Consider the following 56,356-nt stretch of genomic DNA (forward strand, 5'->3'; position numbering starts at 1 on the left):
CTCCTCGTTCAGCTCCGGCGGCGGATCGTTGTTCGGATAGCCGCGATAGAAGGCGCTGCGCCATTCCACCAGGGAGCTTTCCGGCGTCTTGCCGGGCTTCACGGTGATCGTGTCGGAATAGTTGTTCACCGGCAGGACCTTGACGTCGACCTGCGGGAGCAGGGTCGAGACGGTCATCTTGGCGTCGTCGTACTTGTAGAGCTCCTGCGTCAGCTCGCCGCCGTTCTTGAGGACGACGAGGCGCGTGGTCTTCACGACATTGCCGGGCGCGGCATTGGTCGATGCGACGTCCGGATGCCAGGACATGTCGCCGAATTCCTTGATCTTCGCCCAGACCTTGGCCGGAGGCGCGGCGATCTCGACGCTCTCGGTGACCTTCTGGCGGGTCGGCCCGTGTGCGGATGCCCCGGCGGGCAGAAGTGCCGGCACCAGAAGAAGCGCCGCGAAGGCGCTGAACAGACGTCGGTTCACGACGATCCTCCCATGTCATTTCCGTCTCGGTGCCCGGCCGAGAGACTAGACGATCGACCGGCGAGCGAAAGCCGCAATCGCCGGGATCACCGAAAAATCAGCGCGCGCCGATCTCCGGCTCCCGGCCTCGGGCCGTCAGAAGAGCCCCGTGAAGCTCCCCTCCTCCCGGACGAGCCGCTCCAGGAGGCCGGATGGACGGAAGGCGCTGCCGAGCGCCGGCTCGTGGCGGCGCAGGACCTCCAGCACCTCGCCGAGCCCGTTCGCGTCGGCCCAGAACATCGGCCCGCCCATGACGGGCGGCCAGCCGTAGCCGTTCACCCAGACGACGTCGATGTCGGAGGCGCGCGCCGCGATCCGCTCCTCCAGGATCTTCGCCCCCTCGTTGATCATCGGATAAAGGCAGCGCTCGAGAATTTCCCGATCGGTGATCGCCCGGCGCTGGAGGCCGGCGGCTTCGGACAGCTCCCGCACGAGCCCCTCCGTGACCGGCGAGATCGTCGCGGTCCGTTCGGCATCGTAGTCGTAGAATCCCGCCTTGGACTTCTCCCCGCGCCGGCCGATCTCGCAGAGCCGCGCCCGGAGCGAGCGCCCGCTCGAGGCTTCCCGGCTCCAGCCGAGATCGAGCCCGGCGAGATCGGCCATGCGGAACGGCCCCATCGGCAGCCCGAAACCGGTGAAGACGCGGTCGACGTCCCACGGCATCGCTCCTTCCAGCACGAGCCGGTCCGCTTCCTGGCGCCGCACGCGCACCATGCGGTTGCCGATGAACCCGTCGCCGACGCCGACCGCCACGCCGACCTTGCCGAGCGACTTGACGAAGGCCATGGCGGTGGCGGCGACCTCGGGGGTGGTCTTCGCCCCGCGCACCACCTCGACGAGCTTCATCACATGGGCCGGCGTGAAGAAATGGAGGCCGATCACCCGCTCCGGCCGCTTGCTGCCGCCGGCGACCTGGTTGACATCGAGATGGGACGTATTCGTGGCGAGGATCGCGTCCGGGCGGACGATCGCGTCGAGCTTGCCGAAGATCTCGCGCTTCACCGCCAGCGTCTCGAACACCGCTTCCACGACGAGGTCGCAACCGGCGAGATCGGACAGGGCGGTGGAGGGCGTCAGCCGGGCCATGCGCCCGGCGACCGCCTCGGGCCGCAGCCGTCCCTTGGCGGCCGAGGCCTCGAAGGCGGAGCGGATGGCCGCGACCCCGCGCCCGAGCGATTCGCGGGCCGTCTCGACGATGGTGACGTCGAGGCCACCGGCGAGGAAGGCCATGGCGATGCCGCGGCCCATCGTTCCCGCCCCGACGATGCCGACGCGGGCGATCGGCTTCGGCCGCGTGCCCGCGGGAAGGTCGCCGAGCTTGGCGGCGGCGCGCGTGGCGGCGAAGAGATAGCGCTGCGCCTTCGACTGCGGCCCGTTCATGAGCTCGGCGAAGATCTCCCGCTCGCGGGCGAGGCCCTCCTCGAAGGGCAGCCGCGTCGCCGCATGGAGCGCGTTCAGCGCGCCCCGTGCGGCGTCGTTGCGGGCGATGATCCGCGCGTGCCGCATCTTCGCGGCATCGAACATGTCTGCGGGATCGATCGTCCCGGCGAGCCGGCCCGCATCCGCCGCGATGCGCCGGAGCGGCGTTCGCTGCTCCAGATGAGCCCGCGCGAAGGCGGTCGCCGCGGAGCGGAGGTCGCCATAGGCGATCTCGTCGATGAGACCGAGCGTCCGCGCCCGTGCCGCGCCGATCGGCTCGCCCGTGAGGATGAGATCGAGGGCGTGGGACAGGCCGACGAGGCGCGGAAGGCGCTGCGTGCCGCCGGCGCCCGGAATGAGACCGAGCTTGATCTCGGGAAAGCCGAGCTTGGTGGACGGCCGGGCGATGCGCGCATGGCAGGCGAGCGCGAGCTCCAGCCCGCCGCCGAGCACCGTGCCGTGGAGCGCGGCGACCACGGGCTTGCCGGCGCCTTCGATCGTCGCGATGAGGGCCGCCAGCGTCGGCTCGGCGATCGGCCGCCCGAATTCGCGGATGTCCGCCCCCGCGATGAAGGTGGCGCCCTCGCACAGGATCACCACGGCCTCCACCCCGGGATCGGCGAGCGCGCGCCCGAGTCCTGTCGCGATCCCCTCCCGCAGGATGCGCGAGAGGGCGTTCACCGGCGGATGGTCGAGCGACAGGACCGCGATCCTGTCCTCGATTTCCAGCCGGACGACCTCGTTCACGATCGTCATCGCGCCGTCCTCCCCCGTCGATGGCCCGGCGGGATTCGCGACGCGATCCCCGCCTTCGAGCGGTGGCGTCTTTCGCGCAATTTCGCAAGGCCGTTCGCGCCTCGCGATGCCGCGCCGGGCGAAGGCGTCAGAGGGATCGGAGTCGTCTCGAACCGGCCGCTCGATCTTCGGCCGCCCGGTCCGCAAGAACGGACCGGTTCGACGAGTAGATCGGGAGCAACCCGCCTGCGTTCCACTGATCAACGCGATCGCCGCGACCTGAAACGAAGCCTGCTCACGGCGCTCGTCTTGCGCCGCACCGACGGCGATTCACTATTTTGACAGTTTGACTCGAATGCAGGCCATTCGGAGTCCGATTCGGGCGCTGATTGCGCTATGGTGCCGGTGTCGACGAGGCGCCCGGACCCGACATCAAGGGTCGTCTCTCGTCGCGGCTCGAACGATCCATCGAAGAGGCTTCGGCTGCGGTCCGCGCGGCCTTCCGGAGAACGAAGCGCCCATGACGAGCTTCCCGGCATTGCGCCGAGACTTGGCCGACCCGACGACGGACGACGAGGAACGCTCGGCGGTCGAGGGTCTCGTCCTGCCGCTTCTTCCGAAGCCGAGCCGGGCCGCCTTGGCCGTTCTCGCCTTCTTCGCGCGATCCGAGCCCCTTCATCTCATCACGCCGACGAGCCGCTTCCTGCACTGACCGCGCCCTTCGTCCGCGCACGGCCGCCTCGCGAGAACGAAACGTGCATCGTCTCCCGCTTGACCCCGGCCCCGCCGCGCGTCACTTCGGAGGCCCCAAGCGGAGCTTTCCGATGCAGACGATCTTCGTTCAGTTCAAGTGCCGGCCGGGCCGGGCCTATGCCGTGGCCGACGCGCTCGTCGGCGACGTCGAGGAGATCTCGGAGGTTTACTCGACCTCCGGCCAGTACGATCTCATCGCCAAATTCTATCTCGAGGACGGCCGCGACCTCGGCCATTTCGTGACCGAGCGCCTGCAGGTTCTCGAAGGCGTGTCCGACACCTTCACCACCGTCGCCTTCAAGGCCTTCGGCGGGAGCTGAGTTCGGCGAGCCGGCGCGCCGCCAATCAACGCACCCTCCGTCGACGCGCCCTCGATCGACGCGTCCTTGATCAAGGCGCCCTCCGTCGACATGCCCTCAGTCGACATGCCCTCAGTCGACGAAGGCACGCTCCACGACGAAGGTGCCCGGCATGGCGTTCGAGCCTTCCACGAGGCCGAGCTTCTCGCACAGCGCCTTGGTGTCCTTCAGCATGTCCATCGAGCCGCAGATCATCGCGCGGTCGGTCGCGGGATCGATCGCGGGCAGGCCGAGATCGGAAAAGAGCTTGCCCGTCTCGATCAAGGTCGTGATGCGCTCGCCCCTCTGCTCGCCTTCTCGCGTCGCGGAGGAATGCAGCAGCAGCTTGTCGCCGACGAACTCGCTCATCAGCTCGTCCGCCTTGATCTCCGCGACGAGATCCTTCCCGTATTGCAGCTCGTCGATCGTGCGCGTCGTGTGCGTCAGGATGACGGTCTCGAACTTCTCGTAGGTCTCGGGATCGCGGATGACGCTCGCGAAGGGCGCGATGCCGGTGCCGGTGGAGAAGAGGTAGAGGCGCTTGCCCGGAATCAGCGCGTCGTGGACGAGCGTGCCGGTCGACTTCTTGCGCATGAGCACGGTGTCGCCGACGACGATCTTCTGGAGATGCTCGGTCAGGGGGCCGTTCTCGACCTTGATCGAGAAGAATTCCAGCTCCTCGTCCCAGGCCGGGCTCGCGATCGAATAGGCGCGGAACACCGGCTTCTCCGCGTTCGGCAGGCCGATCATCACGAACTCGCCAGAGCGGAAGCGGAACCCGTCCGGCCGCGTCATGCGGAAGCGGAAGAGCCGGTCGGTGTAGTGCTGGACGGCGGTCACCGCCTGCGCATAGACGCCGGCCGGGATGGGGAAGGCCGGCGCGGCGGGCGAAACGGTCTGGGCTTCAGCGGTCATCGAAGGCGGACCTTCCGAAAGGGAGTTCAGGGGTCCCGCGCGAACGGGCGGGCTCGGCATCGTCTGCCAGGCACGGACGGTCGGGACGTATCACGCGAGGGTTTCGGCGGAAAAGGCGGCGAGCGCGAGAAAATGCGTTCTCAAACCCGGACGTCGCGGAGAAAATTCTGCGAATGGCCGAAGACGCGGCGGTAGCGCTCGATCTCGGCCGGCTCGCCCGTCGCCTTGGCGGGGTTGTCGGACAGCTTCACCGCCGGCCGGCCGTTCGCCTCGGACACCTTGCAGACCAGCGAGATCGGCTCGAGCGCCCGCCCGCCATCCGGCGACAGGCCGCGGAAGTCGTTGGTGAGATTGGTCCCCCAGCCGAAGCTCATGCGCACGCGCCCCTCGAAGTGGCGATAGGCCGCGACGATGCCGTCGACATCCATCCCGTCGGAGAAGACGAGCAGCTTCTCGCGGGGATCGACGCCGCGCGAGCGCCACCAGGACAGGATCGCCTCGCCGCCCTCGATCGGCGGCGCGGAATCGGGGCGAAAGCCCGTCCAGTGCGCCACCCAGTCCGGCGCATCGCGCAGGAACGCGTCCGTTCCGAAGGCGTCGGGCAGGACGACCAGAAGGTTGCCGCCGTAATGGCGCTGCCATTCCTCGAGAACCGCGTAGGGCGCTCGGCGCAGCGCCTCGTCGTCCCGCGCCAGCGCGGCCGCCACCATCGGCAGCTCGTGCGCGTTCGTTCCGATCGCCTCGACATCGGTGTCCATGGCCAGGAGAACGTTGGAGGAGCCCAGAAAGCGGTCGCCGAGCCCCTCCTTCAGTGCTTCGACGCACCAGCGGTGCCAGAGAAAGGAATGCCGGCGCCGCGTGCCGAAATCGGAGATGCGCAGATCGGGCAGCGTCTGCAGGCGCTCAACCTTCTCCCACATGCGCGACTTCGCGCGGGCATAGAGAACATCGAGCTCGAAACGGCCGAAGCTCTTCAGCGCCGCGCGCGAGCGCAGTTCGTTGATGATCGCGAGCGCCGGGATCTCCCACAGCGTCGTGTCGGTCCACCGGCCGTGGAAGGTCAGTTCGAACTGTCCGTCCACCCGCTTCAGCTCATAGTCGGGCAGCTGGAAATCGGCGAGCCAGGCGAGGAAGTCCGGTCCGAAGATCTGGCGGGAGCCGTAGAAGGAGTTACCGGCGAGCCAGATCATCTCGCGCTTGGAGAAGCGGACGGATCGCGCATGGTCGAGCTGCGCGCGCAGCTCCGCCTCCTCGATCTCCTCGGCGACCTTGACCGCCTTCGTGCGGTTGATCATGGAGAAGGTCACCGCCGTGTCGCGGTGGAGCCGCCAGATCATCTGCAGCATCAGGAGCTTGTAGAAGTCCGTATCGAGCAGGGACCGCACGATCGGGTCGAGCTTGAACGTGTGGTTCCAAACCCGCGTCGCGATATCCGTGATCGCCATGGCGCCATTCCCCGCCGGACGATCGCGACCTCGTCAGGAGGATCCCGCCCGTCCGGTTCTTGCCGGCCGCGCCGGTTTTCCCGCGCCTTCCTAGCGGAGGACGGTCTGATCAGCCAAGCGGAAAGGCGGCGCTTGCGAGGGAAAGCCGGGGCGGCCCGGTTCGCGGCGTGGCCGATCGCCCCACCCGGCCGTTCGCCTCACTTGGCATCGGCGTCGCGGGACGGCTCGTCGTCCGACCGCAGCACGTCGCCCGCGCCCCCCTCGCCCTGCAACTGGTCGAACAGCCGGCGCAGATCGTCCACCGATGCCTGGTCGGTCACCACGGACAAGCCCTTGGCCACGCGCTCCAGGTCTTCGAGAAAGCTCTGGTCGGATGTCTGGTCGGTCATGGAGACCTCCATCTTGGTCGCGGACGGCGTCGGTTTGGACATGGTGTTCGGTCGAAAGCTCCTCAGCGTCCCCGGAGTCAAACAGAACTTTCCCGTTGCGGCAACCTTCGGCGGGGCGCGGACCGGACATCGGGCGCGTCCCGGGTTCAGCCAGCCTCCCAAGTCGGCCGTTATGGAACCAAATCCGCCACCGCCGGTTCTCGTCGTCAACAAGTCGTCGGGGCGGGGTCCGCTCCGGACGTAGGAGAACTTCCATGAAGACCATGTCGAAGATGATCGGCCTGCTCGCCCTTTCGGCGGCGGCTTTCGCAACCCCCTCGATGGCGCAGACCCTGTCGATCGGGCCGGACGGCGTGCGGGTGCTCGAGGAGCGGCCCGGCCGTCCCGACCGTCCGGAGCGCCGCGACGACCGTGGCCGCGGCGAGGTCAGCGAGCGCGAGGCCGTCCGGATCGCGCGCGGCGAGGGGCTGCGCGAGGTCGAGGACGTGCGTCGCACCCGCTCATCCTATCGCATCGAAGGCCTTGATCGCCGTGGCGACGACATCCGCGTCGATGTCGATCGCCGCAGCGGAGCCGTGATCGACGTTCGCTGACCGACGTCATCGTCGGATTAAAGCCCCGTCCGGCCTGCCGGGCGGGGCTTTTTCATGCGCCTGTCCGCCAACCGAACGGCGTTCAGGTCGCCGGTCCGCTCGTCGAGGCCGTCGCCGGCCGGTGCATCTCGGCAGCCGCGGCCCCGGCGACCGCCCGGGCCCGCTCCGCGAAACGGCCCGCCGTCTGCGGCTTCACGAAGAGTGTCGTCACTTCCGGCACGTCGGTCTTCAGCGCCGCCTCGATCCGGTCGACGGCGGCTTCGATCTCCGGCGCCGTCGCTTCATCCTCGAACTCCGCACTGATCGAGGCGACGATCTGGTCGGGACCCAGATGCACGGTCACGACGCCGTTCGCGCTCTGGACCGCAGGGTCGCGCTGCGCGATCTCCAGAATCCGCCGCTGGACCGCGACGCTCGCGGGCTCGCCGAGGAGAAGCCCCTTGCTCTCGCGCGCCAGAAACACGGCCGTGGCCGCCAGAACCAGCGCGATGCCGATCGAGGCGGCGCCGTCGAGTTCCGGAATGCCCAGCATCTCGGCCGAGAAGATGCCGACGAAGGCGATGGCGAGGCCGATCAGCGCCGCGCTGTCTTCGAAGAGGACGGTGAAGGTCGTCGGGTCCTTCGAACGCCGCACCGCCTCGAAATAGCCCATCCGCCCCTTCTGCCGGCGGAATTCCTTGAGCGCGACGAACCAGGAAAAGCCTTCGAAGGCGAAGGACAGGCCGAGCACGGCATAGGTGATCCCTGAATTCGTGACCGGCTCGGGATCGAGAATGTGGACGACGCCCTCGTAGAAGGAGACGCCGGCGCCGAGCGAGAAGACGAGAAGCGCGACGATGAAGGTCCAGAAATAGATCTCCCGCCCGTGGCCCAGGGGATGCGTCACGTCGGCGGGCCGCGCGGCGCGCTTCAACCCGTAGAGAAGGAGGATCTCGTTGAAGGTGTCGACCAGCGAATGGACGCCCTCCGAGAGCATCGCCGAACTGCCGCTATAGGCGGCGGCGGCGAACTTGGTGACGGCGATGAGGAGATTGCCGGCGAGCGCGGCGTAGATGACGCCGGTCGAACCCGAATGCGATGCCATGATGGAGACCCCCGGCCCGCACGCTGCGGGCGACTGAACGGCAGACATAGGGGAACGCGGGACGACGGCAGGGGCGCCGCTCGCGCCCATCGTGCAGCCGGCCACGCGCCGCCGCACGCGGCTCCTCGGCTTCCGGGAACGACGACGGACCGGCGCGACGCCGCGTCTCCATGTGCCGACGTTTGATTTCGCGGGCGGGATCACCATGTCCCGGTGACGAGGACGACGATCCCCGCCGCGCCCCGGCCGGTGCCGGGATCGTCGCCCATCGACAACGAGAGCGCGAGGCGATGATCCTCGGCGCCCAGAGACCACGGGATGGAACCCATGAGCGTTGCCTTCGTCAAGGAACCGAACGAGGATCAGGTCGAGACCCTGCCGGACCGCGACCTCGGCACGGACGTCAATCTCGTGACCCCGCGCGGCCTCGTCCAGCTCGACGCCGAGTTGCAGCGACTGGGCGACGCGGTGGAAACGGCCCGCGCGGCCGGCGACAAGATCGCCCTCGCGACGTTGAACCGGGATCTGCGCTATGTCCACGCCCGCCGCGCCAGCGCCGAGCTCGTCGAGACGCCGTCCGACGCGGCCAGCGTGCACTTCGGCAGCCGCGTGACGATCGAGCGCGACGACGGGCGCCGGCAGGTCTTCGCCATCGTCGGCATCGACGAGGCCGATCCGACCCAGGGCCTCGTCTCCTATCTCGCTCCGCTGGCCCGCGGCCTCCTCGGCAAGACGGTCGGCGACACCGTCACCGCCGGCGCGAACGAGGCCGAGATCGTCAAGATCGAGATCGCCTGACCCGTATCCTCCAGGCGTCGGACGGGATCGATCGGAGCGTCTACGATCCGAAGATGCACATGACGACGGCGGCGGAGACGCTTACGTAGAACGAAACCGGCATGTCCGTGATGATGGCGAGAAGGTCCATCTCTTCCTCCCGTTGCTCGCGGGCGCAGGACGCCCCTGGAACAATCAGCGGAGGCGCGGTGCGAGATGCGGCGATGCAGCCATTGCGCGTCCTCCGTCGTATCGAAGCCTATGCCCCTGAAGCGTCGTGTCAATCGTGCAGCGCGGCAGGATTTTCTTGCAGTTGCAGCATCTTGCGCCAAACGAGGAAGCAGCCGCGGTCGCAGGTCCGCGTGGAAAAGCGCCGTCGCACGGCAAGGACGCGGACTTGAACAAGAGCAGAGGCTGCGACGCGTCGACGGTCGTCGCGGGCTCGATTTCGCGTCGGCCCGGGGGGTAGAACCAAGGGATCGATCGTTCGCGGCGTGAGACGAACGGCTCGAAGCCACCGAGGATGAAAGGGTGCCATCATGTCGGAAAGCGGTCTGCGCGAGGAGATCTGCCGCTTCGGGCGCTCGTTGTTCGAGCGGGGTCTGACGCCGGGTTCCTCCGGCAACATCTCGGTGCAGCTGGAGGACGGCGGCTGGCTGGTCACGCCGACCAACGCCTCGCTCGGCTTCCTCGATCCCGCCCGCATCTCGCGGCTCGACCCCGCCGGCCGTCTCCTCTCGGGCGATCCCCCCACCAAGGAAATCCCGCTCCACGCCGCGCTCTACGAGACGCGCTCCAAGGCGCGCGCGATCGTCCATCTCCATTCCACCCATTCGGTGGCGCTGAGCATGCTGCCGGAGATCGACCCCCGCGCCGTGCTGCCGCCGATGACGCCCTATTATCTGATGCGGGCCGGCGCGACCGCGCTCGTCCCCTACCACCGGCCGGGCGATCCCGCGGTCGCCGACGCGATCCGAAGCCTTGCCGGACGCTATTCTTCCGTGCTGCTGGCCAATCACGGCCCCGTCGTCGCCGGCGCCAGCCTCGAAGCCGCCGTCTTCGCGACCGAGGAGCTGGAGGAGACCGCCAAGCTCTATCTGCTGCTGCGGGGTCTCAATCCGCGCTATCTCTCGCCGGATCAGGTCGCCGACCTCAACCGCCATTTCGGACTGGAGCCGCCGGACGAGGAAGGACACGAGGGGCACGATCACTGACGCCGCGGGCTCTTTCCTTCAAGAAAGCGAGCTAAGGGAAACGAGCGGTCCCGATGCCTCGCGCGCCCCTTCCGCTGCCCGTCGTTTCGCGATATCCGACGGGATCGTTCGTCAGCCCCGCCGGAAGGACCCATCCTGGAGACGCTCGCTCTGTCCCCCGAGGAATGGACCGCCGTCCGCCTGTCGCTGCGGGTGGCGACGGTGGCGACCCTGGCGAGCCTGCCCTTCGCCCTCTTCATCGCCTGGCTGCTCGCCCGCAGGCGCTTTCCCGGCAAGGCGCTGCTCAACGGCATCGTCCATCTCCCGCTCGTCCTGCCGCCCGTCGTCACCGGCTATCTCCTTCTTCTCGCCTTCGGCCGGCGGGGACCGGTCGGGGGCGTCCTGGAAGCCTATCTCGGCCTCGTCTTCTCCTTTCGCTGGACCGGGGCCGCGCTCGCCTCCGCCGTCATGGGATTTCCCCTGATGGTGCGCGCGATGCGCCTCTCCATCGAGAGCATCGACCGCCGGCTCGAGGATGCCGCGAGCACGCTCGGCGCCAATGCCGCCTTCGTCTTCCTGACGGTCACCCTGCCGCTCGCCCTTCCCGGCATCGTCGCCGGTCTGATCCTCGGCTTCGCGAAGGCCATGGGCGAGTTCGGGGCGACGATCACCTTCGTCTCGAACATTCCCGGCGAGACGCAGACGCTGCCCGCCGCCATCTACACGTTCACGCAGGTTCCCGGCGGCGAGACCGGCGCGCTGCGCCTGACCCTCGTCTCGGTCGCCATCTCCATGGCCGCCCTCCTCGTCTCGGAGGTCCTGGCCGCGCGCGTCGGGCGTCGGGTTCATGCGGCATGAACGGGCGGTTGGCATGACGGGACGGGCGGCATGAGCATCTTCGTCGACGTCGATCACCGTCTCGGCGGTTTCCATCTGTCCGCTCGCTTCGAAAGCGCCGGCCGCCTCACCGTCCTCTTCGGGCCTTCGGGCTCCGGCAAGACCTCGCTGGTCGATCTCGTCGCCGGCCTCGCCCGTCCCGATCGCGGCCGGATCGAGATCGAGGGAACCGTTCTCCTCGACACCGCGCGGAGCTTCGCCCTGCCGCGCCACAAGCGGCGGATCGGCTACGTCTTCCAGGATGCGCGCCTGTTTCCGCACATGTCCGTGCGCCGCAACCTCATCTATGGGCGCTGGTTCGCGGCCCGAGGCGAGCGAAACGCCTCCTTCGGGGACGTCGTCGAGCTTCTCGGCCTTCAATCCCTTCTCGACCGCGCGCCCCAGCGCCTGTCCGGCGGCGAACGCCAGCGGGTCGCGATCGGCCGGGCGCTCCTGGCGAGCCCCCGGCTTCTCCTGATGGACGAGCCGCTCGCGGCGCTGGACGAGGCGCGCAAGCAGGACATCCTGCCCTTCATCGAGCGCCTGCGCGACGACGGCCGCGTTCCGATCCTCTATGTCAGCCATTCCGTGCCGGAGGTCCTGCGCCTCGGCACCGATCTCGTCGCCCTCGACGCCGGGCGCATCGTGGCCTTCGGTCCGCCCGCCGAGGTCCTGCGCCGGCTCGACCTTCTGCCCGCCGGACCCGGCCTCGAAGACGGCCGCTTCCTCGACTCCCTCGTCGTCGCGCAGCACGCGGCCGACGCGCTGACCGAACTCGCCTCGGCGGCCGGACCGATCCTCGTGCCCCGCATCGAGGCGGCGCACGGCACGCCCGTGCGCATCCGCATCCTCGCCCGCGACGTGCTTCTGGCGCTCGAGCCACCGAAGGGGCTCAGCGCCCTCAACATCCTCTCCGCCACGGTCCGGAGCGTGCAGCTTCGGCCGGAGGCCGGGGCGGACGTCGTCCTCGATGCCGGCGGCGCCGAGATCCTCGCCCGCCTCACCCGCCGCTCCGCCGAGGCGCTCGGCCTTCGTCCCGGCCTTCCCGTTCACGCCATCGTCAAAGCCGTGGCGTTCGACCGGTCGGCCCCCTCCGCCGCGGCGGAGACGGCCGGCGCATGAGCGTGGAGACCGGTCTTCGACCGGCTGCCGGCTGTCCCGACGGTTCAGCCGCTCGAACCTTTCGGCGGTCCATCCACCCGTCCGATGCGTCGCCGGACCTCTTGACCGCGCCGGTTCGGCCTCCGAAGGATGCAGCGTGACCGACGCCATCCAACCCCGTGTCCCGCCCGCGCCGACCCGCATCTCCATCCGCCTCGATCTGGAGGGTGGCCGAAGGCTCGGCCCCGGCAAGGTGCAGCTTCTCGAAGCGCTCGGCCGCGAGGGCTCGATCGCCGGCGCCGGCCGCACCTTCGGCATGTCCTATCGCCGGGCCTGGTTGCTCGTCGATGCCTTGAACCGGATGTTCGCCGAGCCCGTGGTGGAAACGCGCGGCGGCGGGCGGAACGGCGGCGGCGCGGTTCTGACCCCGACCGGCGAAGCCGTCATCGCGCTCTATCGCGCGGTCGAGGCGAAGGCGCGCGAGGCCGCACGATCCGACCTCGCGGCGCTCGAGGCCGTCCTCGCGCCCGTTTCGGTCGGAACGTCCGCCGCGTCGCCGGAGACCGGAACGCGATGAGCGTGGGGAACGAGGCATCCGTCCGGCGTCCGCAGCCGTTTCTTCCGGGAGCCGATCGAGGAGACGGGCCATGACGAACGACGATGCGACAGGCGCCGGCTTCTATGCCGGCCTCCCCGCGGTGGACAGCTTCGCCGATCTCGCGGACCCCGCGGCCTATCGGCCCGTGCCGGCCGGCTGGGTGCTCGGCCTCGCCGACATCGTGCGCTCCACCGATGCGATCGCCGCCGGACGCTACAAGCAGGTGAACACGGCCGCCGCCGCCGTCATCGCGGCGGTGTCGAACGCTCTGCCCGGCGTCCAGATCCCCTTCGTCTTCGGCGGGGACGGCGCGAGCTTCGCCCTCGCCCCCGAGCATGCCTTGACCGGGCGCACGGCCCTGGCGCGCACGGCCGCCTGGATTTCGGAGAACTTCGATCTCGACCTTCGCGTCGCCATGGTCGAGGTGGACGAGCTTCGCCGCGGCGGCCACGATCTCCGCCTCGCCCGCTTCACGCCGACGCCGGACCTGTCCTACGCCATGTTCTCCGGCGGCGCCCTTGCGCATGCCGAAGCGCGGATGAAGTCCGGCGACGTCGCCATCCCGCCCCTCGACGACGGCACGGGCCCCGATCTCACCGGCCTCACCTGCCGTTTCTCCGAGCAGCGGGCCAAGAACGGCGTGATCCTGTCCCTGATCGTCATGGCGCCCGACGGCGGCGACGAGGCGCTGTTCCGGCAGACGGTGACCGATATTCTCGAACTCGTCGACGGGGAGGTCGATGCGGGGCGGCCGGTGACGAACGCCGCCGCCGCGCCGGACCTCGCCTGGCTGACCAACGGCTACCGGACGGAGGTGCGCACCTCCGGCGCCCGCACCGGGCGCTCGCGCCTCGTCTCGGCCGTCGCGGTCGCCCTGCGCACGCTCCTCGCCTATGTCGCCTTTCGCCTGAAGCTGAGCCTCGGCGGCTTCGATCCCGAGCGCTATCTGCGCGAGTTCGTCGGCAATTCCGATTTCCGCAAGTTCGACGACGCCCTGCGCATGACGCTCGACTGCATGCCGGCGACGGCCGACCGCATCGAGGCCCTGCTCGTCGCCGCGAACCGACGCGCGCCCCTCGCCTACGGCCTCCACAGGCAGGACGCCGCGCTCGTCACCTGCTTCGTGCCGGCCCCGAGCCGCAGCGACCACGTCCATTTCATCGACGGCGCCGCCGGCGGCTACGCCATGGCCGCCCAAGCCATGAAACGCGCGCGCGCCGCCGCGCCCCGGCCGGGAAGCGCCGCATGATCCTCGACACGGTCGAGCCCGCCCCGCCCGAGAACGCCAGCCGGCTCGCCCGGGTGCGCGCCGCCTGCGCCCGCGTCTATCATGGCAAGAGCCGGCGGGCGCAGCGCTTCCAGACTGCGATCATCGTCATTGATCTCCTGACGATCGCCTTCTTCGTCGCGACGCCCGCGCTGCGCGACACGGCGTCCTTCCTCTGGGTCGATTCGATCCTGGCGCTGATTCTGGCCGCCGACATTCTCGCCCGGTGCCTCGCCAGCCGGAACGCCTGGCACTGGCTTCGCCGTCCGACGACGCTCGTCGACCTCGCCATCCTCGTGACGCTGCTCTTCCCCTATTGGCTGATCAACTTCAGCTTCCTGCGGATCCTGCGCCTCTGGTCGATCTCGCGCTCCGGCATCATCTGGCTGCCGCTGAAGCGCCACGGCCTGCAGCGCTGGGAGGAGGCGGGGCGCTCGATCGTCAACCTCGTGACCTTCCTCTTCGTCGCCACCGGTTTCATCTACACGTTCTTCTTCCGCACCGGCTCCGGCTTCACCGGCTATGTCGACGCGCTCTATTTCACGGTGGCCACCGTCACCACCACGGGCTTCGGCGACATCACCCTGCCAGGCCCGGCGGGAAAGCTCACCTCGATCGTGACGATGCTGATCGGCATCTCGCTCTTCGTGCGCCTCGCCCAGTCGATCTTCCGGCCCTACAAGGTCGACTTTTCCTGCCCGCGCTGCGCCCTGTCGCGTCATGAACCCGATGCGGTCCACTGCAAGGCCTGCGGATTTCTCCTGAAGATCCCCGACCACGACGACGACTGATCCGGCTGGGCCGGATCCGGTCCCGGCATCGCCCGCGACCCCGCGCCGCGCCGCGCCGTCCGGAGGTGCAAAGGTGCAAAGCTTTCAAGGCGCAAGGTGCCGAGAGGTGCCGGCCGGGCCGCCTGCAGGTCACCCCGCGCAAGACCCGGCCGTCAGCCCCGCACGGGCCTCCCAACCGCGTGCCCGCGGAACTCACCGCCCATTTCCATACCAACATCACGGCGCCCGGCCCGGCAAGCCTTTGCTCGCCACGTCCGTCCCTTATGCTTACGAATCTGCGATCCGCTCGGCCAGGCAAAGCGCACGGCGCGCGGATTGCTGCTGTTTTGTGACAATCAGGCATGCCAATTCTCATCACGGATGGCAGGAGCCGTCCGGCATCCGGGCGGCCGGACGACGGGGGGAGCATCGGGATGGGCATCGAGATCGAGCGGCGTTTCCTCGTCGAGACCGACGCATGGCGCGCGGCCTTCTCGGCGGGCGGCGGAGCCGCGAGGCGCCTGCGCCAGATCTATCTCGCCGCCGACGAGACCCGCACGATCCGCATCCGCGTCACCGAGGGCGTCTCCGCGGCGCTGACGATCAAGCTCGGCGCGGGGCTGTCGCGGGGCGAATTCGAATACGCGATTCCGCTCGCCGATGCCGACGCGATGGCGGTGGGCGCGCTCGGACAACCGATCGACAAGACGCGCCACGACATTCCGCTCGGCCGTCACACGATCGAGCTCGATGTCTACGAAGGTGCGCTGGCGCACCTCGTCGTCGCCGAGATCGAGCTGGAGACCGAGACCGACGTGCTGGATCTGCCCGCCTGGCTCGGCCGCGAGATCACCGGCGACCCTGCCTATTCCAATGCAAGGCTGGCGCTCGCCGGCCGGCCCTGACACCGCTCAAGGACAGACCCGACCCATGGCCTTCCGCATCACGTTCGGCACCCCCCTCGACGCCGAGTTCCGACGCATCGCCGCCGAGCAGCTGGACAAGGCGTTCGCCGAGCTTTCCGGTTCCGGCGATCGCCACGAGGCGATCCACGACGTGCGCAAGCGCTTCAAGAAGCTGCGCGCGCTGTTCCGGCTGCTGCGCTCGGGCGACTCGAACCTCTTGCGCGCCGAGAACGCGCGCCTGCGCGACGCCGCCCGCGCGCTCTCGGCCGTGCGCGACCGCACCGCGCTCCTGGAATCGCTCGAAGCCCTGGAACAGCATTTCGCGGACGACGTCGCGACCGATGCCTTCGCGCCCGTCCGTGCCGAGCTCGAAAGACGCCGCGAGGCCGCCGTCGAGGCCGAGGGCGATCTCGGCGAGACCATCGCCCGGACGCTGGCGACGATCGAGGACAGCCGGACAGCCCTTGGCGAGGCGTCCTTCTCCAAGCCGCTGAAGCGCGCGCCGCTGATCGTCGCCGAGGGCGTCCACCACACCCAGCGCGCCGCCCGCCGGGCGCTCGGCGAGGCCGCGCTGAACGGCGAGGCGGAAGCCTTCCACGACCTGCGCAAGCACGCCAAGGACCACGCCGCCCATCTCGGCCTTCTCGCCGATCTCTGGCCCGACGCGTTCCGCGTCGCGCGCGAGGTCGCGGCCGGCATCGGCGATTCCCTCGGGCTCGACCACGATTATGCGATCCTGCGCGCCGAGATGGCCGGCGACGCCGGGGCCTTCGGCACCGAGGCCGACCGCGCCGTGGTGCTCGGCCTCATGGATCGCCGCCAGGGCGCGCTCCGCGCGACGTCCCTGTCCACGGCCCGCCGCCTCTTCGCGGAAAGCCCGAAGGCGGCCGCGGCCCGCATCGAGCGCCTCGTGCGCGACGCCGCCAAGGCCGCGCGCTCGCCGGAGGAGACCGCCCTTCCCTTCGAGGCCGGCCTATCCGCCTGAACGCGAAGCGTTCGGACGGATAGGCCCAAGCCGAATGCCTTGAGGCTTTCGGCGACCGCACGAATGCCCCCGGCATTCGTGCTCCCACCCGCAAGTCTTCCCGCCTGAACGCTCTGCGTTCAGGTTCACCTGCAGACCTTTCCTGCCGCGATTTCCCCTCCCCACCATCCCTCTTCCGCGCGGCAACAAAACCGGTAGGCAGTTTTCATCGAATTCTTTATATCCCGGCCATGAGCACCACCACGCCCCTCGACCACATCCGCAACTTCTCGATCGTCGCCCATATCGATCACGGGAAGTCCACGCTCGCCGACCGGCTCATCCAGGAGACGGGCGGACTGGAGGCGCGCGAGATGACCGAACAGGTCCTCGATTCCATGGATATCGAGCGCGAGCGCGGCATCACGATCAAGGCGCAGACCGTTCGCCTGCACTACAAGGCCAAGAACGGCGAGACCTACATCCTCAATCTCATCGACACGCCCGGCCATGTCGACTTCGCCTACGAGGTCTCGCGCTCGCTGGCGGCCTGCGAGGGCTCGCTCCTCGTGGTGGACGCGGCGCAAGGCGTCGAGGCGCAGACGCTCGCCAACGTCTATCTCGCCCTCGACAACGGCCACGAGATCGTGCCCGTCCTCAACAAGATCGACCTCCCCGCTGCCGAGCCGGACCGGGTGAAGGAGCAGATCGAGGAGGTGATCGGCCTCGATGCGTCCGAGGCCGTGATGATCTCGGCCAAGGCCGGCATCGGCATTTCCGACGTGCTCGAAGCCATCGTCCACCGCCTGCCCCCGCCGAAGGAAGGCGACCGCTCCGCGCCCTTGAAGGCTATGCTGGTCGACAGCTGGTACGACGCCTATCTCGGCGTCATCGTGCTGGTCCGCATCATCGACGGCGAGCTCCGCAAGGGCCAGATCATCCGCATGATGGGCACGGACGCGAAATATCCGGTCGACCGGGTCGGCGTCTTCACCCCGAAGATGCTGGCCATGGACGTTCTCGGCCCCGGCGAGCTCGGCTTCATCACCGCCTCCATCAAGGAGGTCGCCGACACCCGCGTCGGTGACACGATCACCGAGGACAAGCGCCAGACCAAGACCATGCTGCCCGGCTTCAAGCCGGCCCAGCCCGTGGTCTTCTGCGGCCTCTTCCCCGTCGACGCCGCCGATTTCGACGAGTTGCGCGCCGCCATGGGCAAGCTGCGCCTCAACGACGCCAGCTTCTCCTTCGAGATGGAATCCAGCGCTGCCTTGGGCTTCGGCTTCCGCTGCGGCTTCCTCGGCCTTCTCCATCTGGAGATCGTGCAGGAGCGCCTGTCGCGCGAGTTCGACCTCGACCTCATCGCGACCGCGCCCTCCGTGGTCTACGACATCCGCCTCACCAACGGCGAGACGATCCAGCTCCACAATCCCGCCGACCTGCCGGACGTCATGAAGATCGAGGCGATCGACGAGCCCTGGATCAAGGCCGTCATCCTCACGCCCGACGAATATCTCGGCAACATCCTGACCCTCTGCCAGGAGCGGCGCGGCCTCCAGACCGACCTCTCCTATGTCGGCAAGCGCGCCATGGTCACCTACGAGCTGCCGCTGAACGAGGTCGTCTTCGACTTCTACGACCGCCTGAAGTCGATCTCGAAGGGCTACGCCTCCTTCGACTATTCGCTCATCGACTACCGCGAGGGCGACCTCGTGAAGCTCTCGATCCTCGTCAACGCCGAGCCGGTCGACGCCCTCTCCATGCTGGTCCACAAGCTCCAGGCCGAGCGCCGCGGCCGGCAGATGTGCGAGAAGCTGAAGGAACTGATCCCCAACCACCTCTTCAAGATCCCGATCCAGGCGGCCATCGGCGGCAAGGTGATCGCCCGCGAGACCATCTCGGCCCTTCGCAAGGACGTCACCGCCAAATGCTACGGCGGCGACGCCTCCCGCAAGCGCAAGCTCCTCGACAAGCAGAAAGAGGGCAAGAAGCGCATGCGCCAGTTCGGCAAGGTCGAGATCCCGCAGGAGGCGTTCATTGCGGCGTTGAAAATGGATAGCTAGCGGTTTTCGAAGCGTCTTCGACGCTTTGAAAACGCGAAGCCCCAGTGGGGCTTTGCGAGCGCAGCGATGCCGGGGCGTTGCCGCAGGCAACGGGCCCCAGGACGGCTTAACGTAAAACAACTGGGCCGGAAACAAAGCTGCTTTTTCTATTTCTCTTTAAGACGTTCGACAGATTTTGCTCCTCGACAGATTCGAAGTAGCGCATTCTTTATTTGAGCGGATCACGTGGGAGGCTTAGACGCATATCGTCCACCAAGCCGATCATTCCCTTGATACTAAAAGACGCAACCCCACTTTCGGATAACACCAGATGTCCTTTCTCTAGGTTTGGTTCAAATTTAATTTTAGAGATTGATCTTGGCCCATTAAAACCAAGTTTATCCGCAACCTCAACAGCCTGTTTGCTGGCTATGATATTGAGCTTCCCAATCGCGCCTGCTGATAGTCTTTCGTAGATTATCTTAGCGGAGGTCACTCGTCCGACGAGATTCTTCTGAGATTGCAAATTCTCGAGCCACTTTTGAGGATCCACCCTCACACTTTCCACTTCGGAATTGAAATCGGTTAACTGTAAGACACTATTAATAAAGCCACGCGCCGTTCTAGGCGGGTCTGATATTTGGAGTTCCGGATATTTGTCAGACAACCGAAATTTGACTACACGATACTCCACATTTCTATTAACTGTCTCATTTCCAAAGGGATCTAGGACATGATCTTCATAGTTAATGCGTTCAATATATCGCCCCTCTACGAAACTATTTCTAACTCTATCAAGCAAGAAACCACTATCGGACGAGAGGGTGAAGGGTGCGTCCCTCATTTTCGCAGCAAGCGACTCGACCTTCACGCTCCATACTGCCTTGAACCACCTAGAACGCTGCATCACTCTAGGCCGATTTGTTTTGTGAGATTTTGGAAGAGGATTTCAGCAGCTCATCGTCAACCTCGATACCATTATTCAGAATTTCAGCTATAGCTGACCGAGCCGTAGACTCAATCAGCGAAAATAGATAGCGTTGACGAATATCGGAAGGAAGTTTTAGCTGCTTCGAGTATGTTCCCTTTGATGTTTGTTTTGCAGTTCGCGCAAGATATTTGAAACCCGTCCCCGCAGATGCATCCTCAAACGTCGCTTCGAATTCCGCCAACTCATACGGATCCGATAATTCGCGAGCGCGCCATCGTATCAATGTAATATAAAAACCATCCTTTTTCAGTCGTTGGTACTAACGAGAAGCAACTAGGTTTTCACCAGATATCGCTACACTTCTCACGACTGCCATCATTTCAGCCGCGGCCTCGCCAAGCTCCTCATCGTCGCCATCATCGCTCAGCGCACCAAGACTCGATGGCCACGCCGCCACCTTCAAACTTGTTACGCCTTCTAGAACAAATTTGTCCATTTCTGATATTAGCTTTGTAAAGAAAGTACTTCGCTCATCGGCAGTAGCAAGAAGAGAAAGAGACACCTCGTCAAGAGGCAATTCCTTCTTTTTGATTGATTCAATACGAGAATGTAAACCAGTGACAACTGAGCGGGATTTTTCCGTTGACGGCAGTCGAATTACCGTCTTCCCCTCCCCAACCTCTAAGACAAGCGACGCATTTCGAGGTGTTTTCTGCGCGAGGCGCGTCTTCGAGAAATCATAATCTGTATATTCAGGATTTATGGTAGATGTTTTAGCTCCTCCATGGAGAGTCATATTTTCCACTCCCCTATTCTTGTCATTAAAGCTCGAAACAAACTCTTTTATTTCAGATGCCGTCAGTTCTATCGGGATGGTGATGGATGTATTTTTCTCGGAGCGCCTTGACGATTCACGCCTCTCAAGAATGTCAAGCACCCCGTCATAGTCATAAATTAACAAAGACATATACTCTATTATATCGTCCCTGTTTTCATGAGTGAAAAAGAAAGTCCTTCGTCCTTTGCCAATCTCAAGCATGTTACTTCTTGTTAACCGCTGTTGAGCGGATATCATGATATCGTACAGATCTTTATCGGTAGCGAATAGTTTAAGAAGTGATTCTTTCATCTTCCATACCCAGTTGTATTGATGAGAATATCGATCCTGCCTGCTGAATTGCGCTACAATCCACTGATCGTATTATATCAGCCAGTTCGGAATGCTCTGGCAACAGGAATCTATCAATGTACTGGCTTGCGGCCTTTTCAAAAACGGAGCCGGCATCTCCGTGATCAGAAAGATATTTTATTGAAACTCTATAAGATTTTGTTAAGAACTGATTATGCTTTAAGTAGTCAATTATGTACATCAAGCCATCGATAGTCGGTCTGTTTCTATGGAAGAGAATTATACCATTTTGATGATTATCCCCAAATTCATCATGCTGCAGCACAATCCAAGGAGACAGCAGCATCTCTATATTGGCCGCGAGCGACGCATCCGGTTTTAAATTGAGCTTCTGAACAAGATGGGGAAAGTGGAATTTGCATTTTGCAGCGAATGGGATTTTTTCATCACCGCGCAACTGTCGGATTTCAAAACGTACGTTATCAAGCCAATTAATATCATCTGGCCCTAAGACAAATAATCTAGATCCAGCCGGAATATCAAACCCGTCCGATTTGGCCGCCTCCACAATCGCTTGAAAATCCCTATCATACAGCCCGTCATGGTTGTATACAAATAGAAGCCCGTGAATTCGACTTTGTATGTGGGTATTACTATATAAGGCCTACCAAGCCCCGCTAATTTCTGCACAACTCACCTGCTTTGCAAGACTTTCAAGCGCCGCCCTTATGGTGCTTTGAGTTATCGATCCTTTTGCATAACTTTTTAAGTCGCATTGAAGAAAGGTTCTCATCATTGAGTACGGCTCATCGTAGTAGAACACGACATCCGTTGGATGGGAGTCAACATCGTGCACATCGGTTCGCTCGCACGCCCAATTTTGATTAGTAGGGCCTACCTTTTTCCAAAGAAATTCCTTAAATAACTCATTCGATAGCTTTTCTGCCATCGCGGCGATGTTGACCGTCTCTGCCACAAGCAATCCTTCTCGCTTTTTAGATCCAAACGTCCTGCGCTCTGAATGCTGCTCCTATGAGTTGCACCATAACTCCCTGTTTATGGCACTTTCATCAAGCAGAAACTTATCCCCACCCTCCGCCCCTCCCGTATCCTCCCTCTCACCACCAGCCCGCGAGACGGGCGCGAATGATCACCGGGATCGTTCGGGGGCTGGGGGCGGGTCTCGGGAAGAAGCCTTCTTCGGAAAGGTCGAACCCCTTGGTTCGGATGTTCGCGTCGGCTCCGGGAAACCGGGGTTGCGGGAGAGATCGGCGTAGACCCAGGGGCGAAGTCGCTGGAACCAATATGCCCGATCGACGACGCACGAAGCGGGATTGACCATCCCGTCCACGACGGTCGAACAGACCTCGCTTGGTCGCGAGGTATCCGGACAGAAGCCCGCGCGTGGACGCCGGAGGCGGACCAACCTTATCGCATACCCCAAACCGGAGGGTCTTCCTCCGGCGTCCCGCCGCTCCCTTCGAGGACGGCACGAGCAGACCGGCAAGACACCCGCCGGCTTCACCATCACCCCGGCGCGGCGGCGTGCGGGCGCTTTGCCGTGTCAAGCTCTTTTGTGCGGTGCGGCCGATGCGGCGTTGCCATTCCGGCCGGGGGCCTTTATGTCCCGCCCTCCCCTTTTCCATGGGCGCGGCAGCAAGGCGCCCGTCCCGATCCATCCGGTGCGTGACATGACGATCCAGAGCTGTGGCCTCGATTTCGGGACCACGAATTCGACGCTCGGCATCGTCCGGGACGGCCGCCCTGAGCTGATCGCCCTGGAGAACGGCCAGCGCACCATGCCGACCGCGCTCTTCTTCTCCCGGGAGGACGGGCGGACCTATGCCGGCAGAGCCGCCGTGCACGAATATGTCGACGGCGCGGAGGGGCGCTTCATGCGCGCGTTGAAGAGCGTGCTCGGCTCCTCGCTGATGGGCGAGAAGACCGTGGTCGGGCGCGAGCGTCTGGCCTTCGCCGAGATCGTCGGGCTGTTCCTGAAGCTCCTGAAGGAGCGGATGGAGGCCGAGACGGGCGCGTCCGCCTCGCGCGTCGTGCTCGGCCGGCCCGTTCATTTCGTGGATGGCGACGAGGCCGCGGACAAAGCCGCCGAAGGCCAGCTCGAGGGCGCGGCCCGCGCGCAAGGCTTTTCCGAGATCGCCTTCCAGTTCGAGCCCGTCGCCGCCGCGCTCGACTACGAGCGCACGGTTGCCGGCGAGGAGCTCGCCCTCGTCGTCGACATCGGCGGCGGCACGTCCGACTTCTCCGTCATCCGCCTCTCGCCAGAGGCCGCGAGGCGACCGGAGCGGAAAGAGGACATCCTGTCGGCCACCGGCGTCCATATCGGCGGCACGGATTTCGACCGCCTGCTCTCGATCGCCAAAGCCATGCCCGCCCTCGGCCTCGGCACCTCCACCCGCGACGGCAAGCGCCGCCTCCCCGTCTGGTACTGGAACGACCTCGCCACCTGGCACCGGATCAACCTCCTCTACGATCCGAAGGTCGCGAACGGCCTGCGCGATCTCCAGAAGCAGGCGGCCGAGCCGGAGAAGCTGACGCGCCTCCTCGCCCTTCTCGACGCGCGCGCCGGCCACCGCCTCGCCGGGGCCTCGGAAGCCGCCAAGATCGCGCTGACCGACGATGAGCTGGCCTACATTCGCCTGAAGGAGATCGGCCTCGATCTCGACGAGCCGGTGACGCGCGGCGAGTTCGAGAGCGTCGTCGCCGAGCTGGTCGCGGGCATCGCGGGCAGCGTCGGCGAGGCGCTGACGGTCGCGGGTGTCGCGCCGGAGGCGATCGACACGCTTCTTCTCACCGGCGGCTCGACCCAGGTGCCGATCGTGCGCCGAACGGTGAAGGCGATGTTCCCGAACGCGCGGGTGGTCGATGCCGACGCCTTCGGCTCGGTCGGCCTCGGCCTCGCCATCGACGCGAGCCGCAAGTTCGGCTGAGTTATTTCGCCGGCGGGGCGGCGGGGGCCCCCATGCCGTTGCCCATCGTCATACCCTCGCAAGGGTCGGAAATGTCGAAGCGCGGCGTGTAGAGCGTGAAGTCGGAGAGAGCCAGCTCTTCGGCGGCCGGCTGCGCTTCCCCCTCCGAGACCTCCGCGAAGGCGACCGACACGACCGCCGCCCCCGGCTGGAGCGCTTCGAGGATCGCCGGCACCGCCCGGTCGCGGCGCGTGTGACCGGCTCCCGCGATCAGAACGGCGGGACCGCCGGAGCCGATCATCGCATCCGCCAGCGCCCCGTCCCGCGCCCGCTGCACGGAGATCATGGCCGGGATCGCGGTGGCCGGCAGCATCCCGCAATGCGAGGCCTCCAACTCCCTGGCGAGGTCCGCGCGCGCGCCCTCCGGCATCGCCCGATCGAGCCCGAGGCGCGCCTTGCGCTCGGCCCCGAGCACGTCCGCACCTTCCCGGGAAACCCGCCGCATCGTGTCCCGATCGAGATCACCCGCCCGCATCGGCAGATCCGCCGCGAGCGCCGCCTCGACGATCGGCCGGTAGATCGCAAAATCCGGCCAGCCCCGCTCGTCCCAAGCGACCGCCGCCCCGATCGCATCGGCGTCGCCGCCCTTGGCGACAGCCGCATCGAGCGCGCCCTGCAAGCCCTCCGGGATCATCTCGAACACCACCGTCGGCCGGTCGCCCGTGCCGGCGCGCTCGGCGAGAAGCGCCGCCTGGAGCCGGTGATGATCCGGGTTCGTGTGCGTTTCGCCGAGCGCGAGGAACCGCGCGCCCTTCACGGCGTCCAACAGGCGCTCCGGCGCGACCTCCCGTCCGTCCGAGGCAAAGATGCGTCCGACGAGCGGATGATCGGCGAAATGGGGCGAGGCGAAGGGTCGAAGCTCCAGCGCCGCCGCCGGGGAACAGATCGCGGCGAAGGTCAGGGCGGTGCCGAAAGCGATCGGGCGCAGCATGGGAGAACCTCGTTCATTCGACGCCGCGGGATATCCCCATCCCCGGCAGGCGGTGTAGATAGGCGCCATTCCCGTGCCCTTCCATGCGGCACGCCAACGCTTGCGCTTCGAGGACCTTTCGCCGTGACACTCACGCTCGCCCATGCCCGAACCATCGTCGCCGCCGCTTTCGAGAAGGCGGCCGCGCTGAAGCTGAAGCCTTTGACCATCGCCGTGCTCGACGCGGCGGGCGATCTCGTCGCGCTCGAGCGCCAGGACGGCGCCAGCCCGCTCCGGCCGGCCATCGCCATCGGCAAGGCCAATGGCGCGGTGCAGCTCGGCATGGGCTCGCGCGCGATCATGACGCGGGCGGAAAGCCAGCCCTTCTTCGTGCAGTCGATGAACGCGCTGTGCGGCGGCTCGCTCGTTCCCGTTCCCGGCGGCGTCCTCATCCGGGAGAACGGCCGGGTCGTCGGCGCGGTCGGCATCACCGGCGACACGTCCGACAACGACGAGACGGCCGCCGTCGCCGGCATCGAGGCCGCCAACCTTCAGGCCGACGCGGGATGAGCGGCGCCATGGTTCCCGTGACGCTGGAAGGGCTCGTCGTTGCCCTCCGCCAAGCCGCCGAGGGGCGCGAGCGCCTCGTCGTGGCGCTGGCCGGCCCGCCCGGCGTCGGCAAGTCGACCACGGCCGACCGCATCGTCGAGCGTCTGAACGAGGGCGAGCCTGGACGAGCCGCGGTCTTCCCGATGGACGGCTTCCATTTCGACGACGTGGTGCTGAACGAGCGCGGCCACCGTCCCCGCAAGGGCGCGCCCTTCACCTTCGATCTCGACGGCTTCGCCGCGACGCTCCAGCGCCTGCGAACCGTTCCGGCGCGCGACGTCGCCGTTCCCGTCTTCGATCGCTCGATCGAGATCGCGCGCGCCGGCGGCCGCATCATCGCGGGCAAAACGCGGATCATCGTCGTCGAGGGCAACTATCTCCTCCTCGACGAACCCGGCTGGCGGGACCTCGGCCCGCTCTTCGACGTCACGGTGACGCTGGTGGCGAGCGAGGCGGTCCTCGAAGCGCGCCTCACCGAACGCTGGCGGGGCTTCGGTCTCGAAGGCGAGGCCATGGTGACGAAGATGGAGGGCAACGACCTCCCCAACATGCGCCTCGTCCTGCGAAACAGCCTGCCGGGGGACTACGCGCTCGCGACGGACGACAACAGGGCCTGAGGCGCGCCCGCGCTCCTCAGATCGCCATTGCCGGCGTCCGGCCGCCATCCTCGAGCTCCCAGGCGGCCGACCAGCGGCCGCCCTCGCGCGCCAGCACGAGATAGTTGCGCTCGGCCGTGTAGACGCCGCGCCGACCGGGAAGCGCCTTGAGGCGGATCCGGCGTCCCGGCAGAGGGGCGTCGCCCAACTTGGCCAGGAGGCCGAGCGCGATCGCATAGGCCTTGGACGGCCGGGGATGGGCGATGCCGGAGGCGACGAGCTGGTGCAGCACCTGCCCGTCCTTCAGCCGCATCTCGGCCCGCGTGGCGAGATGGATCTCCCCCGACACGACGGTGACCGGCGAGGCCCGTTCCACCATCTCGCGCTCCAGCCCGGCGAGAAAGCGCTGCCATTCCGCGCGATGGGCGCGGCTCTGCCACTGGTCGCGCAGATCGTCCTCGTATTGCTGGGCGCGCGGCACGAGATCGAGCGCGGCCTCCACCACCGACAGACGCGGGCCGAGCACGGGCACGCTCGACAGGATCATCCGGTGGTTGCCGTCCGGTGCGGCGGCGAGCGCCGCCTCGTGCGCGGCCCATCCCGTCTCGTCCATCACGCGGTCCGGCCGCCGTTCGCTGCGAAGATCCGGCGCGATGACGGAGAGGCCGGGATAATGGGCGCCGAGGCTGAAGCTGCGCCCCGTCCGGTCGAGCGCCAGAGAGGGCGCCTCGTCGGGGCGGCAGCCTTGCTGGAAGAGAAGGAACATCTCCCGAGAGACCTGGAAGATGCCGCGCCCGACCGGACTGTCCAGGAGCTTGGCGGGATGGCTGCCCCAGCCGTCGATGATGTCGTGGTCGTCCCACATCATCAGCGAGGGGACGCAAGCGACGAGGCCGGCGATCGCCGGCTGCGCCATCAACGCGAGATAGCGGCCGGCGAGATAAAGCCGCGCCGCCTGCCGCATCGCCTCGGTGAAGGCCACCGTGCCCTTCCGGCTCGTCGGCAGGTCCTCCCAGCGCCTCAGTTCGGGATGGCTGTGCAGGATCTCGTCCGCATAGAGCTGGTCGCCGCCCTGGAAGAGGAGGTGGAACGGGCGCGCCGCGTTCTCCTCGCCGAGCCGCTGCCACATGCGGTCACGTTCGTCGAGATCGCGCTCGCCGTCGCCGTTCTCCTTTCCGTTGCAGGAGACGAAGGCGCAGCGGATGTCCCCGGCAAAGCCCGTGGCCACGGCGTGACGCCGGCCGGCGAGGTCGTAGGAGACCGTACCGGGACGGACCGGCAGGGAGAAGTCGTAGGCCTGGAGCGTCCGGTCGAAGAGCCGGGCGAGTTCGCGCGGCTGGACGGGATCACCGCCGTCCGGAACGAGCGCCGGCGCGAGCGACCCGGCGGGGAGCGCCAGGAGCGCCGTCAGCCGCGCCTCGTCCCTGTCCGCCCCGCGCGACAGGAGAAGCGGTCCGATCGCGGACGGCACGGGATCGGTGGCAAGCGGACGATCGGAACGGACGGACAAGAAGCGACCTTTTCGGGAGCGGACCGGAGGACGCCGGTTTGCTCCCCGATCTACGGTCGATGCCGGTCGATGCAAGGTTGCATCGCGAAATTCCCGGTCGGCACCGTGTCCCGTTTCATCCGACGGGAGAGAAAACCCGTCGTCATCCGCTTGGTCTTCATGTCCTGGCGGGCTTGACCCAATAGCTCGTCGAGACGATGCGGTCGCGCTCGATCCGGTCGGCATGGCGGCGGGCGACGTCGACCACCTCCGTCAGGAGCCCGTCCGAGAGCCGGGTCGGTTCGAGACCGAGGTGGAGCAGCGTGTCGTTGACGACGACGAGGTCGTTTTCCGGCGCTTCCTTGCGCGGGTTCTCGCGAAGCTCGACGGGAACGCCGGTCATGTCGGAGACGAGACGGGCGAGGTCCCGGACGCAGTGGGTCTCGGTCATCTGGTTGATGATCCTCACGCGCGACCCGCGCTCCGGCGGCGTCTCCACCGCGGCCGCGACGCAGCGCACGGTGTCGCGGATGTGGATGAAGGCGCGTGTCTGCCCGCCCGTTCCGTGGACGGTGAGGGGATGGCCGATCGCCGCCTGGCAGAGGAAGCGGTTCAGCACCGTCCCGTAGTCGCCGTCGTAGTCGAAGCGGTTGACGAGCCGCTCGTCGAGACGCGTCTCCGGCGTCTCCGTGCCCCAGACGATGCCCTGATGGAGGTCGGTGATCCCGAGTCCGTCGTTCTTGGCGTAGAAGAGAAAGAGCAGCTGATCGAGCGTCTTCGTCATGTGGTAGATCGAGCCGGGATCGACGGGATAGAGGATGTCGACCGTCGCCTCGCTGCCGCCCGAACGGAGCGTCGCGTCGATATAGCCTTCCGGGATCGGCATGCCCTTGGTCTTGCCGTAGCCGTAGACGCCCATCGTGCCGAGATGGACGAGACGGGCGTCGGGCGCGGCCTCGACCATGGCGCAGAGCACGGCATGGGTCGCATTGACGTTGTTGTCGACCGTGTAGCGCTTGTGGCGCGGCGACTTCATCGAATAGGGCGCGGCCCGCTGCTCCGCGAAGTGGACGATCGTGTCCGGCCGGATCCGCCGGAACAAAGCCTCCAACGCCTCGTAGTCGCGGGCGACGTCGAGCCTTGCGAAGGCGATCGGGGCATGGCCGGTCCCGGTCCAGGCCTCCAGCCGCTCGTCGATGGACCGGATGGGCGTCAGGCTGGCGACGCCGAGCTCCTCGTCGGTTTGCCGACGAACGAGATTGTCGACGATCGTCACCTCGTGGCCCAGCGCCGCGAGATGGAGCGAGGTCGGCCAGCCACAGAACCCGTCGCCGCCGAGCACGATGATCTTCATGGGACAAAGGCTCCAGCGGCCGGTCGAACGCAAGGACGGCACAACCACGAGGTCCCTCGACCTTGGAGCTTGCCGGAACGCCATGTAGAACGCCAATCCCGGTCTCGGAAGCAGGTCATATCAATTTCATGCGCATCCTCATCGCGAGCGACGCGGCCGAGCCGCAGGTCAACGGCGTCGTCCGCGTCTTCGAGACCACCCGGCGCCATCTCGAAGCGGACGGCCATGTCGTGCGCCTCGTCGGCCCCGGCGATTTCGGATGGACGGTCCCCGCGCCGGGCTACCGAGAGGTGCGGCTCGCCCTTCCCTTCGGCGGCGCGCTCGGACGCGCCATCGGGGACTTCGCGCCCGATGCGATCCACATTCCCGTGGAGGGGCCGATCGGCCTTGCCGCGAGAGCCTGGTGCCGGCGGCGGGCCCTGCCCTTCACCACCTCGTTCCACACGCGCTTCGGCGACTACTTCGCCGCGCGCCTCGGCTTCGGCACCGATGCCGCCTACGCCTTGCAGCGCTGGTTCCACAACGGCGGGAACGGCTTCATGGTGCAGACCCCGACGCTGGAGCGCCAACTCGGCCGACGCGGCTTTGCCAACATCCGCCGCTGGGGCCGCGCCGTCGACACGACGGCCTTCCGGCCGCATCGCGAGGAGCCCGGCTTCGACGCGGACTTCCTCGCCTTGCCCCGTCCGATCTTCCTCTATGTCGGCCGCGTCTCGGCGGAGAAGAGCCTGGAGCGGTTCTTCTCCCTGGACCTGCCCGGCTCGAAGGTCGTGGTCGGCGACGGACCGGCCCGCAAGGGCCTGCAGGCCGCCTTTCCCGCCGTGCATTTCCTCGGCTACCGCCACGGCGAGGACCTCGCGCGGCACATGTCGGCCGCCGACGTCTTCGTCTTCCCGTCGCGTTTCGAGACCTTCGGCCTCGTCGTCCTGGAGGCGCTCGCCTGTGGCACGCCGGTCGCCGCCTATCCGGTCCAGGGGCCGGCCGACATCCTCGGCGATGCCCCGCACGGCGTCCTCTCGGAGGACCTGCGAGGCGCGGCGCTGCAGGCGCTCGGGATCGACAGGGCCGGCTGTCGGCGCTTCGCCGAAACCTTCTCCTGGACGGACTGCACGCGGCAGTTCGCCGCCAACCTCGTGCCGATCAGCGGGCGCGAAGGCCGGACAGGAGATGGGCGGTGATCGTCGAAAAGATCAGCGCGCCGCCGATGAAGGACGCGGTGCCCGGCACCTCGCCGAAGGCGAGCCAGACCCAGAGCGGCGCGAGCATGATCTCCAGCGTGATGATGAGGCCGCTCTCGGCCGCGGGGATCAGCCGCGAGCCCTTGAGGAAGATGAAATAGGCGACGACGAAATTGGTGAAGCCGAAAGCCGCGAGGAGCAGCCAGTCGCGGAGCGCGATCGAACCGAGCGAGGCGAGCGGCAGGAAGACGAGGAAGGTCGCGTAGCCTCCGAGCATCGAGACCGTGAGGATGTCGATATGCGGCCAGACGCGGGGCACGACGATGATCGCGGCGAAGGCGATCGTCATGGACAGCGCGATGAGATCGCCGAGGATGCGTCCCTCCCCCGCCGAACCGGAGACGACGATGAGGACGCCGACGAGAACGATCGCGCTGGCCACGAGCGTCTGCCGGTTCACCCGTTCCCCGAGGAGCCACCAGGCGAAGCCGCCGGCGAGGAAGGGCGAGGAGGCGTAGATCACGGTCACGTTGGCGACGCTGGTGAGATAGAGCCCGCCGACCGTCGCGGCCATCGTGACCAGCTGGAGAAGCACGACCACGACGCCCGGCCAGCCCATATCCGTGATGCGCGTCCAGCCGTTCCGGCGGTGGATGAGAAGAAAGGCCGGAAGCAGGAAGGTCGCCCCGAAGAAGCAGCGCAGGGCGATCGCGGAATAGACGTCGGTGCCCAGAAGCCGCGTGTAGAGGCCGCTGAAGCTCCAGGCGATCGTGGCGACGAGGACCATCGCGATGCCCCGCGCCCGGTCGCCCGCACGTCGCTCGGGCGCGGCCGCGACCCGTCCGAGGCGTTCCGCCCGGCTCATCCCCGGGCGCGGCGCTTGTTGGAGCGCCGGTTTTCGCGGACCCCGTCGCCGCGATCCTGCGCCGGGGCGCGCTGCCCGTTGCGGGCGCGGTCGAGGACGAACTTGGCGTAATCGTCCATGTCGCCGTCGAAGGGCTTCACCCGGCCGTCGGCGGCGAGCCACAGGCGGTCCGCGACGAGCTCCATCAGCGAACGATCGTGGGTGATGAGGATGACGGCACCCTCGTATTCGTTCAGCGCGTCGAGCAGCGCCCGGCGGGAATCGATGTCGAGATGGTTCGTCGGCTCGTCGAGGATGAGGATGTGCGGCGCGGCCATCGCGACCTGGTTGAGCAGCAGGCGCGCCCGCTCGCCGCCCGACAGCGAATCGACGATCGTCTCCTGCTTGTCGAAGTTGAAGCCGAACTGCGCGAGCTTGGAGCGCCGCTGCGCCTCCGAACTCTCCGGCATGGTGCGCCGGATGATCTCCATCGGCGTCTCGTTCGGATCGAGCGCCTCGATCTGATGCTGGTGGAACCAGCCGGTCTCGACGCGCCGGTCCCTCTGCATCTGGCCCCGGAGCGGCTGAAGCGCGCCGGCGGCGAGCTTGGCGAAGGTCGACTTGCCCGCGCCGTTGACGCCGAGAAGTCCGATCCGGTCGTCGACGTCGAGGCGAAGGTTGAGATCGCGCAGGACCGCGACGCCGTCGTCGTAGCCGACGTCGACGCCTTCGAGCTGCATCAGCGGCGGCGCCAGGGGACGCTTGGGCGAGGGCAGCGTGAAGGGCGCGACGCGCGCCTCGATCGTCATGTGGACCGGCTCCATCTTGGCGAGCCGCTTCATGCGCGACTGCGCCTGCGCGGCCTTGGAGGCCTTGGCCTTGAAGCGGTCGACGAAGGCCTGGAGATGGGCGCGCTCGGCATCCTGCTTGGACTTTGCCGAGGCCTGGAGGCGCTGCGCCTCGGCCCGGCGCTTCTCGAACTCGTCGTAGCCGCCGGTGTAGAGCTCCAGCTTGCGCTCGGCGACGAGCAGGATGTGATCGACGGAATTGTTGAGGAGCTCGCGGTCGTGGCTGATGATGAGCGCGGTGTGCGGATACTTCTTGAGCCGTTGCTCCAGCCAGAGCGCGCCTTCGAGATCGAGGTAGTTCGTCGGCTCGTCGAGAAGGAGCATGTCGGGGGCCGAGAAGAGCGCGGCGGCGAGCGCGACGCGCATGCGCCAGCCGCCGGAGAACTCCGCCATGGGACGCTGCAGGTCCTCCGTGGAGAAGCCGAGGCCGCCGAGGATCTCCGCCGCGCGCGCGGGCGCGCCCTCCGCGTCGATGTCGATCAGCCGGCCCCAGATCTCGCCGATCCGCTCGGGTTCGGCGGTCTCCAGCTCCGCCATCAGGCTGTGGCGTTCGAGATCGGCTTCGAGGATCGTGTCGATCAGGCTCATCGGCGTCGCGGGATGCTCCTGGTCGACCGAGCCGATGCGGGCCGCCTTGGGCAGCGCGATCTCGCCGCCGTCCGGCGTGAGATGGCCGAGGATCAGCTTGAAGAGGGTCGACTTTCCGATGCCGTTGCGACCGACGAGGCCGACCTTGGCGCCGACCGGCAGAAGCGCGCTCGCGTCGTCGAAGAACTTGCGGCCCCATCCGTTGAAGACGAGGTTGTTGATCTGGAGCATGGACGGGTCCGGCGGACGAGGGAACGGGCGAACGCCGCAAGCCGAAGCTGCGAGCGAAAGGCGGGCGCGGTCTGATGGAATTGCTGCAATGCAGCGTCCGACGGGACGTAGCACGAACCGGCCATGCCTGGCGAGAGCGGGCCTGAAACAGCGTCGCCGGAGAGGTTTGGAAACCGGACCAGAGAGCTTGACCGGCTGGGATATTAGGATATGGCAGGKGGAGGATCTTGGGCGCCCGAGGGAGAACGATCGCCATGAAGCTGCTACGTCACGGACCCGCCGGCCAGGAAAAGCCGGGCCTCATGGCGCCGGACGGCACGATCCGCGACCTTTCGGCCGAGATCGCCGACATCGGCGCCGAGGCGCTGTCGCCGCAGGGCCTCGCCCGGCTCGCCGCGATCGATCCGGCGACGCTTCCGGAGGTCTCGGCCGGCACGCGCATCGGATGCCCCGTGGCGAATGTCGGCAAGTTCATCGCCATCGGCCTCAACTTCTCCGACCACGCCGCGGAATCCAACCTGCCCGTGCCGGCCGAACCCGTCGTCTTCACCAAGGCGATCAGCTGCATCCAGGGCCCGAACGACGACGTCATGATCCCGAAGGGCTCGGTGAAGACCGACTGGGAGGTCGAACTCGGCGTCGTCATCGGCTCCGTGGCGCGCAATGTGCCCGAGGACGAGGCCCTCGCCCACATCGCCGGCTACGTTCTCATCCACGACGTCTCGGAGCGCGAGTTCCAGATCGAGCGCGGCGGCACCTGGGACAAGGGTAAGGGCTGCGACACGTTCGGTCCGATCGGGCCCTTCATCCTGACCTCCGACGAAGCCGACGAGGCCAAGTCGCTGGGCATGTGGCTCGACGTGAACGGGGTGCGCAAGCAGACCGGCACGACGGACACGATGATCTTCAACTGCGCCCACATCGTCTCGTACCTGTCCCGCTTCATGACGCTGATGCCCGGCGACGTGATCACGACGGGCACGCCCCCCGGCGTCGGCATGGGCAAGAAGCCGCAGGAATTCCTGAAGGCCGGCGACGTGGTCGAACTCGGCATCGACAAGCTCGGCACGCAGCGCCAGCGCGTCGTCTCCTACGAGAGCGTCTACGGATGAGCGAGCGCTTCGCGGGCCGCCGCGCGATCGTGACCGGCGGCGCTTCGGGCATCGGCCTGACCGTGGCGCGGCGCCTCGCCTCGGAAGGCGCGAAGGTCGCGATCCTCGACCGGGACGCGGCCCGCGCGCAGGAAGCCGCGGGCGAGGTCGGCGGGCTCGCCGTCGCCCTCGACATCACGGACTGGTCCGCGGTGGAGGCGGGCGCGAAACGGGTCGCGGATGCCTTCGGCGGCATCGACATCCTCGTCGCCAGCGCCGGCATCACCGGTCCGAACGCGACGCTCGCGGACTATCCGCCGGATGCCTGGCGACAGGTCTTCGACGTCAACGTCCACGGTCTCTTCCACTGCGACAAGGCCGTCGTGCCGATCATGACGGCCGGCGGCTACGGACGCATCGTCAACATCGCCTCGGTCGCGGGCAAGGAAGGCAATCCGAACGCCTCGGCCTATTCCGCATCCAAGGCGGCCGTCATCGGCCTCACGAAGTCGCTCGGCAAGGAACTCGCCCGGACCGGCATCACGGTCAATTGCGTGACGCCCGCCGCGGTGAAGACGGCGATCTTCGACCAGATGAGCCAGTCCCACATCGACTTCATGCTGACGAAGATCCCGATGGGACGGTTCGGGTCGGTCGACGAGGTCTCGAACCTCGTGTGCTGGCTGGCGAGCGAGGAATGCTCCTTCACGACGGGCGCCGTCTTCGACATTTCCGGCGGACGCGCGACCTACTAGGCCCCGAAGGCCGGGCATCGGCGGCATGACGTCGAACGCTGGATATCGAGGAACATCCGGCGCGGCGGGGCGGTCGCGGCGGCGGATCATCCGAAAGACTGATATGTCAGTCGAACTTATTATGCTGTGTTGAGGCTGGGAGCGGCACCATGACGAACGGAACCAACGGAACGGCCAAGGTCGCGGTGGTGACCGGCGGCGGAACCGGCATCGGCAAGGCCATGACCCGCGCGTTGGCCGCCGCCGGCTGGACCGTCGCGATCACCGGGCGTCGGCGCGAGGTGCTGGAGGCGACGGCAGCCGAATTGTCGGCCGAGGGCGGAGCGTCCATCGTCGCGATCCCGGCCGATATCGGCGACGAGGCCTCCGTGGAGTCCCTCTTCCGCGAGGTGATCGGCCGCCTCGGCCGCCTGGATCTCCTCGTCAACAATGCCGGCGTCAACGCCCCGGCCAAGCCTCTGGAAGAGCTGACCGCGGCCGAGTGGAACACGGTCGTCGCGGCCAACCTCACCGGCGTCTTCCTCTGCACCAAGGAAGCCGTGAAGCTCTTCAAGTCGCAGTCGCCGCAGGGCGGACGCATCATCAACAACGGCTCGATCTCGGCGACGACGCCGCGCCCGAACTCGGCTCCCTATGCGGCCACCAAGCATGGCGTGACGGGCCTCACCAAGGCGACGTCGCTCGAGGGCCGGCGCTTCGACATCGCCTGCGGCCAGATCGACATCGGCAATGCCGCGAGCGAGATGACGACCACGATCCAGAAGGGCGTGCTGCAGGCCGACGGGACGACGATCGCACCGGAAGCGACGATCGATCCCAAGCTGGTCGCGGACGCCGTCGTCTACATGGCGGGCTTGCCTTTGGACGCAAATGTTTTGACCATGACCATTATGGCGAACAAGATGCCCTTCGTCGGCCGCGGCTGACGACGAACATGCGCGGGACCGACACGCTCCGGGAGGGAGCGGTCCGGCGCCAGGACTGACAATGGAGACGGAACGCGGCGGGCGCCGAGGGTTCCGATCGGGAGGATGTGCATCATGGCTTCAGTCGATATCGTCGACGTCCGGAAATCCTTCGGCGCGCACCCTGTGATCAAGGGCGTGAACGTCGAGATCCAGGACGGCGAGTTCGTCATTCTCGTCGGCCCGTCCGGCTGCGGGAAGTCGACGCTCCTGCGCATGCTGGCGGGGCTGGAGCACATTTCCGGCGGCGAGATCCGGATCGGCGACCGCGTGGTCAACGACCTGCCGCCGAAGGACCGGGACATCGCGATGGTGTTCCAGAACTACGCGCTCTACCCGCACATGACGGTCGCCGAGAACATGGCCTTCTCGCTGAAGCTGAAGGGCGCCTCGAAGCCCGACATCGAGACCCGGGTGAAGCCGGCCGCCGAGATCCTCGGCCTCACGGCCTATCTCGACCGCTATCCGCGCCAGCTGTCCGGCGGCCAGCGCCAGCGCGTCGCCATGGGACGCGCCATCGTGCGCGATCCCCAGGTCTTCCTCTTCGACGAGCCGCTGTCCAATCTCGACGCCAAGCTGCGCGTCTCCATGCGCACCGAGATCAAGAACCTCCACCAGCGCCTGACGACGACCACCGTCTACGTCACGCACGACCAGATCGAGGCCATGACCATGGCCGACAAGATCGTGGTCATGCAGGACGGCCTCGTCGAGCAGGTCGGCGCGCCGCTCGAACTCTACGACCGGCCGAACAACCTCTTCGTCGCCGGCTTCATCGGCTCGCCCGCCATGAACATGCTGCACGGCAAGCTCGACACCGCGGACCCCACGCGCTTCCTCACCGGCGACGGCGTCGCGCTGCCCGTGTCGGGCTCGCGGCCGGAGGCGCTCGGGCGCGAGCTCGTCTACGGCGCGCGGCCCGAGTCGATCCACATCGGCGGAGACATTCCGCTGCAGGTCGTCGTGATCGAGCCGACCGGCTCGGAGAGCCAGGTCCTCGGCAAGATCGGCGCGACCGCCGTCACCTGCGTCTTCCGCGAGCGCGTCATGGCCAAGCCCGGCGAGACCATCCACGTCTCGATCGACCCGAAGGCGGTGCATCTCTTCGACGCCAAGAGCGGCAAGCGCCTCTCGAACTGACCTCGCCCGTCTCGGACGCAGCCGGCCTCGGGAGGAGGACCGGCCCGCCGAGCCCGTTCCACCCCATCGACCACCTCATCGACCATCTCTGGGAGGAGACCTCATGACCATCGACCGCAGAACCCTTCTCGCCGGCTCGGCCGGCCTCATCGCCGCGACCGCGCTCGGCGGCCGCTTCGCCGGCCCGGCCGCCGCCCAGGCCGCCATGCCGACCTACAAGCCCGAAGAGGGCGCAACGCTCCGCGTCCTGCGCTGGGCGCCCTTCGTGCCGTCCGAGGAAGCGGCCTGGCTCGCCAACACGCAGAAGTTCACCGATGCGACGGGCGTGCAGGTGCGCATCGACAAGGAAAGCTGGGAGGACGTCCGTCCCAAGGCCGCCGTCGCCGCCAATGTCGGCTCCGGCCCCGACATGGTCATGAGCTGGTTCGACGATCCGCAGCAATATCCGGACAAGCTGGTCGACCTCACCGAACTCGGCACCGCCATCGGCGCGGCGAACGGCGGCTGGTATCCCGGCCTCGAGGGCTACGCCAAGCGCGACGGCAAGTTCATCGCGCTCCCCGTCTGCGCCATCGGCAACGCCATCGTCTACCGCGACAGCCACATGAAGGCCGCCGGATTCCAGGAGTTCCCGAAGGACACGGCGGGCTTCCTCGAGCTCTGCAAGGCGCTCCAGGCCAAGGGCACGCCGGCCGGCTTCCCCCATGGCAAGGCGGTCGGCGACGGCAACAACTACGCGCACTGGCTGCTCTGGAGCCATGGCGGCAAGATGGTCGACGAGAGCGGCGCCGTCGTCATCAACAGCCCGGAGACGCTGGCCGCGGTCAAGTACGCGCAGGAGCTCTACAAGACCTTCATTCCCGGCACCGAGAGCTGGCAGGACGTCAACAACAACCGCGCCTTCCTGGCCGGCCAGGTCTCGCTGACCGCCAACGGCGTCTCGGTCTACTACGCCGCCAAGAAGGACCCGGCGATGAAGGAGATCATGGACGACATGCGCTCCGTCAACCTGCCGATCGGTCCGGTGGGCGAGTCGGTGGAACTCCACCAGACGTCGACGCTCTCGGTCTTCGCGCACACGAAGTACCCGGAAGCCGCCAAGGCCTATCTGGCCTTCATGTACCAGCCCGAGAACATGAACGCCTGGATCGAAGGCGCCAGCGCCTATTGCTGCCAGCCGCTGAAGGGCTTGGAGAACAACCCGGTCTGGACCTCGAACCCGATCCACGCAGCCTATGCCAAGGCGTCCTCGACGCTGCGCCCGAACGGCTATGCCGGCCCGCTCGGCGCCGCCTCGGCTGGCACCATGGCCGATTACGTGCTGGTCGACATGTTCGCCGAAGCGGTCACCGGCCAGTCCTCGCCGGAGGACGCGATCGCCAATGCCGAGCGGCGTGCGAACCGGTATTACCGGGTCTAATCGAAACGGGGCGCCGGCCGTCCTGACGGGATGGTGGCAGGCGCCCCCCTCTGCCCTGCCGGGCATCTCCCCTCGAGGGGGGAGATCGGCAGCTTCATCGGCCGTGACGCGACGGATCTCCCCCTTGAGGGGGGAGATGCCGGCAGGCAGAGGGGGGGCGCGTCCCGCCGCTGCCCGCCGCTCACGGCACCAGGCCGCCCGCCATTCCAGGAACCGCACCATGTCCACGACGACGATCAGACACGCGCCGCCGCAACGGGCCTCCGCCTTCGAACGGCTGGCGCAGAGCCGGAACGGGCTCGGCTTCCTGTTCATGCTGCCCGCCGCACTGTTCCTGCTGGTCTTTCTCACCTATCCGCTCGGGCTCGGCGTCTGGCTCGGCTTCACCGATGCCAAGATCGGCCGGGCCGGCATCTTCATCGGGCTCGAGAACTACGAATTCCTGATGCGCGACCGCGTGTTCTGGATGTCGGTCTTCAACACCGTCCTCTACACGACGGTCGCCTCCGTCCTGAAGTTCGCGCTCGGCCTCTGGCTGGCGGTGATCCTCAACGAGAACCTGCCCTTCAAGAGCTTCTTCCGCGCCGTGATCCTCCTGCCCTGGGTCGTGCCGACGGTGCTCTCGGCGCTGGCCTTCTGGTGGATCTACGACGCCCAGTTCTCGATCATCTCCTATGTCCTCATGTCCTGGGGCTGGATCGACGCGCCGATCAACTTCCTCGGCGATCCCTGGAATGCGCGCGCCTCGGTGATCGCGGCGAACGTGTGGCGCGGCATTCCCTTCGTCGCCATCTCGCTGCTCGCCGGCCTCCAGACGATCCCCGTCTCGCTGCACGAAGCCGCCGCGCTCGACGGCGCGACCTCCTGGCAGCGCTTCCGCAACATCACCCTGCCGCTTCTGACGCCGATCATCGCCGTCGTCATGACCTTCTCGGTGCTCTTCACCTTCACCGACTTCCAGCTGATCTACGTCCTCACCAAGGGCGGTCCGGTGAACGCGACGCACCTGATGGCGACGCTGTCCTTCCAGCGCGGCATTCCCGGCGGCGCACTCGGCGAGGGCGCGGCCATCGCGGTCGCGATGGTGCCCTTCCTGCTCGCCGCCATCCTGTTCAGCTTCTTCGGTCTGCAACGCCGCAAATGGCAGCAGGGCGGATCGGACTGAGGACCAGAACCATGACCGACAGCACCCTCGCCCCCGTCCCGCATGGCACGCTCACCGACGACATCGTCGGCATGTCGCATCACGATTCCAAGCTGCGCCGGATCCTCGTGATCTGGTTGCCGCTCGCGGTGTTCATGTTCGTGCTGCTCTTCCCGTTCTACTGGATGGCCATCACCGCGGTGAAGCCGAACGAGCAGCTCACCAACTACTCGACCTACAGTCCCTTCTGGGTGGTCGGCCCGACCCTCGACCACATCAAGTATCTTCTCTTCGAGACCTCCTATCCCGGCTGGCTCTGGAACACCCTGATCGTCGCGACCTGTTCGACGGTGATCGCGCTGGCGGCCTCGGTCTTCGCGGCCTATGCGATCGAGCGCGTGCGCTTCACCGGCTCGCGGGTGACCGGCCTCCTCGTCTTCCTCGCCTATCTCGTGCCGCCCTCGATCCTCTTCATCCCGCTCGCCTTCATCGTCTTCCAGGTCGGCATCTTCGACACGCGCCTCGCGCTGATCCTGACCTATCCGACCTTCCTCATCCCCTTCTGCACCTGGCTCCTCATGGGCTATTTCCGCTCGATTCCCTACGAGTTGGAGGAGAGCGCCCTCGTGGACGGCGCGACGCGCTGGCAGATCCTGACCAAGATCGTTTTGCCGCTCGCCGTGCCCGGCCTCATCTCGGCCGGCATCTTCGCCTTCACGCTCGCCTGGAACGAGTTCATCTATGCGCTGACCTTCATCCAGTCCTCCGAGAACAAGACCGTTCCGGTGGGCGTCCTCACCGAACTCGTGCGCGGCGACGTCTACGAATGGGGCTCGCTGATGGCCGGCGCCCTCCTGGGATCGCTGCCGGTGGTGATCCTCTACTCGTTCTTCGTCGACTATTACGTGTCGTCGATGACGGGCGCCGTTAAGGAATAGACAGTCCTTGCCAAACCGTTTCGAAGGATAGGGCCTGACGCCTCCGCATCTGGTCCCTCTCCCATTACGGAAGATCTCCAGGCGGACGTAACCATTCGGCTCCCTGATGACTTGACTTTGGGGAAGAGTTTGACGCCTGTGACGATCTAGAACTTCGGACGGCTTGGGGAGAAGCGGGGCGAAGGTCGGCAGATCGGCGAAGCGATGGGGGTCGAGCCATCAGCATGGGCAGAATGATCCAACCCCGGGCTCCCGGAGCCCCGAAGCGCATCCTCGTCGCCGATGCCGGCGGCTTCGGGCGCAAGCTCGTCTTCGACGTGCTCGACGGCGACGGATACGAGGTCGACTGCGTCGGCGACGGCGACGGCACCGTGGCCGCCGTGGCCTGCGGCGACTACGATCTTGTCGTGATGGAGATCGGTGGTCCGTTCCTCGACAGCGCGGCGGCGATCCGGCGGATCCGGGCGTTGCCGGGACCGCACAACCGGGTGCCGATCGTGCTGCTCACGGGCCTCACGCGAATCGAGAGCCCGACCTTCGCCATGCACGGCGCCGATGAACTTCTGCTGCGGCCGGTGAGCCTTGCGGACCTTCGAGCGGTCGTGACGCGCTGGACGTCGCCGGACGGCGCGCTGTCGGGTTGATGAAGCCGCGGCGCTCGTGCGGATCTCGTTGAATCCCGCGGGCCCGACTGCTATTTTGCAGATCATGCAAGCGATCGCGACCTCGTCCGCCTCCCTGCCGACGACGCTCGGCTTCACGCCGATCGACGATCGCACGCGGCTGCCCTGGCGCTTCTTCTACCGGCTGATCGCAGGGCTCGGACGTCTGGGCTGAAGCGCCTCCGGGCGCCGAATCCCGCCTGCCTCCTTTTTTCCTGGCGATCCCGACCTCTACGGTCGGTCGATCGCCGCTCCTGCGGACGAACCCCTCCATGACCACCGACACGACGAAGCCGCGCACCCTCTACGACAAGATCTGGGACGACCACCTGATCGAGGAGAAGGACGGGTCCTCCCTGATCTACATCGACCGCCATCTCGTGCACGAGGTGACGAGTCCGCAGGCCTTCGAGGGCCTTCGGGTCGCCGGGCGCCGGGTGCGCCATCCCGAGCGGACGCTCGCCGTCGTCGACCACAACGTGCCGACCTCGCCGGACCGCATCCACGGGATCCGCAACGACGAGAGCCGCCTGCAGGTTGAGACGCTGGAGAAGAACGTCGTCGAGTTCGGCATCGAATACTACTCCGCCGCCGACCGCCGGCAGGGCATCGTCCACATCATCGGCCCCGAGCAGGGCTTCACCCTTCCCGGCACCACCATCGTCTGCGGCGACAGCCACACCTCGACGCACGGCGCCTTCGGCGCGCTCGCGCACGGCATCGGCACGTCGGAGGTCGAGCATGTGCTGGCCACGCAGACGCTGATCCAGGCCAAGGCGAAGAACATGCGGGTCGAGGTCAACGGCACGCTCGGCGACGGCGTGACCGCCAAGGACATCGTGCTCGCGATCATCGGCGAGATCGGCACGGCCGGCGGCACCGGTTACGTGATCGAATATGCCGGCGAGGCGATCCGCGCCCTTTCCATGGAAGGCCGCATGACGATCTGCAACATGTCGATCGAAGGCGGCGCGCGCGCCGGCCTGATCGCGCCGGACGAGACGACGTTCGCCTATGTGAAGGATCGGCCCCGCGCGCCGAAGGGCGAGGACTGGGAGAAGGCTCTCGCCTATTGGCGCACGCTCCAGACCGACGAGGGCGCGCATTTCGACAAGATCGTGCGGCTCGACGCGGCGAACCTGCCGCCGATCGTGTCCTGGGGCTCCTCGCCGGAAGACGTCGTCTCGGTCGCCAGCACCGTTCCCGATCCCGAGGCCATCGCCGACGAGAACAAGCGCGCCTCCAAGAAGCGTGCTCTGGACTATATGGGCCTGACGCCCGGCACGCGCATGACCGACATCACCGTCGACCGCGTGTTCATCGGCTCCTGCACGAACGGGCGCATCGAGGACCTCCGGGCCGCCGCCAAGATCGTCGAGGGCCGCAAGGTCGCCTCCACCGTCTCCGCCATGATCGTTCCCGGCTCCGGACTCGTGAAGGCCGAGGCCGAGGCCGAGGGTCTCGACCGGATCTTCATCGAGGCCGGCTTCGACTGGCGCGAGCCCGGCTGCTCCATGTGCCTCGGCATGAACGAGGACCGCCTCAGCCCTTACGAGCGCTGCGCCTCGACCTCGAACCGCAACTTCGAGGGCCGCCAGGGCCACAAGGGCCGCACCCACCTCGTCTCCCCCGCCATGGCGGCGGCCGCCGCCATCGCGGGCCGCTTCGTCGACATCCGGGAGTGGAAGTAGACCCCCGGGCGACCGTCGACCGGACCCGTCGCGGGCGAAAGCGGCGACGGGGACGCAGCGAGCCCCGCCGCCGCTCGACCGGACGGAGCCGCGGCCGGGCGTCGCGCGAAGCCCGTCGCCCATCGGCGAGGTGACCTTTCGCCCGACGGCGACGGACGCCGTTGACAGCCCCCTCGATCCGTCCGACATCACCGGGATGGAACCCTTGCCGCTTCCGCATCCCGATATCGACATCTCGCTCCTGCGCCTGCGCGACGCGCGCGACCTGGCGCCCCTGCTCTCGGCCTACAACCAGGCGGTCTTCCGCGGCGCGCCCGGCGCGCCCGACAAGGTCTATGCCGAACAGCTGCTGCAGGACCGGAGCGCGGAGATCCTCGGTGCGCGGCTCGACGGGGAGCTCGTCGGCTTCCTGATCTTCTACGACCTTCCGGACCCCTGGACGGGAATGCGCTCGGGCCTCGCCGACCACATTTACGTGCACCACCTGCACCGGCGCAAAGGCATCGGCCGCGCGATGGTCGACCTCCTGGCCGACGAGGCGGACACGCGCGGCTGGTCGAAGCTCGTCCTGCACGCTCCGCGCAATCCCGAAAACGGACGCCAGCTCTACGAGCGAATCGCCGAGCCCGCGGACTGGTCGAGCTACGTGCTGCGCTTCACCGACCGCCAGCCCTGACGGCGGGCGCGACGACGCCCCCAGGCCGCCCGGGGGCGGGAATGCCATGCGAATCGATTGGGAGGAGCGGCGGATGGACGCCCGGCGTCAAGACCTCTTGCTTTCGCAAGTGCGATACGCCTTCTAGCCCTTTAGAAGATTTCCAGGCGGATTGTGCGATGGCCTCCGCCCGGGTTCCAGTGGACAGGAGGCACCGTTGTCCGACGCCAAGACCGCCTTGCGCATGAAGGAGCGGCCCCTTTCGCCGCATCTGTCGATCTACCGGTTCCGACCGACCATGGCGATGTCGATCCTGCATCGCATCACCGGCTCCGCCCTCTATGTCGGCACGCTCCTCGTCGTCTGGTGGCTCGTCGCCGCCGCCAGCGGACCGGACGCCTTCGCCACGGCCTCCTGGTTCTTCGGCTCCTTCATCGGCCGGTTCATCCTGTTCGGCTATTCCTGGGCCTTGCTCCACCACATGCTCGGCGGCATCCGCCATCTCGTCTGGGACACCGGTCACGGCCTCTCCAAGGAGACCTCGACGCGCTACGCGCTGGCGACGCTCGCCGGCTCGCTCGGCCTGACCGTTCTGCTCTGGCTCATCGTCATCGTGCTCTGAGGGAGATGAAATCCATGAAGATGCGCACCGACCTTTCCCGAGTCCGCGGTCTCGGCTCGGCCCGCGAGGGCACCGGCCATTTCTGGCAGCAGCGCCTGACCGCCGTCTCCAACATCGTCCTGATCACCGCCTTCGTCGTGATGCTGATCGCCTTCCATGACGACAGCTATGCCGAGATCCGCCTCGCCTTCGCCAATCCGCTCGTCGCCCTCGTGATGGCGCTGACCGTCGTCTCGGCGACCGTCCACATGCGGCTCGGCATGCAGACGATCATCGAGGATTACGTGCATGGCGAGCTGCGCGTGCCCTTGCAGATCCTCAACACCTTCTTCGCGATCCTCGTCGCGGCGGCCTCGGTCTTCGCGGTCGTGAAGCTGACCCTGGGAGCCTGACCGACATGGTACAGTCCGACACGCCGAGCGGCGGCCAGCCGCACCGCCAATCGTTCCAGGCCGCGCCGGGACTGAACGGCAAGGCCTACACCTTCACCGATCACGTCTTCGACGTCGTGGTGGTCGGCGCCGGCGGCGCGGGGCTGCGCGCCACGCTCGGCGCAGCGCAGGCCGGCCTCAAGACCGCCTGCATCACCAAGGTCTTTCCGACCCGCTCGCACACGGTCGCGGCGCAGGGCGGCGTCGCCGCCTCCCTCGGCAACATGGGCGAGGACAACTGGCGCTGGCACATGTACGACACCGTGAAGGGGTCGGACTGGCTGGGCGACCAGGACGCGATCGAATATCTCGTGCGCGAGGCCCCGAAGGCGGTCTACGAGCTCGAGCATTTCGGCGTGCCCTTCAGCCGCACCGAGGACGGGCGCATCTACCAGCGGCCCTTCGGCGGCATGACGACCGATTTCGGCAACGGCCCGCCGGCCCAGCGCACCTGCGCGGCCGCCGACCGGACCGGCCACGCCATCCTGCACACGCTCTACGGCCAGTCGCTTCGCTACTCGTCGGAATTCTTCATCGAGTATTTCGCGATCGACCTCATCATGGACGAGGAAGGCGCCTGCCGGGGCGTCGTCGCGCTCTGCCTCGACGACGGCACGCTGCATCGCTTCCAGTCCAAGAAGACGATTCTCGCCACCGGCGGATACGGGAGAGCCTATTTCTCCGCGACCTCCGCCCACACCTGCACCGGCGACGGCAACGCCATGGTGCTGCGCGCCGGCCTGCCGCTGCAGGACATGGAGTTCGTGCAGTTCCATCCGACCGGCATCTACGGCGCGGGCTGCCTGATCACCGAGGGCGCGCGCGGCGAAGGCGGCTATCTCACCAATTCGGAGGGCGAGCGCTTCATGGAGCGCTACGCCCCGTCCGCCAAGGATCTCGCCTCGCGCGACGTCGTCTCGCGCTCCATGACCATGGAGATCCGGGACGGACGCGGCGTCGGTAAGAACAAGGACCACATCTTCCTGCATCTCGACCATCTCGACCCCGCGATCCTGCATGAGCGCCTGCCCGGAATCTCGGAATCGGCCAAGATCTTCGCGGGCGTCGACGTGACGCGCGAGCCGATCCCGGTGCTGCCCACGGTCCACTACAACATGGGCGGCATCCCGACGAACTATCACGGCGAGGTCCTGACCAAGAAGAACGGCGATCCGGACTCGGTCGTGCCGGGCCTGATGGCGGTCGGCGAGGCGGCCTGCGTTTCCGTTCATGGCGCCAACCGCCTCGGCTCCAACTCGCTGATCGATCTCGTCGTCTTCGGCCGCGCGGCGGCGCTGCGCTGCGCCGAGACCGTGACGCCCGGCGAGGGCCACCAGCCCCTGCCGGAGAACGCCGGCGACAACTCGCTTTCGCGGCTCGACCGCTTCCGCCATGCCAAGGGCTCGACCTCGACGGCGGAGCTGCGCGACCGCATGCAGCAGACCATGCAGTCGAACTGCGCGGTCTTCCGCACCGGCGAAATCCTGGAGGAAGGCCACGAGAAGATCCACGACGTCTGGCGCGCCTCCGACGACGTGTCGGTGACCGACCGCTCGCTGATCTGGAACACCGATCTGATCGAGACGCTGGAATACGACAACCTGATCAGCCAGGCCGTCGTCACGATGGATTCGGCCCGTGCCCGCCAGGAGTCGCGCGGCGCCCATGCCCGCGAGGACTTCCCCGAGCGCGACGACCAGAACTGGATGAAGCACACGCTGAGCTTCTGCGACACGGCGGCCAAGACGGTGAGCCTGGAGGACCGCCCGGTCCACACCTACACGCTGTCGAACCAGATCGAGTACATCAAGCCGAAGAAGCGCGTGTACTGATCGAGGACGACGTCGGCGGGACATCGCGGAGCGCCTTCATCCGAAGGCGCCCTGACGCCCTGGCGCCCTGGCGCCCTGCGGAGGCCGGTGCTCGATGCTTTCCGCAATGGAATGGCTTCGAACATCGGCGAGGAACGGTCGACGTGGCCCGTCCCGACACCGCAGCGGCGGACGGCGTCGCGATCCCTCAAGATGCCTATGCGGTCTCCGGGATCCCATCGTCGCTCCAGGACAGGCGATTGTTCCGCGGGGCAGGGGCAGCGACCCGCTGGTCGTCCCCGTTCGCGGGCATGGGCGCAGCCGGCATCGGAAGCGCCCCGGGACCTGAAGCTCCGCCCGTCGGACACGCGAGCATGCGGGATCGCGGATGCGAGCGACAGGGTCGGCTCCTGCCGGACGAGCCCGCTCGCCCTGCCATATTGAAACCAAGACGCTAAGTCGTCATCAGGGCACGAGGCGACCGTCCGATCGAGAAGGCGGCGCCGTAGCGGAGGACATGGAATGACGAACTTGAAGCGCGCCGGACTGGCCGGGATCATCGCCATCGCCCTGGCGGGCTCGGCCCTCGCGCAGACGGCACCGGTCGCACCGGCGGGCGCACCCACCGCGACCGATCCGGCCGCGACGGAAACGCCGAAGACGCCGGCGGCGTCCGGCGGCGACGCGAGCGATGCGACGGCCTCCGGCCAGCCCGCGGGCTCCGCGGCGCCGGCCGACGCATCGGGCGGGGCCATGGCGCCCGCCGCAGGGGCCGCGACCGCCGAGAAGACCTTCCCGATTCCGCGGGCCGGCGATACGGCGCAGCAGGTCGAACTGATCACCGGGCTCTGCGGCGTGCAGATGAAGGACATGAAGCCTGAAAGCTGCAAGTGTCTGGCCGAACAGTCGCTGACGAACCTTTCCGATCCCCAGCGCGACTACCTCATCGCGACCGTCGTCTCGCCGCCGGCCGCCGACCGGATGCTGGCGGATGGTCGCGTCGGCCAGCCCGACCAGCAGGTCATCTCCAGCTTCATCGACAAGACGGCGGATGCCTGTTCGACCGGCACCTACAAGCCGGCGCCGTGAGGCGATCCCTCACAGGTTGAGAAAAAAGGGGCGGGCTCTCGGATCCCGCCCCTTTTTTTATGGCTCGCCGCCCGTCGTTTTGGGCGACGTCAGTTCGCCGTCGGGGAAACGCGCCAGACAATTCCGCCGGCATCGTCCGCCACCAGGAGAGAGCCGTCCTGCGCCGCGAGCACGCCCACCGGCCGGCCGAAGGTCTCGCCCTTGGCTTCATCCGGCATGAAACCCGTGAGGAAGTCCTCGATCGGACCGGACGGCTTGCCGTTCTCGAAGGGCACGAAGGCGACGCGGTAGCCCGAGAAGTCCGAGCGGTTCCAGGAGCCGCGCTGCCCGATGAAAGCGCCGCCGCGATACTTTTGTGGAAACGCTTCACCGTCGTAGAAGGCGAGCCCGAGCGAGGCCGTGTGCGCGCCGACCGCGAAATCCGGCACGATCGAGCTTTCGATCAGGCCGGGCTCGGCCTTGTCGGCGATGCGCGGGTCCGGCACGCGGCCGTAATAGCTGTAGGGCCAGCCGTAGAAGCCGTTCTCCTTCACCGAGGTGATGTAGTCCGGCACGAGCGAGTCCCCGATCATGTCGCGCTCGTTGACGGCGGTCCAGAGCGTCGAGGTGCCCGGCAAGAAGTCCATGCCGACGGGATTGCGCAGGCCCGACGCGTAGATCCGCTCGTTGCCCCCGTCGGGGTCGACCGCGAGGATGTTGGCGCGGCGCTTCTCCTCGTCGAGCCCGTATTCCGCGACGTTGCTGGCCGAGCCGACCGAGACGAAGAGCGTCGAGCCGTCCTCGGAGGCGAGGAGGTTGCGCGTCCAGTGATTGTTGTAGCCGCCGGCGGGAAGATCGAGGATCGCCTGACCCGGCTCGGCGATCTCCGTCGCCCCCGGCGTGTAAGGAAAGGACATCACGCCGTCGGTGTTGGCGACGAAGAGGCGCTCGCCGATGATCGCCATGCCGAACGGCTGGTTGAGATCCTTCAAGAGCACGGACCTCGTCTCCGGAATGCCGTCGCCGTCGCCGTCGCGCAGCAGCGTGATGCGGTCGGCGCTGTCCTTCACGGTCCCGGACTGCTTCTGCAGCTCCTGCTTGCGACGCTCCTCCTCGTCCTTGGGCTCCTTCGGCTTCGTGGCGGCCTCCGCGACCAGGACATCGCCGTTCGGCAGCTGGTAGAGCCAGCGCGGCCCGTCGAGTCCCTCCGCAAAACGGGTGACGGTGAAGCCGTCGGGCGCGGTCGGCTCGGCATCGGCGGGCCAGCCGATCTGCTTGTTGTAGTTCTGGACCTCGTGGGAGAGATCGGGAGCGGGAAGATCGAGCGAGGCGGGATCGCCCGAACCCGAGGTGACCGCGATCTGCGCGGCCGCGGGCATGGACAGAAGAGCGGTGGAAAGGCAGAGAAGGGAGAGTGTTCGCAAGGGACGCCGGGCTCCGATGTTGAGGGCGTGGATATCGAAGGGCGAATGCAACCCCTCTCCCGCCGTTCCGCCGCGCCGGCGCGTCCCGTCCAACACTTGCGTGAGGCGAGCGCGAGCCGGCCCGGCCCGGCGCGCCGTCTCCTGCGAAAAACTCTCCTGGTTTCAAACGATTCGCGGCTCCTCGCGCGCGCATTCGCCGCTGGCGTTTCGCAGCGCACGCTTCTATGTTTCGAGCTGTTCCAAACAGGCACCGGACACGCGAAATGGTCGAACTGACGCTTCCCAAGAACTCCCGAGTCGAGAAGGGCAAGGTCTGGCCGAAGCCGTCCGGAGCGAAATCGGTCCGCGAATTCGGCATCTACCGCTGGTCGCCGGACGACGACCGCAACCCGCGCATCGATACCTACTATGTCGACACCGAGGATTGCGGTCCGATGGTGCTCGACGCGCTGCTCTGGATCAAGAACAAGGTCGATGCGACGCTGACGCTGCGCCGCTCGTGCCGCGAGGGCATCTGCGGCTCCTGCGCGATGAACATCGACGGCTCCAACACCCTCGCCTGCACCAAGGGCATGGACGAGGTGAAGGGCGCCATCAAGGTCTATCCCCTGCCCCACATGCCGGTGATCAAGGATCTCGTCCCCGATCTCTCGATCCCCTATGCGCAGCTGCGCTCGATCGAACCCTGGCTGAAGACCGAGACGCCGGAGCCCGAGAAGGAATGGCGCCAGAGCCACGACGATCGCGCCAAGCTCGACGGCCTTTACGAGTGCATCCTCTGCTTCTGCTGCCAGACGTCCTGCCCGTCCTATTGGTGGAACGGCGAGCGCTATCTCGGCCCGGCCGTTCTCCTCCAGGCCTATCGCTGGCTGATCGACAGCCGCGACGAAGCGACGGGCGCCCGGCTGGACGATCTGGAGGATCCCTTCAAGCTCTACCGCTGCCACACGATCATGAACTGCACGCAGGCCTGCCCGAAGGGCCTCAATCCGGCCAAAGCCATCGCCGAGGTCAAGAAGATGATGGTCGAGCGCCGCGTCTGAACGTCGCGACGGCGTGAAAATGTCCGGGCGGCGACGCCGGTCCGCTGACGGACAGGACGTTGAAAAGTTTCAAAGGCCCGGTCGTCGCGATGACGGCCGGGCCTTTCTTTTGCGGGACGGCCTTATCGCGGGGTGGGCCCGATCGGGAACCGGAGGCTTGGTCGGCGATTAGGGATGCGAGATCGGAACGTCAGGCGAGCGGATCACCGCGCCCTTGCGTTCGACCCCATTCCTGAAGGGACAGACCATGGCCAAGACACCTGACGCGAAGACCCCCGACATCAAGCTCCACTCGACCAAGAACCCACAGAAGGAGAACGTGCGCGGCGCGATGGTCCAGCTGCTGCAGACGCATCTCGGCACGTCGATCGACCTGTCCTACCAGGCCAAGCAGGCGCACTGGAACGTCAAGGGCATGAACTTCATCGCCGTTCACAAGCTCTTCGACGAGTTGCACGAACAGGCGGAAGGCTATGTCGACCTCATCGCGGAACGTCTGACCGGCATGGGCGGACAGGCGCAGGGGACGGTTCAGGCGTCGGTGTCCAACACGATCCTCGAGCCCTACGCGCTCGACATCGTGCATGCCGAGGACCATCTGCGCCGCCTGTCCGATAGCTACGCGGCCTGGAGCAAGGCGCTGATCGAGGGCATCGAGGAGGCCGACGAAGCGGGCGACGACCTGACCGCCGACCTCCTGACGGAGATCGGCCGGGGCATCAACACGAGCCTCTACTTCCTGGAGAGCCATTTCCAGGTCGAGCCGGGCCGCGCGATCTAGGTCGACGGTCGAAGACCAGAAAGGCGGGCGGCGCGCGAGCGGCGCCCGTTTTCGTTTCAGCCGCACGACGCCATTGCAGCCTTGCGCTTGCGATGCGAAGCCCGGCCCGCGATATGAAGGGTCATGACGAGCGCGCCCGGCCTTCTCGACCACCTCTTCCCCGAAGAAGCCAAGCCGCGATCCTCCCAGAGCCCGGCCGTGGTGCCGGTCCTCGTTCCCTTGCCGACCGCGCGTCCCTATTCCTACGCCGTGCCGGACGGCATGGACGTCGCGCCGGGTTCCATCGTGCAGGTGCCGCTCGGACCGCGACAGGTGGCCGGCATCGTCTGGGATGGCGCGACCGACGGCGTCGATCCGAAGAAGCTGCGCCCGATCACCCATGCCTTCGACTGTCCGATCATCGACGAGGGCATGCGCCGCTTCATCGACTGGGTCGCCGACTACACGCTCTCGCCGCCGGGCCTCGTCGCGCGCATGGCGCTGCGCGCGCCCGCCGCCTTCGACCCCGAACCCTTCATCGAGGGTCTGGCGCGAACCGGTCTCGAACCGGAACGGCTGACCGGCGCGCGTCGCCGGGTGCTCGATGCGAGCGTCGATGCGCCGGCCTGGTCGCGCTCCGGCCTCGCCCATGCGGCGGGGGTCTCGACCTCCGTCGTCGACGGCCTCGTCAAGCTCGGCGCCTTCGAAGCGGTGCGCCTGCCCCCGCCGCCCGTCGTCGCAAGGCCCGATCCCGGCTTCGGCGGCGCCGACCTCAGCGCCGACCAGCGGGCTGCGGCCGACAGCCTCGTCGATCGCGTGCGCATGGGCGGGTTTTCGGCGACCCTTCTCGAAGGCGTCACCGGGTCCGGCAAGACCGAGGTCTATTTCGAGGCGGTCGCCGCCGCCATCGCAGCCGGCGGGCAGGTGCTCATCCTCCTCCCCGAGATCGCGCTGACGCAGGCCTTCATCGATCGCTTCCACGCAAGGTTCGGCGCGCCGCCCGCCGAATGGCATTCCGACATGCCGCCGCGCATCCGCGAGAAGGTCTGGCGACAGGTGGCGGAGGGTGAGGTGCAGGTCGTCGCCGGCGCCCGCTCGGCACTGTTCCTGCCCTTCCCCAAGCTCGCCCTCATCGTCGTCGACGAGGAGCACGATCCCGCCTACAAGCAGGAGGAGCGGACCTTCTACCACGCCCGCGACATGGCGGTGGTGCGCGCTTCGCTCGGTGGTTTTCCCGCGATCCTCGCCTCCGCGACACCCTCGATCGAGAGCCGCGTCAACGCGAGCGCCGGGCGCTACGGTCACGTGCGCCTGGCAGGCCGCTACGCCGAGGCGGCTATGCCGACCCTTCGCCTGGTCGATCTCCGCCGCCATCCCCCCGCCCGCGGACGGTTCGTCTCGCCGATCCTCCACACGGCCATCGCCGAGACCATCGCGCGCGGCGAGCAGGCGCTCCTCTTCCTCAACCGGCGCGGCTACGCCCCGCTGACGCTTTGCCGGGTCTGCGGCCACCGGTTCCAATGTTCGGAATGCTCGACCTGGCTGGTCGACCACCGCCTGCGCGGGCAGCTGCAATGCCACCATTGCGGCTTCTCCGTGCGTCGGCCCGAACATTGCCCCGACTGCGGCACCTTCGATCATCTCGTCGCCTGCGGACCCGGCGTCGAGCGCATCGCCGAGGAGATGCTGGACACGTTTCCGGACGCCCGCACGATCCTTCTGTCGTCCGACATGGCGGGCGGTCCGCGCCGGCTCCGCCGCGAGCTCGACGCCATCGCCGACGGCGAGGCCGACATCGTCATCGGCACGCAGCTCGTCGCCAAGGGGCATCACTTTCCCAAGATGACGCTGGTCGGCGCGATCGACGCGGATCTCGGCCTTTCCAACGGGGATCCCCGGGCGGCCGAACGCACCTTCCAGCTGCTCCACCAAGTGACGGGACGCGCGGGACGCACCGGCCTTGCGAGCCGCGGCCTCATCCAGACGTTCCAGCCCGAGCATCCCGTGATGCAGGCCATCGCGAGCGGCGAGGCGACGCGCTTCTACGACCGCGAGATTGCCGAGCGCGAACGGGCGGGCCTGCCGCCCTTCGGCCGCCTCGCCTCCATCGTCGTCTCCGCCGCGACCCGCAAGGAGGCCGAAGATCACGCGCGGGCGCTGAAGAGCGCGGCCGGCGAGGACGAGGCGATCGAGGTGCTGGGACCCGCCGAGGCGCCGCTCGCCGTCCTGCGCGGACGCCACCGGTTCCGGCTGCTGTTTCAAGGCTCGCGGCGGTCTCCGATGCAGGCCTTCCTGCGCGCGGTCATCGCGGCGGCGCCCAAGCCCCGCGGCACCGTCGAGGTGCAGATCGATATCGACCCGCAGAGCTTTCTCTGAAACAGCGGAAGACGCCGGGCGACCGGGGCTTCGCCGTCATCGCTCTTCTCGGCTCGTGATATTCCCGGAGGGCTGTGATACCGGCTGCCCCATGCCCGACTGCAAAGGATGCCGCCCGTGGAGATCCCGCTTCCCCAGACGAATGCCGATCTTCTGCCCTTCGCGGCGGCGGTGCTGACGATTCTCGTCGGCCTGTTCGCGATGTTCATGCCCCGCCTGATGCTGCGCGCCTTCGGCATCCGCGGGATCCACCCGCAGCCGCAGGCGGTCGCCGAGATGCGCGCGACGCTGGGCGGATTCTACATCGGTCTCGGCCTTCTCTCCCTTCTCCTCTTCGACCAGCCGGTGATCCAGATGATCCTCGGCGGAGCCTGGGCCTTCTCCGCCTTCGGACGCCTCGTCGCCATCCTCTCGGACGGTGTATCGGCCTGGAAGAATACGCTGATCCTCCTCGTCAGCCTTCTCGTCGCGGCAGCGCCGCTCGCGGTCGCCTTCGGCTTCGTGCAGCCCTGACGGCGCTCGGCGGCCCGCGAGCGGGCCCTCTGGCGGCGAAAACCAAGCCGACAGGGTGAAATGGAGGGCTTTCCGGCGTTGTGGCGGGGAAACCGCTATGCTAGAGGGTCCTTGCCTCCCGCATGTGGGCTTCTCGATCGAGAGGGTCTGGCGGAAATAATCTGAACGGTTTCAAAGCGTTGGCTCGATCCCTTTGGGCGGACCGGGTGCTTGGCCATCAAGGAAGAGAGAAGCGGTCGTCCGTGGCAACATCATCCTCTCCCGTTTCGGGAGTCGCAGAACGCTACGCTCTGTCCCTGTTCGAACTCGCGCGTGATGGGGGTTCGGTCGACACCGTCGAATCCGAACTCACCGCGTTCGGGGGCCTTATCGAAGACAATGCCGATTTCCGGCGCCTCGTCGTCAGTCCCTCCTTCACGTCGGAGGAGCAGCTCGCCGCCATTTCGGGCGTCGTGGCGGAGACGCGCCCGAGCCAGCTCACCGGCAATTTCCTGAAGGTCATCGCGGCCAACCGGCGCCTCTTCGCGCTGCCGGCGATGATCCGTTCCTTCAAGGCCATGGCTGCCGCCCATCGCGGCGAAGTCGAGGCCGAGGTGACGACGGCACAATCGCTCGACGACGGCCAGCGCCAGGATCTGCGCCAGACGCTCGGCGCCTATGCCGGCAAGTCGGTCACGATGCGTGAAACCGTCGACCCCGCCATTCTCGGCGGACTGATTGTGAAGATCGGCTCGCGCCAGATCGACACGTCGCTCCGCACCAAACTGAATTCGCTCAAGCTTGCGCTGAAAGAGGTCGGCTGATGGACATCCGCGCCGCGGAAATTTCCGCAATTCTGAAGAACCAGATCCAGAACTTCGGCAACGAGGCGGAAGTCTCGGAAGTCGGTCAGGTCCTGTCGGTCGGTGACGGCATCGCGCGCGTCTACGGCCTCGACAACTGCCAGGCCGGCGAGATGGTTGAGTTCCCCGGCGGCATCCGCGGCATGGCTCTGAACCTCGAGTCCGACAATGTCGGCGTCGTGATCTTCGGCTCCGACCGCGACATCAAGGAAGGCGACACCGTCAAGCGGACCGGCTCCATCGTGGACGTGCCGGTCGGCAAGGGCCTTCTCGGCCGCGTCGTCGACGGTCTCGGAAACCCGATCGACGGCAAGGGCCCGATCGAGGGCGCCGAGCGCCGCCGCGTCGACGTCAAGGCGCCCGGCATCATCCCGCGCAAGTCCGTGCATGAGCCGATGTCCACCGGCATCAAGGCGATCGACGCCCTGATCCCCGTCGGCCGCGGCCAGCGCGAGCTCGTCATCGGCGATCGCCAGACCGGCAAGACCGCCATCCTGCTCGACACCTTCCTCAATCAGAAGCCGGCGCACGACGCGGGCAACGAGAAGGAAAAGCTCTACTGCGTCTACGTCGCGATCGGACAGAAGCGTTCGACCGTCGCGCAGTTCGTCCGCACGCTCGAAGAGCGCGGCGCGATGGAATATTCGATCGTCGTCGCCGCGACCGCTTCCGATCCGGCCCCGATGCAGTACATCGCGCCCTTCGCCGGCTGCGCCATGGGCGAGTACTTCCGCGACAACGGCATGCACGCCGTGATCGCCTACGACGATCTGTCCAAGCAGGCCGTCTCCTATCGCCAGATGTCGCTCCTGCTCCGCCGCCCGCCGGGCCGCGAAGCCTATCCCGGCGACGTCTTCTACCTGCATTCGCGTCTTCTGGAGCGCGCGGCCAAGCTGAACGACGAGCTCGGCGCCGGCTCGCTGACCGCCCTTCCGGTCATCGAGACGCAGGCGAACGACGTGTCCGCCTACATCCCGACCAACGTGATCTCCATCACCGACGGCCAGATCTTCCTCGAGACCAACCTCTTCTACCAGGGCATCCGCCCGGCGGTGAACGTCGGCCTCTCGGTCAGCCGCGTCGGCTCGGCCGCGCAGATCAAGGCGATGAAGCAGGTCGCCGGCTCGATCAAGGGCGAGCTCGCCCAGTATCGCGAGATGGCCGCCTTCGCGCAGTTCGGCTCCGATCTCGACGCCTCGACCCAGCGCCTCCTCAACCGTGGTGCCCGTCTGACCGAACTCCTGAAGCAGCCGCAGTTCTCGCCGCTGAAGACGGAGGAGCAGGTCGCGGTGATCTTCGCGGGAACGCAGGGTTATCTCGACAAGCTGACCGTCGCCCAGGTGGGTCCGTTCGAGCAGGGGCTTCTCTCGTCGCTGCGCACCGAGCACAAGGATCTCCTGGACACGATCGCCCGCGAGAAGGCCCTGTCGGACGACAGCCGCGCCAAGCTCAAGGCGGCGCTCGACGGCTTCGCCAAGTCCTTCGCCTGAACCGGCCTCGCGGCTCACGACACTTTTGCCGGAGATGATGCGGCCCTATGGCTTCGCTTAAGGATCTCAGAAACCGCATCGCCTCCGTCAAGGCGACGCAGAAGATCACCAAGGCCATGCAGATGGTCGCGGCGGCCAAGCTCCGTCGCGCCCAGGAAGCAGCCGAGGCGGCTCGCCCCTATTCGGAACGGATGGCGTCCGTTCTCGCCAACATCGCCGGTGCGATGGAGGGCGACGCGCCGGCCCTGATGACGGGAACGGGCAAGGACGACGTGCACCTGCTCGTCGTCTTCACGTCCGATCGCGGCCTTGCCGGCGGCTTCAACGCGCAGATCGTGCGTCTGGTGCGCGAGCATGCGCGCAAGCTGGTGGCGTCGGGCAAGACCGTGAAGATCGTGTCCGTCGGCCGCAAGGGCACCGACATGATGCGTCGCGACCTCGGCAAGCAGATCGTCGATCGCCGCGAGCTTCGCGAGGTCAAGAAGATCGGCTTCGTCAACGCCGACGAGATCGGCTCGAAGGTCATCTCGATGTTCGAGGCCGGCGAGTTCGACGTGGCGACGATCTTCTTCTCCGAGTTTCGGAACGTCATCACGCAGATCCCGACCGCCAAGCAGGTCATCCCGTCCGCGATCGAGGGTGCCGGCGTCGGCGACAATGCCAGCGGCGCGGTCTACGAGTACGAGCCGGATCCGGCCGAGATCCTCGCGGACCTCATTCCGCGCAACATCAAGATCCAGATCTTCCGCGCGCTCCTGGAGAATGCGGCTTCCGAACAGGGCGCTCGCATGAGCGCCATGGACAACGCCACGCGCAACGCGGGCGACATGATCAAGAAGCTGTCGATCTCCTACAACCGGCAGCGCCAGGCGCAGATCACCACCGAACTCATCGAAATCATCGCGGGCGCCGAGGCGCTCTGACGTTTGCCAGGAGGAGGCCGTGATGGCTGACACGACTTTGAACAGGGCAGCGACCGGCCGCGTCGCTCAGGTCATCGGACCCGTCGTCGACGTGCAGTTCGACGGCGAACTGCCCGCGATCCTGAACGCCCTCGAGACGACGAACAACGGCAGCCGCCTCGTCCTCGAGGTCGCGCAGCATCTCGGCGAGAACACCGTCCGCACCATCGCGATGGATCTGACCG

Annotated in this window: 57 protein-coding genes and 1 pseudogene (2 of these 58 running past the window's edge); 40 read left to right on the top strand and 18 right to left on the bottom strand. The window is 67.0% G+C overall.

What is annotated here, in order from left to right:
- Together ASG43_RS14815 and ASG43_RS14820 are read right to left on the bottom strand one after the other, a co-directional pair.
- On the bottom strand, positions 1–471 hold the 5' portion of the coding sequence (locus tag ASG43_RS14815; RefSeq protein WP_156386717.1) for an SRPBCC family protein. It extends 78 nt beyond the left edge of the window; 471 of the gene's 549 nt are visible here — the first part of the coding sequence; it begins with the start codon at positions 469–471; its stop codon lies off the left edge, out of view.
- 135 nt (positions 472–606) lie between these two features.
- Positions 607–2,685 (bottom strand): 3-hydroxyacyl-CoA dehydrogenase NAD-binding domain-containing protein, encoded by a 2,079-nt coding sequence (locus ASG43_RS14820; protein WP_056506800.1) that lies wholly within the window; start codon positions 2,683–2,685, stop codon positions 607–609.
- A 499-nt stretch (positions 2,686–3,184) separates the two neighbouring features.
- On the opposite strand from ASG43_RS14820, the gene ASG43_RS14825 reads away from it, so the two are divergent.
- Both ASG43_RS14825 and ASG43_RS14830 read left to right on the top strand, forming a co-directional pair.
- Positions 3,185–3,376: a hypothetical protein gene (locus ASG43_RS14825; RefSeq protein ID WP_056506459.1), complete on the top strand. Its 192-nt coding sequence runs from the start codon at positions 3,185–3,187 to the stop codon at positions 3,374–3,376.
- Positions 3,377–3,488: 112 nt separating this feature from the next.
- Entirely contained in the window at positions 3,489–3,737 is a 249-nt protein-coding gene (locus ASG43_RS14830; RefSeq protein ID WP_056506462.1) for an Lrp/AsnC ligand binding domain-containing protein, read from the top strand.
- Positions 3,738–3,848: 111 nt separating this feature from the next.
- Here the strand turns inward: ASG43_RS14830 and ASG43_RS14835 are convergent, their stop codons facing one another.
- The 3 genes from ASG43_RS14835 to ASG43_RS14845 all read right to left on the bottom strand — a co-directional run bounded on the left by ASG43_RS14835 (position 3,849) and on the right by ASG43_RS14845 (position 6,504).
- A complete protein-coding gene (locus ASG43_RS14835; RefSeq protein WP_056506466.1) occupies positions 3,849–4,670 on the bottom strand; it encodes a ferredoxin--NADP reductase in 822 nt (273 codons plus the stop codon).
- A gap of 140 nt (positions 4,671–4,810) precedes the next feature.
- On the bottom strand, positions 4,811–6,115 hold the full coding sequence (pncB, locus tag ASG43_RS14840) for a nicotinate phosphoribosyltransferase (RefSeq protein WP_056506468.1): 1,305 nt from the start codon (positions 6,113–6,115) through the stop codon (positions 4,811–4,813).
- 197 nt (positions 6,116–6,312) lie between these two features.
- On the bottom strand, positions 6,313–6,504 hold the full coding sequence (locus ASG43_RS14845) for a hypothetical protein (protein ID WP_156386718.1): 192 nt from the start codon (positions 6,502–6,504) through the stop codon (positions 6,313–6,315).
- 254 nt (positions 6,505–6,758) lie between these two features.
- Between ASG43_RS14845 and ASG43_RS14850 the strand changes: the two genes are divergently transcribed.
- Complete coding sequence (locus ASG43_RS14850; RefSeq protein ID WP_056506474.1) at positions 6,759–7,097, top strand: PepSY domain-containing protein; 339 nt, start codon at positions 6,759–6,761, stop codon at positions 7,095–7,097.
- An 82-nt stretch (positions 7,098–7,179) separates the two neighbouring features.
- On the opposite strand, the gene ASG43_RS14855 is transcribed toward ASG43_RS14850, so the two are convergent.
- Both ASG43_RS14855 and ASG43_RS23755 read right to left on the bottom strand, forming a co-directional pair.
- Complete coding sequence (locus ASG43_RS14855) at positions 7,180–8,181, bottom strand: cation diffusion facilitator family transporter (RefSeq protein WP_056506477.1); 1,002 nt, start codon at positions 8,179–8,181, stop codon at positions 7,180–7,182.
- Positions 8,182–8,381: 200 nt separating this feature from the next.
- The gene (locus ASG43_RS23755) at positions 8,382–8,510 is read right to left on the bottom strand and encodes a hypothetical protein (protein ID WP_280137219.1); all 129 of its coding nucleotides are present in this window, start codon (positions 8,508–8,510) and stop codon (positions 8,382–8,384) included.
- On the opposite strand from ASG43_RS23755, the gene greA reads away from it, so the two are divergent.
- The 10 genes from greA (at position 8,509) to lepA (ending at position 18,695) form a co-directional block, all read left to right on the top strand.
- Positions 8,509–8,979, top strand: a complete 471-nt coding sequence (gene greA, locus ASG43_RS14860) for a transcription elongation factor GreA (RefSeq protein WP_056506478.1) — start codon at positions 8,509–8,511, stop codon at positions 8,977–8,979. The genes ASG43_RS23755 and greA overlap by 2 nt on opposite strands.
- 518 nt (positions 8,980–9,497) lie before the next feature.
- Complete coding sequence (locus tag ASG43_RS14865) at positions 9,498–10,172, top strand: aldolase (protein ID WP_056506482.1); 675 nt, start codon at positions 9,498–9,500, stop codon at positions 10,170–10,172.
- A 135-nt stretch (positions 10,173–10,307) separates the two neighbouring features.
- Positions 10,308–11,009 carry a molybdate ABC transporter permease subunit gene (modB, locus tag ASG43_RS14870; RefSeq protein WP_156386719.1) on the top strand — a complete coding sequence of 234 codons (702 nt, stop codon included), beginning with the start codon at positions 10,308–10,310 and terminating at the stop codon, positions 11,007–11,009.
- 30 nt (positions 11,010–11,039) lie between these two features.
- The gene (gene modC, locus ASG43_RS14875; RefSeq protein WP_056506488.1) at positions 11,040–12,149 is read left to right on the top strand and encodes a molybdenum ABC transporter ATP-binding protein; all 1,110 of its coding nucleotides are present in this window, start codon (positions 11,040–11,042) and stop codon (positions 12,147–12,149) included.
- Between the two features lie 136 nt (positions 12,150–12,285).
- Positions 12,286–12,705: a LysR family transcriptional regulator gene (locus tag ASG43_RS14880; RefSeq protein WP_244488106.1), complete on the top strand. Its 420-nt coding sequence runs from the start codon at positions 12,286–12,288 to the stop codon at positions 12,703–12,705.
- A gap of 70 nt (positions 12,706–12,775) precedes the next feature.
- Entirely contained in the window at positions 12,776–13,975 is a 1,200-nt protein-coding gene (locus tag ASG43_RS14885; RefSeq protein WP_056506490.1) for a DUF3095 family protein, read from the top strand.
- Positions 13,972–14,784: a potassium channel family protein gene (locus ASG43_RS14890; RefSeq protein ID WP_056506494.1), complete on the top strand. Its 813-nt coding sequence runs from the start codon at positions 13,972–13,974 to the stop codon at positions 14,782–14,784. The genes ASG43_RS14885 and ASG43_RS14890 overlap by 4 nt, the downstream gene beginning before the upstream one ends.
- A 413-nt stretch (positions 14,785–15,197) precedes the next feature.
- Entirely contained in the window at positions 15,198–15,668 is a 471-nt protein-coding gene (locus ASG43_RS14895; protein WP_056506497.1) for a CYTH domain-containing protein, read from the top strand.
- A gap of 25 nt (positions 15,669–15,693) precedes the next feature.
- Entirely contained in the window at positions 15,694–16,653 is a 960-nt protein-coding gene (locus tag ASG43_RS14900; protein ID WP_056506500.1) for a CHAD domain-containing protein, read from the top strand.
- Positions 16,654–16,883: 230 nt separating this feature from the next.
- Complete coding sequence (gene lepA / locus ASG43_RS14905; protein WP_056506503.1) at positions 16,884–18,695, top strand: translation elongation factor 4; 1,812 nt, start codon at positions 16,884–16,886, stop codon at positions 18,693–18,695.
- A gap of 208 nt (positions 18,696–18,903) precedes the next feature.
- On the opposite strand, the gene ASG43_RS22860 is transcribed toward lepA, so the two are convergent.
- The 5 genes from ASG43_RS22860 to ASG43_RS22880 all read right to left on the bottom strand — a co-directional run bounded on the left by ASG43_RS22860 (position 18,904) and on the right by ASG43_RS22880 (position 21,710).
- On the bottom strand, positions 18,904–19,545 hold the full coding sequence (locus tag ASG43_RS22860; RefSeq protein ID WP_156386720.1) for a hypothetical protein: 642 nt from the start codon (positions 19,543–19,545) through the stop codon (positions 18,904–18,906).
- Between the two features lie 40 nt (positions 19,546–19,585).
- Positions 19,586–19,846 carry a hypothetical protein gene (locus ASG43_RS22865; protein WP_156386721.1) on the bottom strand — a complete coding sequence of 87 codons (261 nt, stop codon included), beginning with the start codon at positions 19,844–19,846 and terminating at the stop codon, positions 19,586–19,588.
- Positions 19,847–19,924: 78 nt separating this feature from the next.
- Positions 19,925–20,734, bottom strand: coding sequence for a hypothetical protein (locus tag ASG43_RS22870; RefSeq protein WP_156386722.1), 810 nt, complete (start codon positions 20,732–20,734; stop codon positions 19,925–19,927).
- Positions 20,715–21,302, bottom strand: coding sequence for a hypothetical protein (locus ASG43_RS22875; protein ID WP_156386723.1), 588 nt, complete (start codon positions 21,300–21,302; stop codon positions 20,715–20,717). The genes ASG43_RS22870 and ASG43_RS22875 overlap by 20 nt, the downstream gene beginning before the upstream one ends.
- Before the next feature lie 96 nt (positions 21,303–21,398).
- Positions 21,399–21,710, bottom strand: a complete 312-nt coding sequence (locus ASG43_RS22880; RefSeq protein WP_156386724.1) for a hypothetical protein — start codon at positions 21,708–21,710, stop codon at positions 21,399–21,401.
- Between the two features lie 715 nt (positions 21,711–22,425).
- On the opposite strand from ASG43_RS22880, the gene ASG43_RS14910 reads away from it, so the two are divergent.
- Positions 22,426–23,682 (top strand): Hsp70 family protein, encoded by a 1,257-nt coding sequence (locus ASG43_RS14910; protein ID WP_056506505.1) that lies wholly within the window; start codon positions 22,426–22,428, stop codon positions 23,680–23,682.
- A gap of 1 nt (position 23,683) precedes the next feature.
- Here ASG43_RS14910 and ASG43_RS14915 read toward each other — a convergent pair whose 3' ends face one another.
- Positions 23,684–24,652: a ChaN family lipoprotein gene (locus tag ASG43_RS14915; RefSeq protein ID WP_056506509.1), complete on the bottom strand. Its 969-nt coding sequence runs from the start codon at positions 24,650–24,652 to the stop codon at positions 23,684–23,686.
- Positions 24,653–24,775: 123 nt separating this feature from the next.
- On the opposite strand from ASG43_RS14915, the gene ASG43_RS14920 reads away from it, so the two are divergent.
- On the top strand, positions 24,776–25,201 hold the full coding sequence (locus tag ASG43_RS14920) for a heme-binding protein (protein ID WP_056506512.1): 426 nt from the start codon (positions 24,776–24,778) through the stop codon (positions 25,199–25,201).
- Positions 25,198–25,857, top strand: a complete 660-nt coding sequence (locus ASG43_RS14925; protein WP_056506515.1) for a nucleoside/nucleotide kinase family protein — start codon at positions 25,198–25,200, stop codon at positions 25,855–25,857. The genes ASG43_RS14920 and ASG43_RS14925 overlap by 4 nt, the downstream gene beginning before the upstream one ends.
- A 16-nt stretch (positions 25,858–25,873) precedes the next feature.
- On the opposite strand, the gene ASG43_RS14930 is transcribed toward ASG43_RS14925, so the two are convergent.
- The gene (locus ASG43_RS14930) at positions 25,874–27,346 is read right to left on the bottom strand and encodes an alkaline phosphatase family protein (protein ID WP_244488107.1); all 1,473 of its coding nucleotides are present in this window, start codon (positions 27,344–27,346) and stop codon (positions 25,874–25,876) included.
- A gap of 157 nt (positions 27,347–27,503) precedes the next feature.
- Positions 27,504–28,679, bottom strand: coding sequence for an NAD-dependent epimerase/dehydratase family protein (locus ASG43_RS14935; RefSeq protein WP_056506517.1), 1,176 nt, complete (start codon positions 28,677–28,679; stop codon positions 27,504–27,506).
- A 128-nt stretch (positions 28,680–28,807) separates the two neighbouring features.
- Here ASG43_RS14935 and ASG43_RS14940 point away from each other — a divergent pair, with 128 nt between their 5' ends.
- Positions 28,808–29,857, top strand: a complete 1,050-nt coding sequence (locus ASG43_RS14940) for a glycosyltransferase family 1 protein (protein WP_056506520.1) — start codon at positions 28,808–28,810, stop codon at positions 29,855–29,857.
- Here the strand turns inward: ASG43_RS14940 and ASG43_RS22885 are convergent.
- On the bottom strand, positions 29,820–30,722 hold the full coding sequence (locus ASG43_RS22885; RefSeq protein WP_156386725.1) for a DMT family transporter: 903 nt from the start codon (positions 30,720–30,722) through the stop codon (positions 29,820–29,822). The genes ASG43_RS14940 and ASG43_RS22885 overlap by 38 nt on opposite strands.
- Complete coding sequence (locus tag ASG43_RS14950) at positions 30,719–32,368, bottom strand: ABC-F family ATP-binding cassette domain-containing protein (protein ID WP_056506523.1); 1,650 nt, start codon at positions 32,366–32,368, stop codon at positions 30,719–30,721. Before ASG43_RS14950 ends, ASG43_RS22885 begins: the two co-directional genes overlap by 4 nt.
- A 254-nt stretch (positions 32,369–32,622) precedes the next feature.
- Between ASG43_RS14950 and ASG43_RS14955 the strand changes: the two genes are divergently transcribed.
- The 15 genes from ASG43_RS14955 (at position 32,623) to ASG43_RS22895 (ending at position 46,782) form a co-directional block, all read left to right on the top strand.
- Positions 32,623–33,480 carry a fumarylacetoacetate hydrolase family protein gene (locus ASG43_RS14955; RefSeq protein ID WP_056506526.1) on the top strand — a complete coding sequence of 286 codons (858 nt, stop codon included), beginning with the start codon at positions 32,623–32,625 and terminating at the stop codon, positions 33,478–33,480.
- Positions 33,477–34,214, top strand: a complete 738-nt coding sequence (locus tag ASG43_RS14960; RefSeq protein ID WP_056506529.1) for an SDR family NAD(P)-dependent oxidoreductase — start codon at positions 33,477–33,479, stop codon at positions 34,212–34,214. Before ASG43_RS14955 ends, ASG43_RS14960 begins: the two co-directional genes overlap by 4 nt.
- Before the next feature lie 149 nt (positions 34,215–34,363).
- Positions 34,364–35,140, top strand: coding sequence for an SDR family oxidoreductase (locus tag ASG43_RS14965; RefSeq protein ID WP_056506531.1), 777 nt, complete (start codon positions 34,364–34,366; stop codon positions 35,138–35,140).
- 114 nt (positions 35,141–35,254) lie between these two features.
- On the top strand, positions 35,255–36,319 hold the full coding sequence (gene ugpC / locus ASG43_RS14970; RefSeq protein ID WP_056506811.1) for a sn-glycerol-3-phosphate ABC transporter ATP-binding protein UgpC: 1,065 nt from the start codon (positions 35,255–35,257) through the stop codon (positions 36,317–36,319).
- 103 nt (positions 36,320–36,422) lie between these two features.
- Positions 36,423–37,739: an ABC transporter substrate-binding protein gene (locus ASG43_RS14975; protein ID WP_082490935.1), complete on the top strand. Its 1,317-nt coding sequence runs from the start codon at positions 36,423–36,425 to the stop codon at positions 37,737–37,739.
- 313 nt (positions 37,740–38,052) lie between these two features.
- Complete coding sequence (locus ASG43_RS14980) at positions 38,053–38,904, top strand: sugar ABC transporter permease (protein ID WP_244488116.1); 852 nt, start codon at positions 38,053–38,055, stop codon at positions 38,902–38,904.
- 71 nt (positions 38,905–38,975) lie between these two features.
- Positions 38,976–39,821 (top strand): carbohydrate ABC transporter permease, encoded by an 846-nt coding sequence (locus ASG43_RS14985; RefSeq protein WP_244488117.1) that lies wholly within the window; start codon positions 38,976–38,978, stop codon positions 39,819–39,821.
- A 233-nt stretch (positions 39,822–40,054) separates the two neighbouring features.
- On the top strand, positions 40,055–40,465 hold the full coding sequence (locus tag ASG43_RS14990) for a response regulator (protein WP_056506539.1): 411 nt from the start codon (positions 40,055–40,057) through the stop codon (positions 40,463–40,465).
- 55 nt (positions 40,466–40,520) lie between these two features.
- Positions 40,521–40,658, top strand: a complete 138-nt coding sequence (locus tag ASG43_RS22890; protein ID WP_156386726.1) for a hypothetical protein — start codon at positions 40,521–40,523, stop codon at positions 40,656–40,658.
- 97 nt (positions 40,659–40,755) lie between these two features.
- Positions 40,756–42,174, top strand: a complete 1,419-nt coding sequence (leuC, locus tag ASG43_RS14995) for a 3-isopropylmalate dehydratase large subunit (protein ID WP_056506542.1) — start codon at positions 40,756–40,758, stop codon at positions 42,172–42,174.
- Positions 42,175–42,379: 205 nt separating this feature from the next.
- Complete coding sequence (locus tag ASG43_RS15000) at positions 42,380–42,850, top strand: GNAT family N-acetyltransferase (protein ID WP_244488108.1); 471 nt, start codon at positions 42,380–42,382, stop codon at positions 42,848–42,850.
- Between the two features lie 223 nt (positions 42,851–43,073).
- Positions 43,074–43,451, top strand: a complete 378-nt coding sequence (gene sdhC / locus ASG43_RS15005) for a succinate dehydrogenase, cytochrome b556 subunit (RefSeq protein ID WP_056506819.1) — start codon at positions 43,074–43,076, stop codon at positions 43,449–43,451.
- Between the two features lie 14 nt (positions 43,452–43,465).
- Complete coding sequence (gene sdhD, locus ASG43_RS15010) at positions 43,466–43,843, top strand: succinate dehydrogenase, hydrophobic membrane anchor protein (protein WP_056506545.1); 378 nt, start codon at positions 43,466–43,468, stop codon at positions 43,841–43,843.
- A 5-nt stretch (positions 43,844–43,848) separates the two neighbouring features.
- A complete protein-coding gene (gene sdhA, locus ASG43_RS15015) occupies positions 43,849–45,714 on the top strand; it encodes a succinate dehydrogenase flavoprotein subunit (protein WP_056506548.1) in 1,866 nt (621 codons plus the stop codon).
- Between the two features lie 501 nt (positions 45,715–46,215).
- Complete coding sequence (locus tag ASG43_RS22895) at positions 46,216–46,782, top strand: hypothetical protein (protein WP_056506551.1); 567 nt, start codon at positions 46,216–46,218, stop codon at positions 46,780–46,782.
- Positions 46,783–46,871: 89 nt separating this feature from the next.
- Here the strand turns inward: ASG43_RS22895 and ASG43_RS15025 are convergent, their stop codons facing one another.
- Complete coding sequence (locus ASG43_RS15025) at positions 46,872–48,185, bottom strand: sorbosone dehydrogenase family protein (RefSeq protein WP_244488109.1); 1,314 nt, start codon at positions 48,183–48,185, stop codon at positions 46,872–46,874.
- Positions 48,186–48,448: 263 nt separating this feature from the next.
- Here ASG43_RS15025 and ASG43_RS15030 point away from each other — a divergent pair, with 263 nt between their 5' ends.
- The 8 genes and pseudogenes from ASG43_RS15030 to atpD form a co-directional block, all read left to right on the top strand.
- Positions 48,449–49,228 carry a succinate dehydrogenase iron-sulfur subunit gene (locus ASG43_RS15030; protein WP_056506552.1) on the top strand — a complete coding sequence of 260 codons (780 nt, stop codon included), beginning with the start codon at positions 48,449–48,451 and terminating at the stop codon, positions 49,226–49,228.
- A gap of 247 nt (positions 49,229–49,475) precedes the next feature.
- Positions 49,476–50,009, top strand: coding sequence for a DNA starvation/stationary phase protection protein Dps (gene dps / locus ASG43_RS15035; RefSeq protein ID WP_056506555.1), 534 nt, complete (start codon positions 49,476–49,478; stop codon positions 50,007–50,009).
- Positions 50,010–50,132: 123 nt separating this feature from the next.
- Positions 50,133–52,364: a primosomal protein N' gene (locus tag ASG43_RS15040; RefSeq protein ID WP_082490939.1), complete on the top strand. Its 2,232-nt coding sequence runs from the start codon at positions 50,133–50,135 to the stop codon at positions 52,362–52,364.
- A 117-nt stretch (positions 52,365–52,481) separates the two neighbouring features.
- Entirely contained in the window at positions 52,482–52,877 is a 396-nt protein-coding gene (locus ASG43_RS15045; protein ID WP_056506558.1) for a DUF4345 family protein, read from the top strand.
- A gap of 242 nt (positions 52,878–53,119) precedes the next feature.
- Positions 53,120–53,680: a F0F1 ATP synthase subunit delta gene (locus ASG43_RS15050; protein WP_056506560.1), complete on the top strand. Its 561-nt coding sequence runs from the start codon at positions 53,120–53,122 to the stop codon at positions 53,678–53,680.
- On the top strand, positions 53,680–55,209 hold the full coding sequence (gene atpA, locus ASG43_RS15055) for a F0F1 ATP synthase subunit alpha (RefSeq protein ID WP_056506563.1): 1,530 nt from the start codon (positions 53,680–53,682) through the stop codon (positions 55,207–55,209). The genes ASG43_RS15050 and atpA overlap by 1 nt, the downstream gene beginning before the upstream one ends.
- Positions 55,210–55,256: 47 nt before the next feature.
- Positions 55,257–56,132: a F0F1 ATP synthase subunit gamma gene (locus ASG43_RS15060; protein ID WP_056506566.1), complete on the top strand. Its 876-nt coding sequence runs from the start codon at positions 55,257–55,259 to the stop codon at positions 56,130–56,132.
- A gap of 49 nt (positions 56,133–56,181) precedes the next feature.
- Positions 56,182–56,356: pseudogene (atpD, locus tag ASG43_RS15065) on the top strand (F0F1 ATP synthase subunit beta) (its annotated part continues 1,253 nt past the right edge of the window); the annotation flags it as partial.

The organism is Aureimonas sp. Leaf454, from assembly GCF_001424685.1.
Taxonomy (GTDB): domain Bacteria; phylum Pseudomonadota; class Alphaproteobacteria; order Rhizobiales; family Rhizobiaceae; genus Plantimonas.

Excerpts from the sequence above, each read along its gene's own strand:
- ASG43_RS14910 (WP_056506505.1), top strand. The coding sequence starts at position 22,426 with ATGACGATCCAGAGCTGTGGCCTCGATTTCGGGACCACGAATTCGACG.
- ASG43_RS14980 (WP_244488116.1), top strand. The coding sequence starts at position 38,053 with ATGCTGCCCGCCGCACTGTTCCTGCTGGTCTTTCTCACCTATCCGCTC.
- ASG43_RS14890 (WP_056506494.1), top strand. The coding sequence starts at position 13,972 with ATGATCCTCGACACGGTCGAGCCCGCCCCGCCCGAGAACGCCAGCCGG.
- ASG43_RS22885 (WP_156386725.1), bottom strand. The coding sequence starts at position 30,722 with ATGAGCCGGGCGGAACGCCTCGGACGGGTCGCGGCCGCGCCCGAGCGA.
- lepA (WP_056506503.1), top strand. The coding sequence starts at position 16,884 with ATGAGCACCACCACGCCCCTCGACCACATCCGCAACTTCTCGATCGTC.
- ASG43_RS14960 (WP_056506529.1), top strand. The coding sequence starts at position 33,477 with ATGAGCGAGCGCTTCGCGGGCCGCCGCGCGATCGTGACCGGCGGCGCT.
- ASG43_RS22870 (WP_156386722.1), bottom strand. The coding sequence starts at position 20,734 with ATGAAAGAATCACTTCTTAAACTATTCGCTACCGATAAAGATCTGTAC.
- leuC (WP_056506542.1), top strand. The coding sequence starts at position 40,756 with ATGACCACCGACACGACGAAGCCGCGCACCCTCTACGACAAGATCTGG.
- ASG43_RS14835 (WP_056506466.1), bottom strand. The coding sequence starts at position 4,670 with ATGACCGCTGAAGCCCAGACCGTTTCGCCCGCCGCGCCGGCCTTCCCC.
- greA (WP_056506478.1), top strand. The coding sequence starts at position 8,509 with ATGAGCGTTGCCTTCGTCAAGGAACCGAACGAGGATCAGGTCGAGACC.
- sdhA (WP_056506548.1), top strand. The coding sequence starts at position 43,849 with ATGGTACAGTCCGACACGCCGAGCGGCGGCCAGCCGCACCGCCAATCG.
- ASG43_RS14820 (WP_056506800.1), bottom strand. The coding sequence starts at position 2,685 with ATGACGATCGTGAACGAGGTCGTCCGGCTGGAAATCGAGGACAGGATC.
- ASG43_RS14955 (WP_056506526.1), top strand. The coding sequence starts at position 32,623 with ATGAAGCTGCTACGTCACGGACCCGCCGGCCAGGAAAAGCCGGGCCTC.
- pncB (WP_056506468.1), bottom strand. The coding sequence starts at position 6,115 with ATGGCGATCACGGATATCGCGACGCGGGTTTGGAACCACACGTTCAAG.
- ASG43_RS14830 (WP_056506462.1), top strand. The coding sequence starts at position 3,489 with ATGCAGACGATCTTCGTTCAGTTCAAGTGCCGGCCGGGCCGGGCCTAT.
- ASG43_RS14865 (WP_056506482.1), top strand. The coding sequence starts at position 9,498 with ATGTCGGAAAGCGGTCTGCGCGAGGAGATCTGCCGCTTCGGGCGCTCG.
- ASG43_RS14900 (WP_056506500.1), top strand. The coding sequence starts at position 15,694 with ATGGCCTTCCGCATCACGTTCGGCACCCCCCTCGACGCCGAGTTCCGA.
- ASG43_RS22895 (WP_056506551.1), top strand. The coding sequence starts at position 46,216 with ATGACGAACTTGAAGCGCGCCGGACTGGCCGGGATCATCGCCATCGCC.
- atpA (WP_056506563.1), top strand. The coding sequence starts at position 53,680 with ATGGACATCCGCGCCGCGGAAATTTCCGCAATTCTGAAGAACCAGATC.
- ASG43_RS14925 (WP_056506515.1), top strand. The coding sequence starts at position 25,198 with ATGAGCGGCGCCATGGTTCCCGTGACGCTGGAAGGGCTCGTCGTTGCC.
- ASG43_RS14855 (WP_056506477.1), bottom strand. The coding sequence starts at position 8,181 with ATGGCATCGCATTCGGGTTCGACCGGCGTCATCTACGCCGCGCTCGCC.
- ASG43_RS14850 (WP_056506474.1), top strand. The coding sequence starts at position 6,759 with ATGAAGACCATGTCGAAGATGATCGGCCTGCTCGCCCTTTCGGCGGCG.
- ASG43_RS14950 (WP_056506523.1), bottom strand. The coding sequence starts at position 32,368 with ATGCTCCAGATCAACAACCTCGTCTTCAACGGATGGGGCCGCAAGTTC.
- ASG43_RS14965 (WP_056506531.1), top strand. The coding sequence starts at position 34,364 with ATGACGAACGGAACCAACGGAACGGCCAAGGTCGCGGTGGTGACCGGC.
- ASG43_RS14935 (WP_056506517.1), bottom strand. The coding sequence starts at position 28,679 with ATGAAGATCATCGTGCTCGGCGGCGACGGGTTCTGTGGCTGGCCGACC.
- ASG43_RS14885 (WP_056506490.1), top strand. The coding sequence starts at position 12,776 with ATGACGAACGACGATGCGACAGGCGCCGGCTTCTATGCCGGCCTCCCC.
- ASG43_RS14985 (WP_244488117.1), top strand. The coding sequence starts at position 38,976 with ATGTCGCATCACGATTCCAAGCTGCGCCGGATCCTCGTGATCTGGTTG.
- ASG43_RS14845 (WP_156386718.1), bottom strand. The coding sequence starts at position 6,504 with ATGACCGACCAGACATCCGACCAGAGCTTTCTCGAAGACCTGGAGCGC.
- modC (WP_056506488.1), top strand. The coding sequence starts at position 11,040 with ATGAGCATCTTCGTCGACGTCGATCACCGTCTCGGCGGTTTCCATCTG.
- dps (WP_056506555.1), top strand. The coding sequence starts at position 49,476 with ATGGCCAAGACACCTGACGCGAAGACCCCCGACATCAAGCTCCACTCG.
- ASG43_RS14940 (WP_056506520.1), top strand. The coding sequence starts at position 28,808 with ATGCGCATCCTCATCGCGAGCGACGCGGCCGAGCCGCAGGTCAACGGC.
- ASG43_RS14975 (WP_082490935.1), top strand. The coding sequence starts at position 36,423 with ATGACCATCGACCGCAGAACCCTTCTCGCCGGCTCGGCCGGCCTCATC.
- ASG43_RS14915 (WP_056506509.1), bottom strand. The coding sequence starts at position 24,652 with ATGCTGCGCCCGATCGCTTTCGGCACCGCCCTGACCTTCGCCGCGATC.
- ugpC (WP_056506811.1), top strand. The coding sequence starts at position 35,255 with ATGGCTTCAGTCGATATCGTCGACGTCCGGAAATCCTTCGGCGCGCAC.
- ASG43_RS23755 (WP_280137219.1), bottom strand. The coding sequence starts at position 8,510 with ATGGGTTCCATCCCGTGGTCTCTGGGCGCCGAGGATCATCGCCTCGCG.
- ASG43_RS15060 (WP_056506566.1), top strand. The coding sequence starts at position 55,257 with ATGGCTTCGCTTAAGGATCTCAGAAACCGCATCGCCTCCGTCAAGGCG.
- sdhD (WP_056506545.1), top strand. The coding sequence starts at position 43,466 with ATGAAGATGCGCACCGACCTTTCCCGAGTCCGCGGTCTCGGCTCGGCC.
- ASG43_RS15030 (WP_056506552.1), top strand. The coding sequence starts at position 48,449 with ATGGTCGAACTGACGCTTCCCAAGAACTCCCGAGTCGAGAAGGGCAAG.
- sdhC (WP_056506819.1), top strand. The coding sequence starts at position 43,074 with ATGAAGGAGCGGCCCCTTTCGCCGCATCTGTCGATCTACCGGTTCCGA.
- ASG43_RS14990 (WP_056506539.1), top strand. The coding sequence starts at position 40,055 with ATGATCCAACCCCGGGCTCCCGGAGCCCCGAAGCGCATCCTCGTCGCC.
- ASG43_RS14895 (WP_056506497.1), top strand. The coding sequence starts at position 15,198 with ATGGGCATCGAGATCGAGCGGCGTTTCCTCGTCGAGACCGACGCATGG.
- ASG43_RS14825 (WP_056506459.1), top strand. The coding sequence starts at position 3,185 with ATGACGAGCTTCCCGGCATTGCGCCGAGACTTGGCCGACCCGACGACG.
- ASG43_RS15040 (WP_082490939.1), top strand. The coding sequence starts at position 50,133 with ATGACGAGCGCGCCCGGCCTTCTCGACCACCTCTTCCCCGAAGAAGCC.